The organism is Pseudomonas sp. Mn2068 (genome assembly GCF_049319725.1).
In the GTDB taxonomy this organism is placed as follows: Bacteria; Pseudomonadota; Gammaproteobacteria; order Pseudomonadales; family Pseudomonadaceae; genus Aquipseudomonas; species Aquipseudomonas gingeri.
In genome coordinates this window covers 1-57250 of record NZ_JBMOUG010000019.1, presented here as the reverse complement: position 1 = coordinate 57250, position 57250 = coordinate 1, and the positions used below count along the sequence as shown (strand labels likewise).

Below are 57250 nucleotides of genomic sequence, written 5' to 3'. Positions count from 1 at the left end.
GAACAACACCCGGGGAAAGCTGACCAGGGTGGTGAAGAAGCTGATGAACCAGAACACCAGCGGGTACCAGACCACCCAGAACATGACTTTCCACAGGTCCCGTTCATAGCGGCGGTCAATCAGCACGCTGACCGCGAACTGCCCCAGGCAGACCATCGCCAGCAACAGCCCGGTAAAGGATGGTGGCAGGATACGATGCACGGCGATCGGGGCCGGCATCTCGATAAACAGGCCCATGCAATAGAAGATGATCGACAGCAGGAAGGTAAACGCCCAGCCGGTCGACAGGCAGTATTCGAACAACAGCGGCCACAGGTAACGGTGACGCCACTGCCAGATGCCGCGGATATTCTTGAACAGCACCTCCGCGCCGCCCTGGGCCCAGCGCAGCCGCTGCTTCCACAGCCCGCGCAGGGTCTCCGGCATGAGGATCCAGCACAGCGCCCGGGGCTCGTAGAAAACGCTCCAGTGATCCAGTTGCAGCTTCCAGCTGATGTCGATGTCTTCGGTGATCATATCCGGGCTCCAGTAGCCCACCCGGTCCAGCGCCGTGCGACGGAAGGCACAGACCACGCCGGAGACGGTGAAGATCCGCCCGAAGACCCGCTGCGTACGCTTGATCAAACCGATGATCGAGGAGAACTCGCCGACCTGGACCCGGCCGATCAGGGTCGAGCGGGTACGGATCCGCGGGTTGCCGGTGACCGCCCCCAGGCGGGCGTTATGCAGCAGCGGCGCCACCAGGTAGGCCGCCGTGTGCGGCGCCAGCAGGGCATCGCCATCGATGCACACCAGGTACTCGCTGCGGGCCGCCACCGCGCCCATGCTCAAGGCCACCGCCTTGCCCTGGTTCTGCGCCAGGTGGATCACCCGCAGGCGTGGGTCCTGCTGCGCCAGGCCATCGAGCAACTGCCCGGTGTTGTCGCTGGAACCGTCATTGATGGCGATCACTTCGATATTCGGGTAGTGCTGGGCCAGCGCCGCCTCGATGGTCTCGCCGACGTTGTCACCTTCGTTGAAGCAGGGGATCAGGATCGAGATCAGCGGCTCGCCGGGCAGCGGCGGCGGCAGGGTGTCGGCTTCCCAGGGCCAGCGCCGCTCCCAGTGCAGCCAGAAGTACAAGCCGCCGGCCATCCACAACCCCGACATGAACAACGGGTAGAAGAACACGAAGTCCATCAGGAATTGCCCGGTGACCAGGAAAATCACGCCCAGGGGAAACCCCAGGACGAGCGCCAGGACGATCAGTGCCAGGATGCGATCCATCATGATCTAAGGATTCCACTTGTTGGAAAGTGCGGGGCGCACGGTTTTCAGGTCCGGACTGTTTTCGAGGAAATTGTCCGGGTAGTAACCGAAACTGGTCGCGCCCTTGCGCTTGATCCGTGCCATCCAGTCCGCCAGTTGCTCGCCGTCGATGTCCGTCGCCGGTTTCTGCCGCCAGTCGCGGGCCTGCAACTCGAACACGGTGCGATCCAGGGCGCCCGGACGTTGCCCGATCCGCTCGACCAGCCTTTCCAGCCAGTCGCCCGAATGGCTCTCGCTCTGGCCTTCCATCAACGGCATGGCCATCGGCGCGGTCCAGTCGTAACTGGTGAGGAAGTCATCGAGGTTCTGGGCGAACCAGGTCTCGCTCTGCGGGTCGATCACCGGCTCGGCGAACAGATTGCGCGCGGTCTGCACCTGCGGCCCGCGGATGGCACGGACCCTGGCGGTCAGTTCGTGGGTGAAATCGATCAGGTAACGGCTCTTGAAACGGGTCCAGCGCTGGAGTGTCGCCGGGTCGCCACGCAAGGCCTCGACGCTACCCGGCAGGCCGTTGGCCGCATAGGCGCGCAGCGCCTGGGGGCTGGCGTCCTCGAAATCGGAGAGCACAGCGTCGTCGTGATAGAGGACGCCATCGACCGAGGTCAGCCGCGCCAGGTCCTCGTAGATCTCGCCGATCAGGCGGCGCACCTCGGGGTCGAAGGGCGACAGGCGCCGGTACTGCTCGGGATCCGGGGCCACGTGGCCGGTCGCCGGGTCCCAGCGGGTCACCCGGGGCAGCCTGGAATCCAGTGCGAAGCTGAGCACCGGCATCCAGGCGAACACCTCGACATGGGCGCGGGTACGCAACTGCCAGGCGACACGGTCGAAGATATCCGCGCGGACCGGCAGGTGCCGGTTGGGAAAATACAGCTCGCGTGCCAGGCCATCGCCCTCGGGGTCGGCGAAGGCTTGCAGAAAGACGGTATTGGCGCCGATGTCGGAAATGCGCTGGACCAGCTTGTCGAGGTTGATTTCCTGACGGACCGGATCCGCGTCATAGACGTTATCCAGGTCGACATGCACCACGCGCTTGGGCGAGCGCGTCTGCACCGCGACGAGGCTGCTGGCGTAGTGCTCGCCATCGGGATCCGAGGCCACCAGGAACCGCGGACTGCTCATCAGCCTGTCGACGCTGTCGAGCCCGTCATCCAGGGTCAGCGCCATCTTGTAGCCCTGGCCGTCGATCACCTTCAGCGCCGTACCGTCGGCGACACCGTAGGGCCAGACCCAGACCCGTGGGGCGTAGCCGGTGACCGCACGGATCTTGTTCGAAATCGCCACCACGTCAGCGCGCATGCGGGCCTGGAAGTCGGCTTCGCTTTCATACCGGCCGGTGCTGGCATCGTAGCGCCGCGTGGCCGCCGCCGGTTGCTGGTTGCCTTGCGGGTTGGCGACGATGCCCAGGTGGCTGGCGTCCGTATGGGCGGCGATCTCGACCAGCCCCGAGGCGGAAATCTCCTTGATCTGGGCCCAGGTCAGGAACTGCGAACGCGGACGCAGCTCGCCGGCGAAGTTCACCGGCTGGCCCGCCGGCGTGTCGATCCAGGTCCCCACCGGTGCCAGCAACGCCGGCCATCGGTAGCTGCGCAGGACCGGCATCACGCGGGTGTAGAAACTCGCGTAGCCGTCGTCGAAGCTCAACAGCACCGCCTTGGCGGGCAGCTCCGGTCCGCCGCCGCGCGCCGCGAGGATCTGGTCGACGCTGACCGGCCGATAACCGTTTTCCCGCAACCACGCCAATTGTTCGAGCAATCGCTCGGTGCGCACGGCCACCACCGCCTGATCCGGGTCACGGTCCTCGACATCGTGATAAGCGATGCCCAGCACATGGTTCTTCGGCCAGGGTGCCTCATTGGCCGGCAGCGGGCGCTGCGCCGGCGCGGTGAAGGTCGCGGGAGTCTGGGCGCAGGCGCCGAGCAGCAACGCTCCCAGGAGAAGCAGGCAACGCATGATCAAAGGCATCATCCATCTCTTCTAGAAGCGATAAGTAAGGTCGACGGTCAGACGAAGGTCGCGTTCCCGATCCCCGTCGTACGGTCGGCTGAGCCAACTCACCAGCGCACCGGCGTCAAGGACATCGTTCCAGCTCACGCGCTGGCCGTAGCCCAACAGGGCCATGGCGCCAGTGGAGTGATCGCGCTGGCTGTAACTCCCCGCACCTACCTGGAACTGCTGGCTCCATACGGTTTCGTAGCGGTGGTAAAGGATGTGGTTGACGTTCACGGTCGGCAACACACTGAAGTCGGACTTGGGGTTGAAATAGGGGACGTCGTCACTTTTGGTGTTGTGGCTGGTACTGACTTCCAGACCCAGGTCCACTTGCACATGGGGCGCGCTATAGAGACCTTCGCGGCCGGTGAGCACGGTTTCGATGCGGCGGTTGCCGTCGCTGAAACGCGACGGGGTCACCGCCAGCTTCCATTCGCGGCTTTCATTGGCCCGCCAGCGCAGGAACGCGCTCGCCGAGTTGGCGCTGATACCGTTCTTCAGCGCGCGCAACGGCGTGGCCGCGGACAGGCGCTCGAGACTGCCGCCGTATTGCCAGTGATCGTCGATGTCGAGGGCGGCGGCCAGGCGCGCACCTATCTTGTTGCCCTCGCCGTAGGACTGGTTGGACACCTCGGCTTCCAGGGTCATGTCGCGGGTCCGCCGCTCCACCCCGAGCCGCTGCCAGCGGCGCTGGGCGTCGCCTTCGGTGAACTTGCCGAAGGCATACCCGGCACCGGCGAACAGTCGCCAGTCCTCATTGATCGGCGGGCTGTACAGCACCGTCTCGAGACCGTAGTCACGGCTACCGGTGACCGCCCCGGGCTCGCTGTCCGAGCCACCGCCGAAGCTCTTGCCGGTATAGGCCTGGACCCGCAGCTCAGCCATGTCATGGACGTCGCGCAGGCGTTGCAGGCGCTGCACCTGGCGGTTTTCCGGAAAGCGTTCGACCAGGTCGTCGGTCAGCGCATCGAGCTGGCGCCACTCCTGCAGATCGAGCGCCGTGTAGCCCTGGGCCACTTCCAGTCCGCGGTCCCTGGGGGCCAGGGCTTCGGTTTCCTTGTTCAGGTATTCGGCGCGACGCGGCCAGTCACGGGCCAGGTACATCTGCGCCATGGCCACGCGCAGCCCGATGTTACCCGGCACCTGCTCGAACAATGCCTCCAGGCCTTGCTCGCTGTCCGGCACGGCGTTGTCGTAGAGACCGACCTGGGCATTCAATTGCTGGGCATCCATCCACGAATCGCTGGGGTTGCCGATGGGCAACCCCTTGAGTTCGACGCGGGGCGACTCGTTTTTTGCCAGCGTCTGCGCCACTTCACGGGCTTCTTGCGGCTTGTCGCTTTCGAGCAGGGCATAGAACAGGGCCGTGGTGTCATCGACCCGGTCGGCGGGGTCCGCGTCCGGCGCCGACAGCACCTGGCGATACAGTTGCGTGGCCGTCTCGGGCTGGCGCACATCGAGGTAGGACGCCGCCACCCAGCGCAGGGCATAGGTCGGGATCGTCACGCCTTCATCGATCAGTTTCTGGTATTCGACCAGCACCTCGGCACTGCGCGCCCGGGCCTTGAGCGCGCCCATACGGTCGATGCGCCAGCGCACCACGTCATCGCGCGCATCGGGATTGGAGGCCCAATTGGCGAGCAGTTGCTCATAGTCGGCCAGCGCCCGGTCGGCGACGACGAAACGCTCGCGTTCACTGCGCGAGGCGAACTCCGCCAGACGCACGCGCTCGGCCGCCAGCTCGCCTTCGAGGCGCGCCACGGGCAGCGGCCCGATCAGTTGCGGATGGTTGCGGGCCAGGCGCAATGCCGGCTCGGGCAGGCGCGCACGTTCGAGGGCAAAGAGGTATTCGCGAGCCACCTCGGGGTTGTCCGATGCCCGGAGAAACGCCTGGTCGTACTCGAACAACGCGCCATAACGGTCGCCCGCCCGGGTCAGCGCGTAGCCCAATGCCAGGCGCCGCGAAGGATCATCGGGCTGCCGGGCCACCAGCTCGCGGGCACGGCGCACGGCCTCTTGCGGGTCACCGCCATCGGCCTGGGTCACGGCCAGGCCCAGTTGCGCATCGAGGCTCTGCGGTTCACGGGTCAGCGCCAGGCGATACACGCGTTCGGCGTCATCCCAGCGCTTGAGGTTGCGATACGCCCTTGCCGTGGCTGTCAGGGCCGGAACCGGCAGCGTACGGTGCGCGCCACTGGACTCGTAGACCGTCACCACCTCGCTGTCCAGGCCCGCCCAGCCCGCTATCTGCAAGTGGTCGCTGACCTGGCCGGTGGTCTGTTGCCCGGCAGGCAGCTGGCGCAGTTGGCTCAGCGCGGGGGCATAGTCACCGTTGCGGGCCTGGCGGATCAGTTGGTCGTAGGACGCGTCGGCGCAGGCCAGGCCACTCCAGAACAGCTGGCCGCACAGGGCCATCTGAATGAGCAGGCGAAGATCAACACGAGCAAAAGCAATCGCGGTACGCGGCATCTCGTCAACTTCCTTACGTGGCAACTAAAGCCCGTCGCGTCCAGAAAGCCGTTCTTGGATGATGCGCATTGGCTATCTGATCAAGAGTCTTTCACGCAAGGTTAGACCAAAAAACAACATGCAATAATTATTCAGATTTCGCCGGGCACCGACGAGGATGATTGTCGGGTCACTCGTGCAGAACCGCCAATTCGAGGATGAACGTCGTACCCTGGCCAACGACACTCTGGCAGCGGATCAGGCCGCCATGCCGGTCGATCACGGCCTTCACCATCGCCAGCCCCAGGCCCAGCCCTTCGCTGTCGTGGGCCGAGGCAAAACGCGTGTAGGGGTCGAAAAGTCGCGGCAGCTCGACAGCGTCGATGCCCCGGCCCTGGTCGCTGATGCGGCAGGCCAGCCGGTTGTCCGCCACCGTCACGGCGAGGCTGACGCAGGTGCCGGAAGGGCTGTACTTGATGGCGTTTTCCAGCAGGTTGAACAGCGCCCGGGTCAGCAGCGCGGCATCGGCGCGGACCGGGCTTTCATCGGCCTCGTCGAGCTCATGACGCAGTGCGATGCCCTTGAGCTGCGCCAATGGCGCCACCTGGTCAAAGGCATCCAGTACCAGCATGGCGAACAGCACCGGCTGGAACCGGTAGGCCTCCGACTCGGCCTTGGCCAGGTGCACAAACGCCTCGGTCAGGCCCAGGGCCCGGCGGACCTGTTGTTCGATCTGCCGATGCAGCGGCGCATCCTCGTGCTGCTCGCGCTGCACATCCAGCAGCGCCAGGATCGCCGAATGCGGCGCGCGCAGGTCATGGGACAGAAAGCGCAACAAGGCCGCCCGCTGCTGCTCGGCTTCGCGCTCCTGGCTCAGGTCCGCAAGGCTGAACAGCCAGCCGACGGCGACTTCATCTTCCGCCGACAGCAGCGGTGCGAGGTCCAGGCGCAGGGTGCGCTGGCGGCTGTCGCGAAACTCCTGGCGGGTCAGTGCGGACAATGCCGGGCGTGCGCCCCCGTGCAGGTCGGGAAAGCCCAGGCGCGCCAGCACCTCGAGCCAGTTCTCGCCCACCAGCGTCGCGCCCAGCAGTTCGCGGGCGCTGCGATTGGCGAGCAGCACCTGGCCTTGAGTGTCGGTTATCAGCGTGGCGACAGGCAGGCACTCCAGGCCATCGGCCATGAATCGCCGGGTATCGCGAGTGCGCCCGAGGGCCTGTTCCAGGGCGGCGATACGACCTTGCAGGACATCGCCGCCGGGGACGATCGGCCGGCGACGCTCGGGCAGCACCCTGGGCTCGTCGTTCAACCGGGCCAGCTCCCAGCCGAAGTAGGCCAGCACCGCGCTCAGGCGCCGCCAGTTCCAGATCAGGTAGGCCAGCAGAAAGCCGCTCAGGCTCGCCGCCGGCGACCACCACAGGCCCAGGCGCAGCAGGCCCCAGGCACCGGCCAGCAGCGCAATCATGCCGGCGAGCGTCAGCCACAGGGCATGCCGCGCGCGCAGCAACAGGCCGCCCAGCAACAGGGCCACCGTCGAGACGGACAGCAGCAGGCTCGGCAACGGCGACAACGCGACAATGCTGCGCTGTTGCAACAGGCCGTTGAGCAGGTTGGCCTGGATCTCCACCCCGGCAGTGGTCCCAGCCTGCTCGGAGACCGGCGTGACATAACGGTCGCCCAGGCCCGGCGCGGTGGCACCGACCAGGATCAGCCGGTCACGCAACAACTGCGGTGGCACCTCACCGCGCAGGACGCTGATATAGGGCACGCTGGGAAAGCCGCCGGCACCGGCGACAAAGGGCAGCAGGATGGCGTTGCGGCGTTGCCAGTCCCGGGCTTCGGCAAGGTCCCCGTCCCCGGCACCCGGCATCGCGGGTTGCCCGTCCGCCGGCAGCGCCATCTGGTACGCCAGCCAGGCCAGTTGCTCACGGGTTTGCCCGGCCGGGCCCTCGAGCAGGAAAAGCCCGCGCACCACGCCGTCGTTATCCGCCTCGACGTTGATATGGCCGACGGCCCGGGCACAGCGCCGCAACGGCTCGATCGGCTCGATTTCCCGCAACGGCGTGGCAAACCGCGGCACACCTTCGCGCAACAGCGGCAGGACCACGTTACCGGCGCGACACAGGGCCTCGGCCAGGTGTTCATCGCCATCGCCGGGACGTTCCGGTTCACTGAAGATCACATCGAACAGCACGCCCCGGGGCTGCGCCGCGGCCAGGCGATCCAGCAATCGGGCATGCACGTCGCGGGGCCAGGGCCAACGGCCGAGGGCCTCGAGACTGCGGTCATCGATGGTGACCAGCAGGATGCGCGGATCGACCGGCAGCGGATTCAACCGGCTCAGGCGATCATAGAGAAAATGACTGAACGCCAGATTCTGGTTCAGGGACAGCACGGCGGTCAGCGGCAGCAACAGCAATCCCACCAGCAGCCATTCACGCAGCAGACCACGGAACAGCCGTTGCGCCTGCGTCGGTTCGCGTGCCTCGCGCCGCCGCCAGAACCTCATGGAGGCGAAACGCTCATGAAGGTGAAACACCGCGGCTATTGGGCATGCAACGTCCTGGGCCAGTAGTAGATATCGTAGACCCCAGTCTGGCCCTCAAGTCCCTGTTCGTCGAATGCCGACAGCCGCACGTGGTAGAAGGCCGCCTGCAAGTCGCTGAACTGGATCTGCGGCGTGCTGGAAAAACCTTCCTGCTTGATATCGAGGAAGCCGACATCGGTGGCGACCTGCGCGCGATAGCGCCGGGCCCCCTCCAGCGGCTGGAGAAACAGTTGCCAGACCGGCTTGTCGCCCCGTTGGCCGTCCTGGCCCAGCAGGCGCGGCGCCGGTAGCAGGTCGGTGGGTTTCAGCTCGCCGCTGCCGCGGATCTTCAGGCCCTGCCGGGCATTCACCGGTACCGCGGCCTCGGCCACCGCCAGGCGCTTCGCCCCGACCTTGCCCGGCTCCGCCTGGGCGGGGATACGCCTGACCGCGACCTGGCCGTCCAGCACTTCGACCAGCACCTGGCCGTCTTCGCCACGGGTGCGGAAATGCGTACCGCGCACACCGAGCACACCCACCGGGGTCTGGATCCGGAAGCGGTCGTGATCACTGGCGCGCTTGATCACGTAGGACTCGACCTGCCCCTGCTCCAGGATCACCTGGGGCACCGCCAGCACTTCATCCAGTTGCAGGCGTACCTGGGAGTTGGACGGCAGGACGATCCGCGAGCCATCCCCCAGGCCGAGGCTGACAAAGGCATCGGCCGCCGTTCGCACGGCCTCCTGCTCATCCACGCGCATGCCCTCTTCCAGGCGGCTCTCCTGCCCCCTGGCATCGAGCTTCCAGGCCTCGCCGGCCAGGTGCAGGACGACCGCCGGCAACGGTTGCGGACGGCATTGCTGTTCACGATCGAGATAGGGCGCGCGGGACAGCGCGGGCGCCGCCGATACGCCAAGGCCAGGCAGGCCGACAACGACACCGATCAGCCAGGGAACGATGCGTTGAAACAGGCCGCTTCGAAACAACGGGCTGCGAAGCAGGGAAAAGGAAGAAGAGGCAAACTCGGTCATCGGCTCGGTCGCTCGGACAGGGAGCAGGGATAAGGACTACGGCACTGAGCCAGGTTTCTCAATCATGCCACAGCGCCCCGCGGCCACCGGACCACACTGTATGTCTTGATATGAAAGGAGTGCCACGGAAAAAATGGCCAAGGGAAGGCATCCCAACCTTCCCTCGACAACGATTCGTGTGGATCCGAATCGCTACCCCTCCGTGGGTCGGACTTGCTCCAAAGTGCCCCTGTGCTACTGGGCCTACTCTATGGGCAAATCCGTCCTTGGCGGACAATCTGCAAGAATTGTTCAGAATTGCCGGCTTCAGAATATCCAACGCTGCTGCTCCTGCCGCACCGCCTGTTCCTTGATCCACTGCGCCAGCTCCAGGCTGCGCGAGCCCGGCCATTCGGCGGGCATGACCAGATCGCCGGCCACGGGCAGGGACAGGCGCATGGAGACGATAGCCGTCGTACGCGGGATCGAGTAGCACATGCCGACGGTGAAACCGAGCCCCAGGCACAAAACCAGCCCGGTGATCAGCGACACGACTGTCCAGGGTTGCCAGCGCATGACGCGAAAGGGACTGCCCATTGTTCCTTCTCCTTGTACCAGCGAACCGGTACCCTGCAATCAGGCGACTTGAGCCCCGCACAGCAGGCACCGGCAATTTGATATCAAGCCTAACCAGCCGGCGCCGACGCTTGAGGGATTCGCCAGAATTGTTCAGATTTTGCCGGCACCGATCCGTCAGAATCGAGCTCATCAGGCAAGGAGAAAGGACGAGGCCATGCGTGTCGCCATACTCGACGACGAACCCGCCGAGCTGCGTCGGCTCGAGCAGACCCTGGGGCAAATGTCCCAGGCGGGCGAACCGCCCTGGACCGTGCATAGCTTCGAGCGCGGCGAGGACCTGCTGCGCCGGTTGCGTCGCGAAACCTTCGACCTGCTGATCCTCGACTGGCAGTTGCCGGACCTCAGTGGCCTGGCGCTCCTGCGCTGGACCCGCGAGCACATGGAAGCCCCGCCACCGGCCATCATGCTCACCAGTCGCGACGCCGAGAACGATATCGTCCTGGCCCTGGGCAGCGGTGCCGACGATTATGTGAGCAAGCCGTTTCGCGCCAATGAACTCAAGGCGCGGATCAACGCGGTGCTGCGCCGGCATGGCGTGCAGCGCAACGCCGGCGGCGAAACCGCGACCTTCAATGACCTGAGCTTCGACGATGCGGAACTGCTCGTCAGCCGCGACGGCCAGCCCATCGGCCTGACGGAGCGCGAGTACCGCCTGGCTCGTTGCCTGTTCGCCAACCTCGGCCGGCCGCTGTCGCGCGAGTACCTCTACGAGCGCTTCTGGCCCCACGAGGAAGTGCTTTCCTCGCGGCCCCTCGACACCCATATCTATCGCCTGCGCAACAAGCTCGGGCTGACCGCCGAGCGCGGCTGGCAATTGCAGACCGTATACGGTTACGGCTATCGGCTGGAAAGCGTCACGTCAGAAACGAAGTAAGCCCGGCTACCCGCAGCCGGGCTTACTCACGAAAAGCCCCTTCAGGCCGCTAAAAGCTTCGCGGCGGTGCGGCGTCCCGACAAGCCCGCTCGCACATGGCGGGTGCTTACTCGGCGGCTTCGGCGCCGCTCAGGCCACCGACCTTGGACATCATCAGCGCGATGAAGTCTTCCACCGGCATCTTCTGCCCGTTGAAATCCACCTGGCCGGCGGCGTAGTGCAGCTTGGAGACGATATCCGTGCCCTCGATGGTCGCCATCTCGGTAGATACCGCCATGGTACCGGCCATTTCGCTGCTCATCGACGCGTACTGGGCGATGGCCTTCGGATCGGTCTGGCCCTCGACCTGCGCCTGCACGCCGGCAAGATCGGCGATCATCGGCTTGGACAGCGACAGCTTGGCGTCCAGTTGCGCGATCAGTTGCTTGCCCAGTTCCAGCGGCGGCAACTGGGTGGACGACGGGTTGGTCAGGTCCAGCAACAGGCTGAAACGGCTTTCGCCATTGGCGGTCTTGAACGACAGGTTTTCCACGGCGATCTGCGGCTTGCCGGCCAGCAGCTGGCGGATGTCGGCCTGGGCCTTGAGTTGCTGCTCGGCGGTCAGCTCCGGCACCGCCGGGGTTTCCTCACCCTGCGCGGCCGCTTGCTGCATGGCCTGCAGCTCGCTCTGGTAGATCTGGGTCAGGGAGCGCACCGCCGGGATATCGAGGTTCTTCGCGGCCAGGCTCATCTGCGCGCTGCCCACCGATTTGCCGTTGTAGCCGATATCGCCGACGGTGTAGGCCAGGCGTCCGGCGAGGATATTGCCGGTCGCGTCCAGGGAGTCCTTCTGCTCGAAGTCCTTGACCGTCACTGTTGCCGGGGTCAGACCGTAGGTCACCTTGGCGTTGCTCAGTTCCAGGGTGTTGCCGCCCAGGTAGAAGCCGAAGTCGCTCTTGGCCAGGTCGCTGACCAGGGTCAGGCCACCCAGCTCGACCGATACCGGCCCGTCCTCGGCGGACTGGGCGGCAATCTTCAGGCTGTCCATGTAGCCGTTGAGCTTGATCTTCGCCCCACGGTCGCTGCCGGTGAGGTTCAGGTTCAGCCCGGAAAATTTCACCGAGCTCTTGTCGTCCGGCGCGAAGTCCAGCGGGATCAACTCGACGTTGCCGTCGATCGAGTTGTTGTAGCCCAGCGCAACCACGCCCTTGAGCGGCGCGGCGCCCTTGGCGGCGTCGAACCACTTGGCAGTCACGTCGTTCTTTTCCAGCTCGTAGTTGCTGTTGACCATCACCGGCGTCAGCTTCAACGCCTTCAGGCGCGACAACGGCAATGGCCCGTGCTCGATATGGTCGACGAACAGCAGGTCGACGTCCTTGTTATCTTCACCGAGCTGCAGGTTCTGCAGCTTGAGCCGGTAATGCGCGGTGCTGGTAAACAGGTTGCGGTCCAGCGACACCAGCTCGATGCTCGCGTTGCCGCCACCACTGCTCAGGGCCGTCTTCAATTGTGCGTTGGCTTCCTGGATCGAAGTGTTCAACACCCCTTCCAGCTGATTGCCGGTGTACCACGCGCCGGCGGTGCTCACGGCACCCACCACCACGACAAACCCCAACAATACGCCTGCTGATTTATTCATGAATTGACCCGATCAATGTCCGTTGTGTTGAAAATGCTGGTCTTCCCTGAACCCTTGGTCGGGTTCGGCTCGACGGCGCCCGAAAGGACGAAGAGTAGCATTTGCACGAAGACGGGCGCACCTGTCACCCCGGTATCGGCATGTGACGAAGGCAGCAAAATGCACAGGAAGAACGCGCGCGGGCACCCGGCAAGACCACCGGGTTGCATTGCATTGACGTCAGGGTCGGCATTAAGTTCGGGTCAGGCCCGGCAACTCACGAATACTGCAGCTCCATCTCGTCCAGCTGATGGTCGAAGGTCTTCAGTCGCGCCGTCCAGGTGTACACCAGCACCTCGAAATCACGGTTGATCACCACGCCGTCCGGCGAGTCGTTGCGCGGGTCGCAGACGTCCAGCTGATAACGCTCGCGGGCCATGGCGATGGCGACGTCCGCCAGCTCGCGGGCGTTGCTCAGCCAGTGGCGCTCTTCGTGGGCCACCTCGCGGTCGAGCTTCAGGCATTGGCTCTTGAGGGTTTCGAGGCTTTTTTCCAGGGGCGTGCCGGTCAGTTCGCCCATGACTTCCTGGAAGGTCCGGCCCGGTTGCCAGTAGCTGCCCCAGAAATAGCGGTCGAACACGGTTTCGACGCGGCGCAGGGCGACCTTGGTGTCCCAGACCAGGACCAGGGTCTTGCTCTGGGAGAGCTGGCGCTTCTTCACCTGCTGGCTCTGGTAGCTGGCCCAGGCCACCACCACGATGGACATCACTGCGATCAGGGCACTGGCGCTGTCGAGGAACACCAGCGCCTTGTCGATCTGATGGGCGAGCATCACGCCGTAGAAATACGTCGCCGAGAGCAGCACCAGGGCCACCACCGCACACCAGAAGCCGGGAGCATAAGGGTTTTTCATTATTAGAATCCCCATCAAGCCACGCCGACCGCGCGTGAGGATTCACCCGAAGCCCCGAACCAACGACGGCCAGCCGATAGTTCAGAGCATAGCAACGGACTCAGGGTTTCGCGTGCTGCGCAGGTGGCGTTCGTCCGCTTTCCCAACCACCGCCCAGCGCCAGGAACAGATCGATCTGACTCATCGCCACCTGGGTGTTGGCCGAGGCCAGTTGGGCGCGCACGTCGGTGTAGGTGCGGGTGGCTTGCAGGTCGGCGAGGAACGAGGCGCGACCGGCCTTGAAGAAGCGGTGCGTCTGGTCCGCCGCGAGGCTGGCCGACTGTTCGGCATCGGCCAGGGCATCGCGGCGGTCGAGCTGCGCGGTGTACTGGGCCAGGCTGGTCTGGGTCTCGCGAATCGCGTTGAGCACCACGCCGTCGAAGTGCGCCAGGACACCCTGGGTGGTGGCCTCGGCTTCACGGATCCGCGCCCGCGCACCGTTGGTCGGCACGGTCCAGCTGATCGCCGGGCCGAAGCCCCAGCGGTTGGTCGACGGATCGCCCAGGTCCTTGAGGAAGCCGACCGTACCGACCGTCGCGCCGATGCTGATATTCGGGTACAGCTCGCCCGTGGCGACACCGATGCCGGCCGTCGCCGCCGCCAACCGGCGCTCGGCCTGGCGGATATCCGGACGGCGCTTGAGCAGCTCGGCACCGTCGCCTACCGGCAGCAACTGGGCGATATGCGGCAGCGCGGCGCAATCGGCCACCCCGGCGGGCAGTTGATCCAGCGGCTTGGCCAGCAACATCGACAGACGGTACAACCCGGCCTGGCGCGCCGCCGTATAGCGCGGCAACTCGGCACGCAGGGATTTGAACTGGGTCTGGGAACGGGTGACCTGGGTTTCATCGCCACGCCCGGCGTCGCGCAGGCGCTTGGTCAGCTCGGTGCTCTGGGATTGCAGGTCGAGGGACTGCTCGGCGATTTCGCGCTCCTCGTTGGCGGCGCAGACCTGGGTGTAGGAGCGCACCACATCCGCCACCAGGGTGATACGGGCGACATCGGCCGCCGCCTGGGTCGCGTCGGCGTTGGCCTTGGCCGCCTCGATGCCGCGCTGCAAGGTGCCCCACAGGTCGAACTGATAGGACGCGGAAAGCGAAATATCCCCGACATTCGCCACCGGCACCTTTTCCGGCAGCAGGAACGCCTGGCCGGACTCCTGCAAGCGTTGCGCGCCAGCCTTCACCCCGGCACTGAAGCCACCGGCCGCCTCGGCCTCGTCCACCTGGGCCCGGGCCCGCGAGAGGCTTGCCGCCGCGACCCGCAGGTCGGTGTTGGAAGCCAGTGCCTGGCGCACCAGTTCATCCAGGCGCGGGTCCTGGTACAGCCGCCACCAGTCAGTCGGGACCGGCGCCGAGACGACATTGTCGCCACTGCCGGCGAACTCGCCCTGCAGGTCCTTGCGCTGCATGGCCGAGTCGCCCGGCAGCTGGTAATCCGGGCCGACCATGGAACAGGCCGACAGCAACAGGCCAAGGCCGAACGTGGTGACTTTCACCAGCGGTTTCATTTCGCGGCCTCTTTCTTCGCGACGTCCCCGGCGTCATCGATGATCGAAACGGTCGCCGTGCGCCCGGCGATCATGCGGAAATCTTCCGGTACGTCGATAAAGGCGATCCGCACCGGAATCCGCTGGGCCAGGCGCACCCAGCTGAAGGCCGGGTTGACGTTGGGCAACAGGTTCAAGCCGCTGGTACGGTCACGGTCCTCGATCCCGGCGACGATGCTTTCCACCCGGCCACGCAGGCGGGCCTTGTCGCCAATCACGCGGATATCCACGCTCTGGCCGACATGGATACCGTCGAGCTTGGTCTCTTCGAAATAACCGTCGATATGGAACGAGCCGCTGTCCACCACCGACAGCACCGGCCGGCCCGCCGTGACGAATTCCTGCTCACGCGGCGCACGGTCGTTGACATAGCCGTCCACCGGGCTGCGGATCACCGACCGGTCGAGGTTCAGTTGCGCGGCGTCCACCGTCACCTGGGCCTCGGCCAGGGCCGACTCGGCACGGGCGACTTTCGACTGGCTTTCCTCCAGCTGCTCGCCGGCCACCAGGTTACCCAGGCCACGGTTGCGCTTGTTCTCGCGCTGGGCCTGGGCCAGGGTTTCCTGGCGATCGGCCACGGCGGCCCTGGCCTGGCGCAGCGCCAGCTTGAAGCGGTCCTGGTCGATGCTGAACAGCACCTGGCCGCGACTGACCAACTGGTTGTCACGCACCTGCACCTGCTGGATCAGCCCGGACACGTCCGGGGCGATCTGCACGATATCGGCACGGATATGCCCGTCCCGGGTCCAGGGCGCGAACATGTAGTACATCACCATGCGCCAGACCACGAGGCAGGCGAAGATCACCACCAGCAAGGTCAGGACCACACGGCCAATGGTCAAGATAGGTTTTTTCATGTCATCAGGTATCGACTGAACGAATCCACAACGCCCAGCAGCAAAGCGTAGAGACCGACGTTGAACAATGCCCGGTGCCAGACCAGGCGATAGAAGTGGAAGCGCGTCAACAGCCCGTGCACCACCAGGTACAGCGCGTAGGTAATCCCCATCAGCACCAGCAGCGTGGGCAGGAACACCCCGCTGATATCCACGTCACCGATCATAAAGGCACTCCGTTGATCCCATACGGCACGCTCTCCGGCTGCTCGCCCAGGTCGACGAACTCGACCCCGGGCAACAGCGCCAGACGCAGGCCGCTCAAGGCGTGCAGCAGATGCAGGCGGGTTTCGCCGTCGTCCAGGCCCTGGGAGCCGAGGGCCCGGCGCGTGCGGTCCAGGGTCATCAGCAAGGGTGCCGGGGCCGGCAGCCGCTCGCGGGCCTTGAGGCAGGCGCGGAAGTAAGCGCCGACCTCTTCCACCACCTGCTTGAGCAACACGTTGGCCACCCCCAGCACGCGCGGGGTATAGGCCAGCAGGTCGAGCAGGTTCAGCGCGACCCGCAACTCGCGCAGCGCCGCGCCGGTATCCTGGCCGGTCATGGCCAGGCGCGGCAGGTGCTGCATCAGGCGGTCGAGCATTTGCGCGCCCATGTGCCGGTGCTCGGCCAGGGTCGCCGGCTCGGTCAGGCTGACGATGTCGCGCCAGCTGAAACGGGTCAGGCGCTTGGCCGCCAGCTCGGCGCCGAAAGGCCGTGCCACCAGGGTCCAGATAAAGGCGAACAACAGGCCCACGGGGCCGGCCAGGTTGGCGTTGGTGAAGTTCAGGAAGTCGGCGTCATAGGCGCCCGAAATGCTGATGAAGGACGAGGTGTTGACGATGGTCAGCAAGGTGCCCAGGTAGAAGCGCGGCTGCACGGTAAGGGTGCCGACGCAGATGAACGGCACGGCGAACGCCAGCACCAGCATCGGGAAATCATGCAGGTTGGGCAGTACCACGAACAGGTAGAGGCTGGCGAAGATCACCGACATCGCGGTCCAGAAAAAGAACCGGTAGATCTGCGGCGCCGGGTCGTCCATCGCCGCGAAAAAGCTGCAGGCCACCGCCGCGAGGATCACCGCGCTGGCGCCGTCGGTCCAGCCGAGCAGGATCCACAGCACCGAAGCGACAATGATCGCCAGGACCGTGGAGCCCGCTGAATACAGCATCAGGCCACGGTCGAGAAAGGGGGTCAGGCGGCTCAGGCGCCAATGGCGGTAGACCGCGCGCCAGTTGTCCTGGCTTTCGCACTGGATGGCGTATTGCAGGCTGCGCAGGTCCTGCCACAGGTCGATCCATTCCCCCAGGCGATAGAGGGCGTTGGAGAACAGCAACTGGCGGCGCTCATCCAGCTCGACCGGGCTCGGCTGCAGGCTGTCGACCTGCTCGCGCAGGGCCTGCCAGCGCTCGACCGGCGCTTCCCCGGCGGTGCTTTCCAGCCATTCGCGGGTGGCGACGAGCAACGGCTCGAAGCGCTCCACCAGCTCCGGCGTGCGCCGCGCCATGGCATACAAGGCGTCGTCCAGGGCGTCGACCACCGGCAGCAGGTGAATCATCCGTCCACGCAGCTCCTTGGTGTTGCGCACGGTCTGGGGCCGGGCACCTTCGTGGGGCAACTGGCCGATCATCAGTTCGAGACTGTTGAAGGTCGCCACCATCGCCGAACGCAGGCCGCTGACTTCATCGGCCTGCACATTGCGCGAGAGGAACCGCAGGCTGTAGGTCGAGGCATCGGCGAACCACTTGCCCGCCGCGTCGATAAACACCGGCGCCAGGCGCCGGGGCCAGAACATACTGCCGACCACCGCGGCGACGGCGATGCCGAGAAAGATTTCCTCGGTCCGCGACACGGCGATATCGAACACATTCAACGGATTGTCCACCACCGGCAGGGCGATCATCGGCATGGTGTAGCCGGCCAGCATCAGCGCGTAGCTGTTGGCGGTCCGCAAGTGCAGCGAGAGAAACAGCAGGATGCCGGTCCACAGCGCCACCGCCACCACCAGCAGGAACGGTGTCTGGACGAACAGCGGCACGAACAGCACCGCCGCCGAAGCACCGAGGAAGGTGCCAACCGCCCGATACAGCGCCTTGGAACTGGTGGGGCCGACAAAGGGACTGGACACGATGTACACGGTCGCCATCGCCCAGTAGGGACGCGGCAGCTCCATCAGCAGCGCGATATACAACGCGATCATCGAGGCCGCGAAAGTGCGCACGCCATAGAACCAGTCGCGGGCCGGCGGCATGCCTGTCCAGAAACCGTTCAAGAATCGGCCACTCCCGATGCCTGCCCGGCGGCCTCGAAGGCGCGGATCACCCGCAGTGCCGCTTCCAGGTCGGCCGGCGCGATACCTTCCAGCACCTCGCGGCGCAAGCGCACCAACTGGGTTTCGATGTCGTGGAACAGGCCATGGCCGGTTTCGGTCAGGCCCAGGGTCTTGGCGCGGCGATCACTGGCGTCCTCAGTACGCTGCACATAGCCGGCATTGCACAACTGATCGAGCAGACGCACCAGCGACGGGCTTTCCATCCCGGCGACCTGGGCCACCGTGACCTGGCGCACCCCCGGCCCCATGCGCCCGATGATCAGCAACGGCATGGCGCAGGCTTCGGAGATGCCATAGTTGGCCAGCGTGGTCTGGCAGGCCCGCCGCCAATGGCGCGACGCGAGCACCATGCCGGTACTGATGCTCTGCTGGAGCTGTTCGAGATGCTTGGACACAAGAGGATTCGCACAATGTTAGTTTGCTAACTATCAATATCGCGTATCGACCAGGATTTCGTCAAGTCTTGAAACAATTTGTTCTTGTCGGTTCGGTCAGGCACAGAGGAACCGTGACCGTTGGGTTGAGCGTAGCTCATGGGGGGCTTGATCTCAGCCCTGCCTCCCCTTGCGCAACAACACATCCAGCTGGTCCACCACTTCGGCCCAGTCCGCATCCTCGAGCACTTCGCTGCGCAGGAAATCCGCCTGGCTCTTGCTCCAGAAAAACGCGTCGGCCAGGTGCAGCTCCGGCTTGAGCGGCGAGTGGGCGGCGACGAACTGGTCGATGCTCTTCGCATCGTTGGGCAGGCCCAGTTGCTTGAACAGGGACGGCAGGCTGTGGGTAGGTGATTCCATTGGCTTCTCCGGTGATCAGTGAAATATCGGTGCCGTGATCGTTCCCACGCTCTGCGTGGTAACGCCTCTCTGGACGCTCCGCGTCCGCTCGGCTGACGCAGAGCGTCACGGGCAGCATGCCCACGCAGGGCGTGGGAATGCTCAGTTGTCCTGCAATGGAGGGCGCGGGCGGGCCAAAGGTTCAGTGGCAGACCTCGCACACTTCGGCATGGGGCACCATGCGCAGGTACTCGCCCATTTCCATATGCACCAGGTTGTGGTGGTTACCGGCTTCCAGGTAGATGTCCTTCTCGCGGGTCAGCAGCGGGTCGACCACCATGCGCAGGCCATAGGATTCGCCCAGGGCCGGCACGGCGCCGCGCTCGCAGTCCTGGAACAGATACGCCAGGGTGCTTTCCCGGGTGATCTGCCAGGTCGAGGCGCCCCGCACCTTGCTCAGGTCCAGGTGCCGGCTGGCGGGCAGGACGGCCATCAGGTAATGCCCATGCTGGTCGTCGAGGATCACCGACTTGGCCATGCGTTCCGCCGGAATCCCCGCCAGGCGGGCGGTCTCCAGGCTGCTGGCCGAATGCGGGTGATGGATGATGTCGAATTCGCAGCTCGCCTTTTCCAGGCTGCTCTGCACGGTCTTGGCCATACGCATGATGCACCTCCGAGCCCCGCAGAATGCCCCGGGGCGATGGGTCTACGGCAATCCATGGGTATGAGTCTAGGCAGTACGGCGCCAGTCGTCGGCCCGGCTCAAGCACCGTTATCGCTATCGCCGGGCCTGGATAGTCGACTTGGCGCTAAACGCGGCCGCCGCCCCTCGACTAGACTTCAAGAGGGGGTGACGAACTCGCGGAGCACACCTGTGAGCATGACCATCCACCCCAGTGTGGCGCTGATCCTCCTGGGTATCGCATTCATGCTGGCCGAGACCTTTCTGCCGACCTTCGGCCTGATCGGTTTCGGCGGTCTTGTCACGTTCGTGGTCGGGCTGCTGATCCTGATCGACAGCCAATGGCCCGGCTACGCGATTCCCCTGCCCTGGATCATTCTGCTGGCGATAAGCGCTGCCCTGTTGCTGGTGGCGCTGATCGCCGCGGCCGTGAAGGCGCGCCAGCGCCAGGTGGTCAGTGGCGACGCCGGCCTGGAAGGCAGCCTTACCTGCATCACCGCGCTGCAAACCGGCGATGTCCATCACGGCCGGGTCTATGGCGGCTGGGTCCAGCTGCAAGGGGAAAACTGGCAGGTACTGAGCCCGACACCGCTGCAGCCCGGACAACGGGTGCGGGTGATCGCGCGCAAGGGCCTGCTGCTGGAAGTGCAAGCCGCTGACGACCCGCCAAGGCGAGGAGATTGATCATGGTCCTGCAACTGGGTTCCGGGGCGCTGCTGGTGCTCCTGCTGCTGATGCTGGCGGCCTCGACCTTTCGCATCCTGCGTGAATACGAACGTGGAGTGGTATTCCAGCTCGGGCGCTTCTGGCAGGTCAAGGGACCGGGGCTGATCCTGCTGATCCCGCTGGTGCAGCAGATGGTCCGGGTGGACCTGCGCACCGTGGTGCTGGATATCCCGCCCCAGGATGTGATCACCCGCGACAACGTCTCGGTCAAGGTCAACGCGGTGCTGTATTTCCGCGTGCTCGACCCGCAGAAGGCGATTATCCAGGTCGAGGATTTTCTCGCCGCCACCAGCCAGCTGGCACAGACGACCTTGCGTGCGGTGCTGGGCAAGCATGAGCTGGATGAACTGCTGGCCGAACGCGAGCGCCTGAACACCGATATCCAGCACGTGCTCGATGCGCAGACCGATGCCTGGGGGATCAAGGTGGCGAATGTCGAGATCAAGCACGTCGACCTCAACGAGTCGATGATCCGCGCCATCGCCCGGCAGGCCGAGGCCGAGCGTGAACGGCGGGCCAAGGTGATCCACGCCGAAGGTGAATTGCAGGCCTCGGAGAAACTCATGCAGGCGGCCGAGATGCTCGGACGCCAGCCGGGCGCCATGCAACTGCGCTATATGCAGACACTGGGGGCGATTGCCGGGGACAAGACCTCGACCATCGTCTTCCCGTTGCCGATCGAGTTGCTCAAGGGCATGGCGGATCTGTCGTCGAAATCCTGAAAGGTCAGGGGCAACGCAGGCGTTCCAGCGCCTCATAGGGCGCCTGGGCCCAGGCTGACACCCGCTCCCGGAGCTGTGCGGAGGCCTCGCGGTGCTTGTCCTGGCTGTCGGGCACAAACACCTGGGCGGGCTGTTTGGCGTGTTGTCCGACCGACGCGAAAACCCGCTGTCGCTGCCCGGCATCCAGGGCAAACAAATCCGCCAGATGCCCGTCCATGGCCGCCGGCAATTCGCTGTAATTCACCGGCACGCCACCCGACGCCCGGCAATGCTCCAGCCCCTGCCGGAAAATCCGCCCCAGCCGCCGGGCGATATAGTCTTCCCGCGAGTCGTCCTGCCCCGGGCTGTCCAGGGAGCTGGCGCCGATCATCCCCGGGACCATGTGCATGCCCGCCCGACGCCAATGGGACACGGCGATTTCCAGCGGGTCGCGGTACACGAACAACCAGGGCGTGGCGGGAAAGCACTCGCGCAACAACGGCAGCTCGGCGATATTCCAGGCATCGAGCTTGATCACCAGTTTGCGTTCACCACCACGGCGCAATTGGCCGTAGGCCGCCAGCAGGCCACGCAACGCTGCCTGTCGCTCTCGCGGCTCGAATGTCCCGCGCAACAGAGTATCCAGCGCCGGAGGTTCGGAGATGACGATAGCCTCGTCGAGTTGCGCCAGCATCTGGCTGAGTAAGGTCGAACCGCAACGCGAGGCGTGGTAGATAAAGGCCGTCGGCGCCACCGCCGGGGCACGCCACTCGCTGAGTGCCGCCAGGGACGTTTCACGACGGAATGCCTGGTTGAACGGCAGGCGTAGCGCGTCGTCCACCGCTTCGCGAAAAAACGGCTGGTCGAGTTTGCGCCCACCGAACCAGCACCAGTCCACCCGCCACTCGCCGGCCTGCTGCCAGAGGCGGATCGGCAGCCAGTCCTTCAGGCCATCCATTGCTGGCTCCAGCGGCTGCGGCCCTGGCGCATCGCCGAGCGGATGTCCTCACGGCCGAAGCGCAGGCCGCGCTCGCCCGCCAATTGCAGGGCACGGGCGATAAAGGCTTCGCTGTCCTCCAGAACCTGCAAGGCCTGGCATAACACGGGATCGTTCTCCAGCAAGGTCCGAAACCGCGCAAAATCCGCGGCGGCCCGGCCGATACCCGGTGCCGGCGTAGTCGCCAGCCCGCTCGCGATCTGCTGCTCCAGCCAGGGGTTCGGTCGGCAATCGAGCACCAGGTGAATCCGCTCGCCCCCGCCCCAGTTATCGACGCCGTGGGGCCGTGACAGATCGAGAAACCAGCATTCGCCGACCTGCATCGGGATGCGTTGGCCATCGAGCATGAAGTCCACATCCGGCGGGCTGAGCAGGGGAATGTGCAGTCGTCGGTCCGCGTCCGGCGCACCGAGGTCGTAGTCGCGATGCTCGTGAATCCGCCCGCCCGGCCCCAGGCGCAGCAACCGCGCCGAACGTATCTCCAGGGGCAGGTCCAGGGCCGCCGCCCAGGTTGCATCCAGCAACCAGGGCTCGCGCTCGGTCGGCGCACCGGCCCCGGGCGCCAGCTCGCTCAAGGCATCCGCCGCCGAAATCAGCGCGACGCCACTCCAGTCACCGTCGTAGTAATCGGCATTGAAGTGGGCTTTCCAGGCCGGTCCGGCGATACGAGAAAGGGCTTGCTGCAGCAGCGGCAAGGCCACCGCCACAGGCAAACGGGAAAAGGCCGGCAGGCTCAGGGAATCACCCCGGACGACTGCAGATGGCCCAGCAGTTGTTCGACACAGGCTTCGACAGAGAGGCGCCCGGTATCGAGGATCAGATCGGGTGCCCGCGGCACGTCATAAGGCGCGGAGATCCCGGTAAAACTCGCCAGCTCGCCGCGCCGGGCGCGGGCGTAGTGCCCTTTCGGATCGCGCCCTTCGCAGACCTGCAACGACGCGCTGCACCAGACCTCACGATAATCCTCACCCAGGCGCCGGGCGAACAGTTCACGCAGGTCGGCCTGGGGCGCGATCATCGCCAGGATGACGATCTGGCCGTTGTCCACCAGCAGTCCGGCCAGCTCGCTGGCGCGACGGATATTTTCCTGGCGATCGCTTTCGGCGAACCCCAGGTCGCGATTCAAACCGCCGCGCAAGGCATCGCCGTCCAGCACCAGGCACTGCAATCCACGTGTGAACAACTCAGCCTGCAGCGCCTGGGCCACGGTCGACTTGCCTGCCGCCGGCAAGCCGGTCAGCAGGATCGCCGTGCCGCGATGGCCGTTGCGGGCCTCGCGCTGACCGCGACTGACGCTTGCCCGCGGCGCCAGCAGGTTATTGTCCTTCGGCATGGGCCACAGGCGCGCTGATATTGCCGGCCGCCCACTGCGACTCGCGTGTCGCCATGGCCCCGGCAATCGCCGCGACCTTGGTCGACGAGACTTGCGCCGGCAACGGATCGAGCCCGGCGCTGGCGAAGATCTGGCCGTAGGCGTTGCGCAGGTCGGCATAGGCCAGGTCGCGACGCAGGTCGGCCTGCAGGGTGTTGAGTTCGCCCTGGATCAGGTCCAGCTCACCCAGCCCGGCGGCCTTGTAGCGGTTGCGCAACTGGCCGACGATCTGTCCGTCGATATTCGACAGTTGCTGGCTGGTCTTGAACTGACGCAGTGCCTCGCGGTAGTTGGCGTTGGCCACGTAGAGCTGCGCCAGCACGGCGATCGACATCGCCTGGCGGCGCGCGGTCGCCACTTCCTCACCGGCCTTGGCCACATCGATGGCCGCCGGCGCGGAGATCACGTTGAACAGGTTCCAGGTGACTTTGACGCCGAAGTCCGCCCACTTGTCATTGACCAGGAACGAGTTGCTGTCGTAGTGACCACCGGCCGAGAACTCCAGGCCCGGCAGCAGGCGCAGCATGGCCTTGCGGGTTTCGGCGGCGCTGATACGGCTCTGGTAATCCTGCTCGCGCAGTTCCGGACGGCTGGCCAGGGCCTCGTGTTCCAGCTGGGCCATATCGACCTTGAGCTCCGGAATCGCATAATCATCCGAGGTCGCCAGGGTCAGGTCGGTGCCCAGTGGCAGATTGATCAGGGTCGCCAGTTCGGTCTTGGCCAGGGACAACGCCTTGCGCTGCTCTTCCAGTTGGCGGGTGGCCTCGATCAGCGAGCGCTGGTAACCCAGGGCCTGGATCGGATCGCCGATGCGCTGCTCGCTCATCTTCTCGCTGTTGCCCTGCGCCGCCTCGACCCGCACCATCAGGCTGTCGATCTGCTTGAGCAGGCGTTCGGCCGCCACCGCCCGCCAATAGGCCGAGCGCACGTCCTGGACGATGGTGTTGATCACCTTGCGCCGGCGTTCCTGGACAATCAGGCGCTGGTCGCCCTGCTGCTTGGCGCTGATATAGCTGACACCGAAGTCGAGCACGTTCCAGACCATGGTCAGGTCGGCGACGCGACGATTCTTGTCCTGGGAGGTCGAAGGTTCCAGGGACTGGGTATGAGTCTCCACGCTTTCGCTACTGGAGCCGCTGACGTTGTTACGCCCGGCATAACCGGCCGAGAGCGCCATGCGCGGCAACATGTCGAAGCTGGCGAGGTCCAGCTGACGCTTGGACAGCGCCTCCTCCATGATCTTCAGGCGCCCTTCGAGGTTGTATTTCACCGCACGGGCCATGGCTTCGTGCAGGGTGAGCGGGCCGCTGAGGGGTTCCTGATCCCTGTACATGCTCTGCAGATCGGTTTTGGCGCGTTGCTCACTGACGCTGCGATCGATCGGTTGGCTGGTGACGGCACAACCGCTGACTACCAGCGCCAGCAAGCTGACGCTGAACAACTTCTGACTTCTTCTCATTCCCTGGCACCGCCCCTGACTACCGCTCTCTATTTTTATAGGCGCCGACAAACGTCGGCGCAGATCTCAAATCATTGTTCAGGCCGGTATTTCGCTGACACCGACCTGCTCCAGAGCCCAGGCTAGTTCATGCAGCTGTTTCTGCTCGGAATCCTTGAGCTGCTGCAATTGCTGGCCGAGGGTCGGCGCACCGAAAATCCCGCGCAGGCCCTGGGACGGATCGCCCAGGCTCTTGCTGCCCTGGCGCTCGAACGCCTTGAAGCCGCTGCTGTCGCCCGTCGTCGATTCGCGATTGAACAGGCCCGACAAGGTGCTGCTGCCGAACACCCCGCCATCGCCGCCGCCAAAACCGAGGAAGCCGCTGCCGCTGCCGTCGCCACCGCTGTCGGTGCTGAACACCTGGGCAATGAAGCTCGGGGCCAGGGCACCGTTGCGGATGAAGATATTGCCGAGCGGCGGCAGGCCGCCGCCCACATCACGCTGTTCGAACAGCGGCGGGAAGCCGATAGGCGAGCCCAGGTTGCCGCCGGGTGGGCCGAAGACGATCGGCTGCAATGGCACATTCGGCAGGTCCGGCGCGGGCGCCGGGTCGGTGATGCGAAATTGCGGGTCGCCGCCCAGGGACACCGTGGTGATCCCGTAGTTGTTGGAGTTGGCGAAACCCGTACCGGCGTTACCCGCCAGATCGGTGACCAGGCTGGTATCGAGGGTGATGAAGTTGCTCGGATCGGTGATATTCGCCGTCGGCGTCAGGGTCGCGGTCCAGGTCTTGCCGCCATCGCTGCTGGCCAGGTTGGACAGCACACCGTTGGCCACGCTCAGGTCCGACAGGTCGAAGCCGGTGACTTTCTCGCTGAAGGTGAAGGTCACGGTGGTGGTCTGGCCGGCGGTCAGGTTCGGGTTGGCGACCACGATGGTGGCGGTCGGCAGGTCGGCGTCGACCCCATAGTTGTTGGAGATGGCGATACCCGAGCCGGTGTTGCCGGCGCCATCGGTGACCAGGCTGTTATCGAGCACGATCAGGTTGGTGGCATCGGTGACGCCGACGGTCGGTGTCAGGGTCGCGGTCCAGTGGATATTGTCGCTGGTGGTCAGGTTGGACAGCACGCCATTGGCCACGCTCAGGTCCGACAGGTCGAAGCCGGTGACCGCCTCGTTGAAGGTGATGCTCACCGTGGTGGTCTGGCCGATCCCCACGTGAGGGTTGGCCACCGAGATGGTCGCGCCCGGCCGCTGGGTATCGATGCTGTAGTTGTTGGAGTCGGTGGTGCCGCTGCCGGCGTTGCCCGAGGCGTTGGTGACACCGCTGTTGGCCAGGGTGATGACGTTGGTGGTGTCGGTGACATTGCTGGTCGGGGTGAGCGTCGCGGTCCAGGTGATACCGCCGTCACTGGAGCTGACGTTCGTCAGTGTGCCGTTGCTGATGGTCAGGTCGGCGTTGCTGAAACCGCTGACCGCTTCACTGAAGGTGATGGTCACCGCAGAGCTCGCCCCGGCATTCAGGCTCGGGACCGCCACGACGATGGTCGCGGTCGGCCGCACCGTATCGATGGTGAAGTTGGCCGAGTTGGTCACGCCGGTGCCGGCGTTGCCCGCCAGGTCGGTATAACCGGTGTTGTTCAGGCTGATCAGGTTGGTGGTGTCGTGAACGTTGCTGGTCGGGGTGAAGGTCCCGGTCCAGGTGACACCGCCGTCGCTGCTGGTCAGCGTGCTCAGGGTACCGTTGGGCACGCTCAGGTCGCTGTTGTCGAGACCGGCCACCGCTTCGCTGAAGGTGATGGTCACCGTCGCGGTCTGCCCGACGAGCAGGCTCGCGCTGCTGACCACGATGCTCGCCGTCGGCGCCACGGTATCGACACTGTAGGTATTGGACTCGGTGGTGCCCGTGCCGGCATTGCCGGCGATATCGCTGAACAGGGCGTTGTTCAGGCCAATGACACCGCCGCTCTGGGTGGTAGCGGCGTTCGGCGTCAGGGTCGCGGTCCAGGTGATGTTGTCGAGGGTGCTCAGGCCGCTCAAGGTGCCGCCGACCGCTGTCAGGTCGCCCAGGGAAAGACCGGTCACGGCTTCGCTGAAGGTAATGGTCACCACGGATGAACCACCGATATTCAGGGCGTTGGTGCTGACCGCGATGGTCGCCGTCGGCCGCTGGGTGTCGATGCTGAAGTTGTTGGAATTGGTGGTGCCGCTACCGGCGTTGCCCGAGGCATTCGTCACGCCAGAGTTGTCCAGCACGACCAGGTTGCTGCTGTCGGCGATGTTGCTGGTCGGTGTGAAGGTCGCCGTCCAGGTGATGCCGCCGTCGCTGGTGGCGACGGTGGTCAGTGTGCCGTTGCTGATGGTCAGGTCGGCATTGCTGAAGCCGCTCACCGCCTCGCTGAAGGTGATGGTCACCGTCGAGGTTTCGCCGATCGTCAGGGAGTTGTCCGCCACCACGATGGTCGCGCTCGGCCGTACCGTATCGATGGTGAAGTTGCCCGAGTTGGTCACGCCGACACCGGCGTTGCCCGCCAGGTCGGTATAGGTGGAGTTGTTCAGGCTGATCAGGTTGCTGGTGTCGTGGACATTGCCGGTCGGGGTGAAGGTGGCGGTCCAGGTCACGCCGCCGTCGCTGCTGCTCACCGCGCTCAGGGTGCCGTTGGGCACGTTCAGGTCGCTGTTGTCGAAGTTGCTCACCGCTTCGCTGAAGGTGATGGTCACCAGCGAAGTATCGCCGGCCGCCAGGGTCGGATTGGCGACCACGATGGTCGCTGTCGGCCGCACGCTGTCGACGTCATAGGCGTTCGAGGTACTGGTCCCGCTGCCGCCGTTGCCGGCGATGTCGGTCACGGTGCTGTTGTCCAGGACAATGTGGTTGTTGTTCTGGGTGATCCCCGCCGTCGGCGTCAGGGTCGCGGTCCAGACGATGTTGTCGAGGGTGCTCAGGTTGCTCAGGGTGCCGTTGTCGGTGGTCAGGTCGCCCAGGGAGAAACCGGTCACGGCTTCGTTGAAGGTGATGGTCACCACGGAGCTGCCGCCGATGCCCAGGTGATCGGTCGTCACGGCGATGGTGGCGGTCGGACGCTGGGTGTCGACGATGTAGTTGTTGGAGAGGCTGGTGCCGCTGCCGACATTGCCCGAAGCCGCGGCCTGGACCCCGCTGTTGTCCAGCACGATCAGGTTGCTGCTGTCGGTGATGTTGCCGGTCGCGGTGAGCGTCGCGGTCCAGGTGACGCCACCGTCGCTGCTGCTCACCGCGCTCAGGCTACCGTTGGCGACACTCAGGTCGGCATTGGTGAAACCGCTGACGGCCTCGTTGAAGGTGATGGTCACCTGGGACGTGCCACCGATATTCAGCGACGGATTCGCCACCACGATGCTCGCCGTGGGGAGCACGGTGTTGATGGCGAAATTGGTCGAGTTGGTGGTGCCCACGCCCGTGTTGCCGGCCTGGTCGGCGATACCGGTATTGGCCAGGGTGATGACGTTGGTCGCGCTGTTGACGTTGGCGTTCGGGGTGAACGTCGCGGTCCAGGTGATACCTCCGTCGCTGCTGTTCACCGCGCTCAGGGTACCGTTGGCAATGGTCAGGTCGGTATTGCTGAAGTTGTTCACCGCCTCGCTGAAGGTGATGGTCACCAGCGAGGTTTCACCCGCGCTCAGCGTCGGATCGGCGACGACGATGGTCGCGGTCGGCCGCTGGGTGTCGATCGCGTAGTTGTTGGAGTCGGTGGTGCCGGTCCCGACGTTGCCGCTGGTGTCGGCATAGCCGGTATTGTCCAGGGTGATGACGTTGCTGGTGTTGGTGATGTTCGTCGTCGGGGTGAACGTGGCGGTCCAGGTGATGCCACCGTCAAGGCTGTTCACCGCGCTCAGGTTACCGTTGGCGAGGGTCAGGTCGGCGTTGCTGAAACCGACCACGGCTTCGCTGAAGGTGATGGTCACCAGCGAGGTGTCACCGATCTTCAGGGCATTGTCCGCCACCACGATGGTCGCGGTCGGGCGCACGCCGTCGATGGCGACGTTGTTCGATGTGCTGGTGCCGCTGCCGGCGTTGCCCGCACCGTCAGCGACCCCGCTGTTGTCCAGGGTGATGTGGTTGCTGGCGCTGACGATCGCCGCCGTCGGGGTGAAGATCGCGGTCCAGGTGATGCCACCGTCGCTGCTGCTCACCGCGCTCAGGCTGCCATTGGACACCGTCAGGTCGGTGTTGCTGAAACCGGTCACGGCTTCGCTGAAGGTGATGGTCACCGGTGAGGTCTGGCCGATGCCCAGGTTGGTGTTGCCGAACACGATGGTCGCCGTCGGCCGCTGGGTGTCGACCGCGTAGGTGTTGGACGTGGTCGTGCCGCTGCCGGCGTTGCCCGCGACGTCGCTGACCTGGGTGTTGTTCAGGGTGATGACATCGCCGGTATGGGTGATCCCGGCGGTTGCGGTCAGGGTCGCGGTCCAGGTGGTGCCATTCACCTGGACCAGGTTGCTCAGGGCGCCGTCGGCGACGGTGAACGCGGAAGTGGTGAGGTTGTTGACCGTCTCGCTGAAGGTGATGGTCACCTGGGACGTGCCACCGATATTCAATAGCGGACTCGCCACTGCGATGGTCGCGGTCGGCAACACGGTGTCGATGACATAGGTGTTGGACGTGGTCGTGCCCGTACCGGCGTTGGTCGAGGTGTCGGTATACAGGCTGTTGTCCAGGGTAATGACGTTGCCGCTATTGTTGTTGCCCGCGGTCGGCGTCAGGGTGGCGGTCCAGTGGATGTTGTCGCTGGTGGTCAGGTTGCTCAGGGTCCCGTTGGATGCCGTCATATCGGACAGGCTGAAACCGCTCACCGCCTCGCTGAAGGTGATGCTCACCGTGCCGTTGGCCGTGGTGCTCAGCGTCGGGCCGCTGACCGAGATGGTCGCGGTCGGGCGTGTGGTATCGATAGCGAAGTTGTTCGATGAGGTGGTGCCGCTCCCCGCCGTACCCGTCGCCACACTGTTGACCCCGGCGTTGTTCAGCACGATGGTGTTGCTGGCGCTGCTGACGCTCGAGTCCGGGGTGAAGGTCGCGGTATAGGTGATATGATCGCCGCTATCCACCAAGTTGCTCAGGGTGCCGTTGGCAATCGTCAGGTCGGCGTTGGTGAACCCCGTCACCGCCTGGTTGAAGGTAATGGTCACCAGCGAGGTGCTGCCGATGTGCTGCGCGGTGTTGCTGACCACGATGGTCGCGGTCGGCGCCGGGTTGTAGGCGGTGTTCGCCGTTGCGCCGATATCGTTGAACAAGCCGTTGACAGCGGTCGGTTTATTGCCTGCCGAGGCGCCCGAGGCGCTGACCAAGCCACCGTTGCCGCTGGCCCCCGCATTCGCGGAGCCACCCAGGGCGGCAAAGTTGGCCGCCGTAATCAAGACCGTGCCTTTGTTCCAGATGGCACCGACACCCAGGCCACCGTCACCGCCATTGAGAGCCGTGCCGCTGCCGGTCGCCGAACCGCCACCACCGCCGCCGCCGGCACCGATGTTACCGGTAATCGAGCTGGTGCCGACGATGGTCAGGGTGGCGCCGCTGGCGTTGTAGATACCGCCGGCCGCTCCGCCGCCCTTGCCACCGGCACTATTCCAGCCGGAGCCACCACCACCACCGCCGATCGACAAGGAACCAGAGCTCGCTGTACCGCCAGCGGAACCGTTGGTATAGCCGTAAAGGCCGTTCGAGCCGGCACCGCCGCTGCTCGAACCGCCGTGACCGCCCATGGTCGAGTAGCCACCACCCTGGCCACCCTGGTTGGCCGTGCCCACGCCTCCGGCGTAGGCACCGGTCCCGGAGCCGGTGATGCCACCATGCCCGCCGTTGCCGCCACCCACCGCGCCACCACCGCCACCGGCACCACCGACATCGCCGTTGACCACGCCGCCGCCACCACCGCCGCCCGAGGCTGCGTTCGCGGTCACGCTGACGTTATTCAGGGTCAGGTTACCGAAGTTACTGATCCCCGCCCCCAGCAAGTTGCCCGCGGTAGTACCGTTACCGCCATTGCCGCCGTTGCCGGCCATCAGCCCCTTGGTAATGACCAGCCCGTCCAGGGTCGCGGTGACCCCGGAATTGACCGTGAGTACCTGGGTCTTGTACTGCCCGCTGATGGTCACATCGGCAGTACCGTTGTTGTCCAGGTCGCCATCGATGGTCAGGTTCTTGGCGATCACCAGTTGCGAATTCAGGTTGACCGTCATGCCCGGCGTGCTGAAAGTCACGATATCGCCCGCCACCGCATCGCTGAGGGCCTGGCGCAGGCTGCCGGCGCCGGTGTCGGCGCCAGTGTTCACGGTAATGGTGGCCAGGCCGTACTGGTAGGCGGACATGGCATCGGCCGACAGCGCGTTGTGGCTTTCGATGCTGCCGGTGGCGATTTCCAGGGTCCAGTCGCCGCCCAGGCCGGTGCGGTTGGTCGACGCGGCGATGTCACGCCCGGTGTATTGCGCCAGGGAGTCGACAAAACCGATGCCCTTGTCGCCGGCAGCCGTGTTGCAGGCATAGATCAGGATATCGCCGCCGACATTCATCTCACTGCCGATCTGCGCCAGCACATCGGCCCGCGCCGCGACGTTGTCGGAGGAAAGGTAGGTGTTGCCCAGCCACAGGTCTCCCGAGTTGCCGTGGGCGATGATTTCCACGGTGCTCACGCCCTGGTGGGAGCCCAGATAATCGGCAATCTGCTGCAGGCCGTCCTTGCTGGCATCCAGCACGACGATCTGGGTGCCGGGCGCGGCGCCCTTGAGCAGACTGTCGAAATCCTTGACCCGGGAGTCGACGAAGACCACCGACTGGCCGGGCACGGCAGCCGGTGCCGGCGTCACCGGGGCATCGGATTGCGGGTGGGCCTCGGCGGGAGCGGCCGCATGATCGGTGGCCGGGGCCTTCGCCGCATCGGCGGTCGGGTGGCTGGTCGGCTGCGCGGCCTCGGCCACGGTGGCGGCCACGGCACCGTCGAACAGCATGCGCGGTTCCAGTGGAATGATCATGGGTGAAACCAGGCTTCTCATGCCCACAGCCCGCGCTTTCGGTTTGCTCCACCACATGTTTCACCTGCACTCGAACGCTGGCGCGCTCAACGGATTTTTTTATTGGAATGAAAAACCGCGATCAACTGACCGCGGCATTGGTTTTCATGCGAATGACATTCGCGGCACTGGCAGAGCCATCGTTCCAGAACGACAACTCGGCATATTTTTCGAACAGGTCCGGCGGCAGGATCGTGCGCCGTGACTCCAGCGCCACCTTGGGCTTGACCTTGTGCAGGCCAGCAACGCCGAGGGCCTGGTCGAATTCCGGAGCGTCATAGGCCAGGTGCTCGAAATCGTGTTCGAACCAGGGCTCGCCGATAAAGTCGTAGACCAGTCGCAACACCCGCTCCGGGGCCTGGGACAGCAGGTCGTAATCGATCAGCAGCAAGGAGTCGGCGTGTTCGCCGTAATAGGCTTCCTTGAGTGCGGTCCAGGCATACCCCACCAGGCGATTGCGCTGGGCCAGGGTTTCGCAGCGGCTGTAGACGGTGTTGCGCTCGATCTGATCGTTGAACAGCTTGGTGTTCTCGAAGGGGTTGGCGCGGTACAGCCGTTCCAGGCTGTCCATCACCCAGGCGACATTGCGCACGCAGGCGATGACCTTGGACCGGGGAAACAGGTCCATCAGCGCGGGCAGGCGCGCGCTCCACTGGCGATTGGTGTCGAAGATCACCGATTGTTCGGTCTTGTCGGCGTAATACGACTCGAACAGCCCGCCCAGCAGGCGGCGGCGCATGTCGGTGTCGATCACCGCGCCGAACTCGCTGCCGGCGCTGCACTGGTCCAGCACGCTGTTGAACAGGGTGCCGACCGGACTGGTCATGCCGGCATGAAAACGTGGGTTCTGCAGGAGAATGGCACAGAGCAGGGTTGAGCCTGAGCGCGGTAGTCCGGAGATAAAGTGAAAACTGCGCAATCCATTCACCGTGACGTAAGTCCATTTGTAGGACAAAGCGTAGCGTAAGGAATTGTTGCGGACTAGTAGTATTTTGACATCAATCGTAGGGACTTTAAGTCGGAAAAGGCCCATAAACACGGGTGTTCATGGGCATTTTCCGCTGTCTGATGGCTCTATATAAGGCCTCTGGCGGTTAGTGTCCGCTACATGGGGGATGACAGGTCTCATATAAAACCGCCTGGGTGTCGCCCCCCGCGTGCTGGTCGATTTTCCGCCAGCCGGTCGGAATCGTCGGGAACTCGTCCGGCGCCACCCGGCTCATCACCAGCCAGACCCGGCCGTTGCCCGCCGGCAGGTCTTCCAGGTGATCGAGATAGACCCCGGCATTTTCATCGACCAGGGTGCCGAAGCCGTAGCTGTTGGGCCGGGTCGACACACCCTGGGCGGTGGGCCGGGTATACAGCCGTGGCGCCGTCGCACTCTTGTCGTAGTACCACCAGGTCAGGTACCAGAACATGTCGCCCAGGACCACCTGGTCGCCCACGGCCCGGTGCTGGTCCATGTACTCGACCATATTGCTGAACTGGTCGTCGGCGTCCACGGTGTAGTTGTTCTTCAGGCCCACGCCCTCCACCACCAGGATCGTCACCAGCAACAGCCCGGCCAGGACCTTGAAACGCCGCGCCAGCCGGTCGATGAACAGCGCCAGGATGATCGGCAGGGCCAGCGCCGGCACGGTCAGGTAGCGTTCGATGAACACCGGCGAGACAAACGAGACCGCGAAGACCAGCACCAGCGGCAACGCACTGTAGATCACCAGCATCGTGTCGAAGTGATAGCGGCTGCGATCGCTCCAGGCCATGTACCCCAGCACCGCCGCCATGAACGCCGGCAGGCTGACGAACAGCCACAGCGGCATGGTTTCACCGTCGTCCTGGGCCATCAGTTGCCAGATCATCGAGGGCAGCGAGCGCCAGGTCACCGCCGGTTCCCAGCCGACGTCGCCGCCGACCTTGAGGTCATCCATGTGCAGCACCAGGTCGATCAGGCCCGGCAGCCACGGCAGGAACAGCACGACGATCGCCACGTTGGCCAGCCACCACTCGCGGCGGGCGATATAGCGGTGCGCACTGCCGGACTGACGGCGGATCACCAGCAGATAGAGCCAGTGCGACAGCACGCACAGCGCGGAAAAGTAGTGGGTATAAAAGCCGGCCGCCATCAACAGCGCGTAGATCACCAGGTAGCGCTTGCGCTCGGGCGCACGGACCCAGTACACCAGCGCCACCGTCGCCCCCAGCAGCCAGACGCCCATCAGCGAATACATGCGTATTTCCTGGCTGTAGCGCACGGCCGTGGGCAGCAGCGCCAGCAGCAGACAGGCCAGGAGCGTCGCCCGGCGTCCGGCGAACAGGTGGGTCAGCCAGGTGCCGAGGAAGACCGTGATCACCCCGGGCAACGCGCTCATCATGCGGATCGACTGGATCGAATCGCCGAACAGGCCGATCCATCCATGCAACAGGGCAAAGTACAGCGGCGGATGGACATCGTGGGCCGCATGGACCCACAGGCCGGACAGCGGGTACTGGGCCAGCAGCAGGCTGGAGCCTTCGTCGCCCCAGATCGCCGCCGCCGTCAGTTGATACAGGCGCAACGCCACGGCCAGCACCAGGAGCGGCACCAGCCAGGGTTCGCGAAGCAGCTGTACAAGAGGTTGCGGGTGCGTGACAGGCTGACCGTAAAGTCGCGTTGTCGCTTCATCATTACTCGGAACGCCCATCACCACCCTCTGGAAATCAACCACTGCCCCCACTCGGGAAGCATGACCCGGTGATTGTAGGCTAGAACGTCATCGACTTGCCCGACTGTTCCAATCGCGACCTCTACCCCGCAAAAAAACCGGCAGGCCCCAAGCCAGCGTCTACGCTTTGGGGCGGTGCACACAAAGCCCGGGCACAACGGGTATCGCACCTCTCCCAACACGGCTGAAGGAAAAGGATCCATGGAAGTATTTCTCGGCACCATCCAGATGTTCGGCTTCAACTTCGCCCCCAGGGGCTGGGCGCTTTGCAGCGGGCAACTGCTGGCCCTCTCGCAATACCAGGCACTGTTCGCGGTGATGGGCACGACCTATGGCGGCAATGGCCAGCAGACCTTCGGCCTGCCTAACCTGCAAAGCCGGCTGCCGGTCTGCCAGGGTAACGGGCCGGGCCTGACGCCGCGGGTCATGGGCGAAGTCAGCGGCACGGAAAATGTGTCGATTCTGAGCAGCAACCTGCCCACCCAGGTGGTTCCGACCGCCAGCCTGACCGTCAACACCACGATCAACCTGGCGAGCACCCCCAGCAACCCGGTCACGGCACCGACCAGCACCAACGCCTATATCGGTGCGTCCAACCCTGCCGGGCCGCCCTCGGCGGCGATCTATTCCGATGCGCAGGGCTCGTCGCCGGTAGCCCTCAAGGGGGCCGCCAGCACCATCGCCGGTAACCTGACCATACCGGGTGGCAACCTGCCGCTGGGGACGATGAACCCGTTCCTGGTGGTGAACTTCAGCATCGCCCTGGAAGGGATCTTCCCGTCACGTAACTGATCGGCTGCAAAACTTGTGGGGGCGGGTCTGCCAACGATGGCGTCCGTAAGGTCGATGCAAGACTTGTCGGCCTCATCGCCAGCAAGCCGGCTCCCACAAGGGTCCCCACCGACCGTGTCTTATGGAGAACATCGATGCTGCAACAGGTTTCCAACGAACATTTCCAGCCACTGGTGGACCAGCCCTGCCCCCTGCACCTGCCCGACGGCAGCCTGCTGCCGGTGCAGGTCGAGTCGATCCGGCTGCGCCCGCAATCGCAACTGCCGGAGAGTTCGCGCGTGCCTTTCAACGTGATGCTGCGCAGCCTCGGGCCGACGGACTTCGTCGACGGCCTGTGCGCCCTGGAGTTGCCACAAGTGGGGCGTCTCGATGCGGTGTTCGTCTCCCGCGAGCCGCCGCTGGGCCGTGATCCGGCCCTGGGCTACTTCAATATCGTCTTCAACTGACGCCCGGATACCACACCAGCCGCTCGGCGGCCGGTGAACTTTCCTCGATCCGGAACCCCAGCGCCAGGTAATGCTGGCGCGCCTGGGGGTTACTGGCCCAGACCACCGTCGCCACCGGGCAGCGCACCTGCTCGGCGGCCTTCTGCACCCCTTGCAGCACGGTACGCCCGAAACCCTTGCCACGGGCCCCCGGAATGAATGCCAGGTAGAGCACGCGGATTTCGTTGGGACCGAAATCGGCACTGAGCACGCCAATCGGGGTGTCGAGCTTTTCCACCACATAATGCATGGCATCGGGGAAGTGCTCGCCGATCCCCTGTTCCTGCACCTGGAACTGCTGGGCGATCACCTGCTCGATCAGCTCGGGCTCGGCATCGATCCACTGCAGTTCGGGTCGCGCCGACTGGTAGAGGCTTTGCAGAAAAGGCCCGTCGGTGGCCCGCGATGGCCGCATGGACAAGCCTGCGGCGGACGAACTGTTCAACATCGGCTGTACTCCCTGAACCGTTGTAATGACTAGAAACCACTCTCCCGCACGCCCAGCGCGGCCATGCGCCGCCAGGCCGTGCCCAGCAAGGACTCGTTGCGCCCTTGCAGCACGGCCACGCCGCGTAGCGGATGGCTCGGCGTCGGCACTTCCTCCAGCAACTTCAGGCGCACCCCGTATTGCGCCTGCACCGGCTCCGGACGACGATTTTCATCGCGCCGCACGGCAATCGGGCCATGATGATCGGAGGTCAGCGCCTCCTGGTCGATGGCCGCCACGCCGTTGGCGTCGACATCCAGCAGCTCCACCGGCCAGGCCGGGCGCATCGGGTCGTCGGCGACAAAGCGCCCACTGGCCCCCGGCGCCACGCGCCACAGGTCTTCTTCGGCCAGGTAACCACGCAGGCGGGTGCCTTCCTCGACGATGCGCAACAGCGGCTCCTTGATCGAGACCCAGCGCCCGGCGACCAGTTGCCGCATCAGGTCGCGCACCTGGCCGGCCTGGGGCGCCCGCAGCAACAGGCGCTCGCGCCGGGCCAGCAGGCCGCGGTACTCGGCCACCGACTCCGCCAGGCGCTGTTCGAGCACGCCGACGTCCGCTGCCGTTTCGCTGCGCCCGGCCTGGCGACGCATCTGCAATTGCAGGATGTCGATTTCACGGCGGACGATGATCAGCCGCGAATCGACGTCCGGCGATTCCAGCTCCACCAGTACCGCGCCCTGCTCGACCACCTGGCCATCGTGCACATTGACCTGCTTGACCCGTGCCGCCACCGGCGCATGCAACGCGGTGACCCGGCCGGCCTCGAGCATCGCCGGCACTTCCACGCTGCTGCGCCACGGCACCGCCACCAGCAACAGCAGCGCCAGCAGCCCCAGGCCGCTGAGCAGCACCCGCGGGGTATGCGCCTGCTCGCGCCGCGACCACCATTCACGGGTTTCCTTGAAAATCGGCAGAAAGATGAACCAGCCCAGTTCCACCAGCATCAGGAAGATACCCAGCAGTTTGAAGAACAGGTGATAGACCGCCAGGGCGATACCGAAGAACAACGCCGCGCGCCACAGCCAGGAGAGGAAGCCCCACCACAGCAAACGCCGCTGCATGGCCGGTGACCAGGGCTCGGGCGCCGGCTCGTCGTAGCCGAACAGGGTTTCGCGCAAACGCCAGCGGCACAGGGCAAAGGCCCGGCCCTGGAGGTTGTCGACTTCCCACAGGTCGCTGAGCAGAAAATAACCATCGAAGCGCATGAACGGGTTGAGGTTGACCGCCAGGGTGGTCAGCCAGGTGGCGCTGGCAAGCATGAACGCCGCCGTGCGCGCCGGCCCGTCAGGCAGCAGCGACCACGCCAGCAGGGCGATACAGGCCAGCACCAGTTCGGCCATGACCCCGCCGGCACCGATCAGCAGCCGCGCCTTGCGGTCGTTGACCCGCCAGGCATCGCTGACATCGGTGTAGAACAGCGGCAGCAGGACCATGAACGCCACCCCCATGCTCTGCACCCGACAACCGGCACGCTTGGCCATGAAGGCATGGCCGAACTCATGGCAGAGCTTGGCGAAGAACAGCGCCACGCCAAAGGCCAGGGCCCCGCCGAGGCTGAACAGGTGCGGGAAGGTCGAGAGAAAGCGCTCCCAGTCCCGCGATACCAGGAACACGCCGAGCCCGAGGGTCAGCGGCAGGCCGTAGCGCAGCAGGTTCGGGCCGAAACGCTGCAGCCAGGGCCAGGCGCGATTGAGAAAGGCATCCGGGCGCCATAGCGGGATGCGAAAAAACAGGTATTGGTGCAGTGCCATCTGCCACAGGCTCTGGCGTGCGGAGGCGGCCTTCCAGGCATAACTGGCGCGCTGTTCGGGATCGAGCGCGGCAATCAGGTCATGGGCCCGGAGAAAGGCCAGCAGCTCTTCCACCTCGGTTTCGCCCAGGGGCAGGCCCGGCTCGCGGTTGGCGGCCTGCAGCACTTGCGCCGGATCGCCCAGCGACCAATGACGCAGCAGGCGGATGGCCTGGGCGCCGAGCTTGAAGTAGCGCCCGCGCACCGGATCGGCCAGGGTCCAGCGTGGCGAGCCGTCCAGCGCCGTCGACGCGGGCGTCAGTTGCAGGTCCGCCCGCAGGCTGGGCAGGTTCATTACAGGCCGACGCTCTGGCGCAGCCCGGCCAGCGGCCGGCGCAACAGGTACAAGGCCAGCGGCGCGCGCTGGCCGAAGATTTTCGCGGTACCGCGCAGGCCGATGCGCGGTGGTGGCGAGTCGGTAAACCCGGCGTCGAGCCGATAGGCCAGTTGCCCGGCCGCCGTCGATTGCGCCTCATAGGCGACCCGTTCCAGTCTGGCCGAGTGGCGCTGCAACGGGTCGCTGTCGAGGAACAGTGCCACTTCGGCGTCCGGCTCCAGGGCAATGGCGTCGCCCACCGCCAGTTCGATGCGCAGCTCGGCCTGGCTCGGGTCGGCGATTTCCATGAGCCGCTCGCCGGTCTGCACCGGCTTGCCAGTCCAGCGCTCGGCGTCAGCGAAGACCGCGATGCCATCGCGCTCGGCACGCACTTCGCTACGCTTGAGCAGTTCGGCGGCGTAATCACGTTCGGCACGCTTCTGCTCGACCCGAGCGGCCAGCAAGTCGATCTTCGAACTCGACTCGGCATCGGCGAAGGCACGCTGGGCATTGGCCTTCAATTCAGCTTCGGCCACCCCCAGGGCGCGCTGGGCCACATCGGCCTGGGCCTTGAGAGCGGTGCTTTCGAAACGCACCAGCAGGTCGCCGGTCTTCACCGCCTGGTTGGGTTTGACCAGGAACTCGGCCACCACGCCGTCCAGCGGTGCCGCCACCACCCGGCCGGCCAGCGGCACGACTTCCGCCGGCGCCAGCACCGATTGGCGCACCGGGATCAGCAGGCTCAGCAACGCCAGCGCCACCAGCAGGACCTGGCGCTTGCGCGTCAGCCGCAAACGCCAGGGTCGACGCGGCTGCAACGCCAGCCAGGCGTGGCTGTAGGTGTCGCCCAACTGGGCCAGCAGGACCTGCTCGGAAGGGTTCCAGGGATTATCGCGGGCGAACCAGATGCCGCCGAAGACCTCGCCTTTGTGATCGAGCAACGGCAACCAGAACACCTGCGTCGCGGACAGGCTCTGCCAGTCCTCGCGGACCGAGGCACTGAAGGCGTCCATCGGGACCACGGTCGCGGGCTTGGCCCGTTCCAGCTTGAAAATCTGCGCCACGGCCTGTTCGACAAAGGCGACAAACGGCGCATTCGGTTCCACCGAGCTGACCCCGGTCACCGCCCGCACTTTGCCGGCGATCAACAACGCGGCATGGCGGAAGCCGAACAGCGCCTGGCCGTCGTTGACCAGGCTGTAGGCCAGTTGCTCGGTGGTCCGGGCCGCGCGGGTCAGGCGTTCAAGATCGAGGAACTGGGCAAAGACCCGCTCCGCCGCCCCCGCGACCGGCGCGTTCACTTGAGCTCCGCGAAATGCGCCGTGCCGCTCATGCCCGCCAGCAACCCGTCGGCCTTGGGCAGGCTGGCCACCAGCAACAGGGTCTGGCTACCTTCATCGATACGCGCACCGAGGCGCTTGATGGTCGCGGTCAGCGGCTGGCCGGTTTCATCGGGGACAAAACTGAAGGTCTGTCCGGGCTTGAGCTTGCCCATCCAGCGCGAGGGCACCAGCAGGTGGATTTCCAGGGTACGGTTGTCGACGATCTCCAGCATCGGCGCACCGGCCGAGACACTTTCGTAGCGCTGGACCTTGCGCTGCACGATCTGCCCGTCATAAGGCGCGATCACGCTGCAACGCTTGACCTGGACCTGATAGACCTGGGCCTGGGCCTGGGTTTCGGCGACCTTGGCTTCGGCGCGGGCCACCTCGAAGCGGCCCACCGAGTTGAGCGAAGCGAGCTGGCGGTTGTGGGCCAGTTCTTCATTGGCGCCTCGACCGGCGGCCTGGGCCGCATTGAGCTGGGCTTGGTAGGCCGAGCAGTCGAAGCGTGCCAGGGTATCGCCCTTGTTGAAGGTCTCGCCTTCGCTGAAGGGCAGCTCGATGATCCGACCCGACAATTCACTGGCGAGCATCGCCTGGTCCCGCGCGCGCAACACGCCACGGGCCTCGCTGGCCGAGGTCGCATGGGCTCCCGGCGCGGCATTGTCCAACAGCGGATCACCCTCGCTGGCCGCTTGTGCCTGAGTCAAGCACGCCACACAGGACAATCCGAAAACCCAACCCCACAAACGCTGCATAACAGTGACTCCTTGTCGGACAATCGCGAGTCTACGACAGTCAGGTCAAGCGTCAAGCAAATTGCCATCATCCTGATCAACACCATCGATGTGCGGCAGGTCACAGCCTGCGACGCCCCAGCCTGAACAAGCATAGGTGCAGATGCCGGGGTTCGGTATGATGGCGTCCCCTCCGGCCCTTGGCGCCGCACGTTACAGGATTAAGGACAATTCATGCGTATCGGTCTTCTGTCATCCCTGGCGCTGGGCGTCGCCTTCTCCTCCATGGCCCAGGCCAGTTCCGATAATTTCTGCTACCCGCGCTGGTCGATGGTCCAGTACGACCTCGACCGTTGCAGCAACCTGGCCTTCCTCAATCCGAGCAACGACAGCCGGGTCAACCTGCGCCTGTTGCTGGCCGACCAGGGCAGCGTGGCGCTGACGCCCAACGAACTGAGCGAGGACGACCTCGCCGAAGGCTACGGCCCGGTGCCGTTCCCCAATACGCGCCTGGACCCGGCCAACTCGCCGGATGTCACCGACGAGCCGGACGACTCCACCACCGCCAGCCTGGAAGAAACCCTGGAGAAGCTCGGGATCAAGCGTGAAAGCGAGACACCCGCCGGCGACGCCTTCCTCTCGGGCGAAGGCAGCCGCTGCCGCAGCAACTCGGACGACAGCGCCAGCGCCTTTATAAACGCCCTGGTCGGCACTGGCGAACTGTCCGCCGCCGAGCGCCAGGCCCTGACCAACTCGCGGGTGCAGATGCTCGCGGCCTGCACCTGGGACCCGGCGCAGCAGGCGGCGCTGGTGCCCGGCAACCTCGCGTCCGCCCCGGCCCAGGCGTTTGCCGCCTACCTGCGCGCCGCCAGCGACTTCTACAGCGGGCGTTTCAGCGAGGCGGCCGGCGGGTTCGCCACCTTGAGCCAGAGCAGCCAGACGTGGCTGAAGGAAACCGCGCTGTACATGCAGGCGCGCACCGCCCTGAACATTGCCCAGCAGAACACCTTCGATGCCGACGGCATGCCCACCGAGGGCGAGGCCGACCCGGCGCAGTTGAAACAGGCCGAAGACGGTTTCAACGCCTACCTGAAAACCTACCCGCAGGGCCCGTATGCGGTTTCCGCCCGCGGCCTGCTGCGCCGGGTCTACTGGCTGGCGGGCGATTCCGACAAGCAGGCGGCCGAATACCTCTGGCAACTGAGCCAGCCCGAAGATGCGTTGCGCAATGTCTCCTCGGATGACCTGGTGCAGGAAATCGACAACAAGCTGCTGTTCGGTACCGGCAAGGTCAACCAGCCGCTGTTCCAGGCGGTCAACGACTTGCTGGGCATGCGTCCGCCGAATGACGACAACCGCTCGCCACGGCTGACCCTGGAGACCTTGCAGGCGCAGAAAGCGACTTTCGCCGCGCAACCGGCGCTGCATGACTACCTGCTGGCGGCGTTCCACCTGTATGTGGAAAAGAACCCGGAACTGGCACTCAAGAACCTGCCCACCGAGATCCCGGCGAAGCTCGACTATGTCGCCTTCAGCCAACAGGCACTGCGTGGCCTGGCCCTGGAAGCCCGGCAGGACTGGAACGGCGCCGAGGCGCTGTGGTTGCAGCTGCTGGCGCAGGTGAGGCAGCCGCTGCAACGGGAAACCCTCGAGCTGGCCCTGGCCAACAACTACGAGCGCAGCCAGCGGGTGGCCAAGGTCTTCGCCGCCGATTCGCCGATCAAGACGCCCCAGGTCCGCGCCATCCTCCTGCGCCATATCGCCGATGCCGGGCTGCTGCGCCAGCAGGTCAACCAGGGCGCGGATGCCACCGAGCGTGACACGGCCCTGTTCGTGCTGCTCTACAAGGACCTGCGCCTGGGCCATTACCCGGACTTCGCCGAAGACCTCAAGCAACTGCCCGCCGAACCGGCCGACAGCCGCCTGGGCACCAGCATCGGCTACACCTACAGCGGCGGGCAGTCGCTGCGGCTGTTCCGCTGGACGGGCGCCAAGGCCGAATCGGGCTACGCGTGCCCGGCCATCGGCGAAACCGTCGCGACCCTGCAAGCCGACCAGAACGCCCCGGCGGCGCTGAACTGCCTGGGTGAATTCATCCTGCGCAACAGCCTCGACGGCATGCCGCTGGACAGCCAGCGCAACAAGGACGAGCTGGGCGGCACTCCGTCGCTGTTCAAGGGCCCGCTGTACTCGCGCCTCGACGGCTACCAGAGTGTGATCGCCAACCCCAAGGCGTCCCATGCGGACAAGGGCTACGCGCTGTTCCGGGCGATCAACTGCTACGCCCCGGCCGGCTACAACAGTTGCGGTGGGAAGGAAGTCGAGCCGGCGCAACGCAAGGCCTGGTTCAAGCAATTGAAGAGCGGCTTCGCCGACACCCAGTGGGGCAAGTCGGCGCAGTATTACTGGTAAGCCGCGATGAGCCGCTGGCGCTGGCTGTTGCTGGCCGGCTGGCTGGGCGCCGGCAGTGGGCTGGCGGCGGTCGATGCGCGGGACCATGACGCCTTCTGGCTGTGGAGCGGCGTCGCCCCGCAGCCGGTGCTGGCCCAGGCCCGTAGCCTGTATATCCTGCAGGGACAGATCAGCCAGTCACGCCGCGCCCCACAGCGCGGGGTCAGCTTCATCGCCCAGGGCATCGCGATCCCGCGCCTGACCCGGGGCGAAGTCTGGGTGGTCTACCGTGCTCACACCCTGCGCTGGCCGGAGCCGGTCTATCGCCAGTTGCTCGGCCAGGTGAAACGCTGGCAGCAGGCGGGCAATCCGGTGGTGGGCATCCAGATCGACTTCGACGCCCGCACCCGTTATCTCGACGAATACACCGCCTTCCTGCGCGACCTGCGCCAGCGCCTGCCGCCGGAGCTGCGCCTGAGCATCACCGGACTGATGGACTGGAGCAGCAACGCCGATCCGGCGGCCATCGCCCAGCTCAAGGGCGTGGTGGATGAAGTGGTGGTGCAGACCTATCAGGGTCGCCACAGCATTCCCGACTACGCCGCCTACCTGCCCCGGATGAACCGGTTGGGGCTGCCGTTCAAGATCGGCCTGATCCAGGGCGGCGAGTGGCAGGAGCCAGGCTACCTGAAGGGCAGCGAGTGGTTTCGCGGGTATGTGGTGTTTTTGCAGAATCGCTGAGGCAGGCGGCGCCTGGGCCTGCGCCTTCGCGGGCAAGCCCGCTCCCACAAGACCATGCCAACCACTGTGGGAGCGGGCTTGCCCGCGAAAGCGTCAGCCCGAACAACACCGCTTACCGCTGCATGCCCCAGCGTTTCACCGTCACCCGCTCCAGGGTGTCGAACACCAGGTTCTCCACCAGCAGGCCGATCAGGATCACCACGGCCAGGCCGGCGAAGACCTTGTCGGTATACAGCTCGTTGCGGTTCTGGAAGATGTACCAGCCCAGTCCGCCCTTGCCGCTGGTGGCGCCGAACACCAGTTCCGCCGCGATCAGGGTGCGCCAGGCGAATGCCCAGCCGATCTTCAGCCCGGCGAGAATCGACGGCAGCGCCGCGGGAATAAGGATGAACAGCACGAAGCGCAACCCCTTCAGGCCGTAGTTGCGGCCCGCCATGCGCAGGGTTTCCGAGACGCCGAGAAAGCCGGCATAGGTGTTCAGCGCCAATGCCCACAGCACCGAGTGCACCAGCACGAAGATCAGGCTGTTCTGCCCCAGCCCGAACCACAACAACGCCAGCGGCAGCAGGGCAATCGCCGGCAGCGGGTTGAACATCGAGGTCAGGGTGCTGAGCAGGTCACGGCCGAACTGGGTCGATACCGCCAGGGTGGTCAAGGCGAATGCCAGGACAATCCCCAGCACATAGCCCTTGAGCAGCACCACCAGGGAGATCCCGACCTTGCCCAGCAGCTCGCCGCTGAGCAGGCCGTCGTACAATGCACTGGCCGTCTGCAGGAAGCTCGGCAGCAGCAGGTCGTTGTTCTGATAACGCGCCACGACTTCCCAGAGAATCGCCAGCAGGATCAGGATCAGGCTCTTGCGCAACCAGCCCTGTTGCCACAGCCGTTGCGCCAGCGGTAATTCGCGCTCCAGCGGGACGGCGAGCAGCGGCTCCAGGGTCACTTCGTATTCTTTACGCACAGGGGATGAAAGGCTCATCGGGCATTGCTCCAGCCGCTCAATAGGCGATGCGGATATCGGCGAAATCCAGTTCGGTTTCAGCCTGCGGGGTTTCGTCGAACAGCAGCCGGTGGATCCGTCGTGCCGACGCCTGGAACGCGGCGCCACCGAGGCTGTGCAAGTCGTACTGATGGCTGTGGATTTCCGCCCGCACCCGCCCCGGATGGGGCGACAGCAGGAGGATGCGGTTGCCCACCACCAGCGCTTCTTCGATCGAGTGGGTGACGAACAGCAACGTGAAACGCACCTCCTCCCAGAGCTGCAACAGTTCTTCCTGCATCTTGCGTCGGGTCAGGGCATCGAGGGCGGCGAAGGGTTCATCCATCAGCAGGACCTTGGGCTGCATCGCCAGGGCCCGGGCAATCGCCACCCGGGCTTTCATGCCACCGGACAAGGTGTGCGGGTAGGCATCGGCAAAGGCGGCCAGGCCGACCTTGTCCAGGTAATGCAACGCCCGCTCTTCGGCTTCCCGGCGCTTGAGGGTGCCGGACGCCAGCAGCGGAAACATGACGTTCTGCTTCACGGTTTTCCAGGGCGGCAACTGGTCGAATTCCTGGAACACCACGATCCGGTCCGGACCCGGCTCATTGACTACCTGGCCCTGCAGGCGGATCTCGCCTTCGCAGGGACGGATAAACCCGGCCACGGCCTTGAGCAGGGTCGACTTGCCACAACCGGAAGGCCCGAGCAGGACAAAACGGTCCTCGCGGTCGACCTCGAAACTGACCTGGTGCGTCGCCCGCACCACTCGCGCCGGGGTGCGGTATTCCAGGCTGACCTGGTCGACCGCCAGCAACGCTGAAGCGGCGACGGTCGGATTGCTGGCCGTGTGGCCTTGCAAGGGGGCATTCATGTCGATCAACTCCCCTGCAGCAGCTTGGCGTCCTCGAAGAAGTAGTCCTTCCACGATTCCGGCTTGTGCTTGATGGCGCCCACACGGTAGAGGAACTCAGCCAGCGGGTAGGTGTTCTTCGGCGTCACGCTGAATTCGAACTGCGGATTGTCGATGATTTTCAGCAGGGCCGCGCGGTCGATCTTGGCCTTGGTCACCCGTAGATAGGTGTCCGCCGCCGCGCCTTTGTCCTTCTGCGCGAAGTCGGCCGCTTCGGCTAAGGCGTCGACGAAGGCCTTGTAGGTTTTCGGGTTGTCGTTGCGGAATTTCTCGGTGGCGAACAGCACGGTCGGCGAGTTCGGCCCGAGCAGGTCGTAGCTGTTGAGCACCACGTGGACGTTGGGGTTTTCCAGCGCCTGTTCCTGGAACGGCGGATTGGAGAAGTGCCCGGTCAGCTCGGTGCCGCCGGCGATCAACGCCGCCGTGGCATCCGGATGGGGGACGGCGACGGTGTACTTGTCCAGGCGATTGAACTCCTTGTCGCCCCACTGCCTGGCCGCCGCGTATTGCAGGAAGCGCGACTGCACGGACACCCCCACCGCCGGCAAGGCGATGCGGTCCTGGTCGGTGAAGTCGGCAATGGTCTTGACCTTCGGATTGTTGCTCACCAGGTAGTACGGGAAGTTGCCCAGGGAAGCCACGGCCTTGACGTTCTGCTTGCCGTAGGTGCGGTCCCAGATGGTCAGCAGCGGTCCGACGCCGGCACCGGCGATATCCACCGAGCCGGATAGCAGGGCGTCATTGATCGCGGCGCCACCGGACAGCTGGGTCCAGTCGACCTTGATATCGATGCCTTCGGCCTGGCCGTATTTCTCGATCAGGTGCTGGTCGCGCACCACGTTGAGCAGCAGGTAGACAATGCCGAACTGTTCGGCGACGCGGATCTGGCCTTCCGCCTGGGCGGTGGCCGGTGCCAACAGGCTGCCGGCCAACAGGCTCAAGCCCAGGCCGATGGACGTGGTGAGGCGGCCGAGTTTCGGCAATAGCGCAAAGGGTGCAGGCATGGGGATGCTCCTTGAAGCGATCAGGTCAGAACGGGGCATCGCCCTGGATGGTGGTGCGGTAGAGCTTGCGCCGCAGGTGGCTCGGGCAACCGACGGCCAGGTGCACCAGCGAACGGTTGTCCCAGAACACCAGGTCGTGGGGCTGCCATTGATGGCGGTAGACGTTTTCCGGGCGCACGCTGTGGGCGTACAGCTCGCTCAACAACTGGCGGCTTTCGTCTTCCGGCAGGCCGACGATCCGGGTGGTGAAACCCTCGCTGACGAACAGTGCCTTGCGCCCGGTTTCCGGGTGGGTGCGGACGATGGGGTGCACCACTTCGGCGACCTGGGCCAGTTGTTCCGGGGTGAGGGTCGGCCGCCAGTTGCCTTCGAATTTGCTTTCGCTGTAGCGGGCCGTATACGAGTGCGCTGCCGAACGGCCTTCAACCGCCTGGCGCAGGGCCTCGGGCAGGGTGTCCCAGGCCTTGTGCTGGTCGGCGAACAGGGTGTCGCCGCCTTCGGCCGGCAACTCCTGGGCGTGCAGCATCGAGCCCAGGCTCGGCAGTTCCTTATAGGAAAGGTCCGAGTGCCAGAACTTTCCGGCGTCGCCCAGGCCGATATTCTGACCGTTCTCGATGATGTTGGAGACGATCAGGATTTCCGGGTGGCCGGCCAGGAGAAATTGTTTAAGAACGTGAATCTGCAACACGCCGAAACGACGACTGAAGGCGATCTGTTGCTCGGGACTGATGCGCTGGTCGCGAAAGACCACCACGTGATAGTCCAGGTGCGCGCGATGGATGCGGGCGAAATCCTCTTCATTGACCGGCTGGCGCAAGTCCAGGCCGACGATTTCGGCACCGACCGCGCCGACGAAGGGACGAATCTCGAAGGATTGGGACGCCACCACGGACGCCGGGGAAACCGCTGAAGCCGAAGACATACATTCACTCCCACGCAGAGCACGCTTTCAGTGCGCGCCTCGATCAGAAACTCACGGTGGTCCCGTGTTCGTTCAGTTCGTGCGGCGCACCGATTGGTCGGTGGGTACGCAGGAGGACGACCATATAGTCATAAGAAAAATAATTTAAATACTATTTCGGAATATGTATAGGACGGACAAGAGGACAACGGCATCACCGGCCCCCGCCGTTTCAGATCCGTGTGCAAAACCACCCCATCGATGACAAGTAATACGTACTCACAAAAATGACCGCCCCCTACGTTCATTTAGGAAACGATTGATGGTTAAGCGGGGGGCCCTGGAAGAAAATGGCACCTTGCGATCACCGCAGTTGAGCAGGCTCGATCTCGATCATGAGCACGGGCCGGTTTGACAAGCACCCGGGCAGCTCCTAGCGTGCCATTGGATCCAATTTGAATTCTGTTCTCGAGCAGCAGGTAGTTTCAGCGTGGCAGAAAAACCGAACCCTTTGAGCAGCATCCTCGTCAACGGTCCGATTCCCGCCCACCTCGCGCGGGCGGTAATCGAGGAATCCTTGCGTGGCGCCATTCTGGATGGGCGACTGCCTTGCGGCATGGCGGTGCGCCAACAGGAGTTGGCAACGCTGTTCGGCGTCAGTCGCATGCCGGTCCGCGAGGCCTTGCGTCAACTCGAGTCGCAGGGGCTGCTGCACGTCGTCCAGCACAAGGGCGCCGTGGTCGCGCCGCTGATCGACGATACCTCGACCGAAAACTACAACCTGCGCATCCTGCTGGAATCGGAAGCCCTGCGCCTGTCGGTGCCCCTGCTCACCGAGGACGACTTCGCCGAAAGCGCTGCCTATATCGACCAGCTGGAAACGGAGACCGACTACACCCAGGTCGGCCGGCTCAACCGTCTGTTCCACATGAGCCTCTACCGCAAGGCACCCAACCACAAACTGCTGGCCCTGATCGACCAGGGCCTGGTGGGGGAGGAACGCTTCCTGCGTTTCAACCTCTCGGCCATGGGCCTGGGCAAACTGTCCCAGGACGATCACCGGGAGCTGCTCCAGGCCGCCCGTGACGGCCAGGTCGATGTGTGCGTGGAGCACTTGCGCCACCACTTGCAACGCGGTATCGAGGTCATCCAGCGCTACCTGGGCAAGTCTTGAACAACCCGTCGACACACGCCATGCCCGCGTCTTGAGCACAACGCCCCCGTAGCCCGCTGCTGAACGTAGCCGTACCGCCTTGGCTCAGGGCGGGATAACCGAGCCTGTTCGAAGCGTCGGACGCGCTTCACATCCCCTGGCGATAGTCGAGCCGTGCATTTGGGCACACTCTGGTCAATCCAGGCAGCACGAGCGGAACGCGGCGCAACTCGCGCGTGAGGCCCGGACAAGAGACAGATCTGAAGGAGAGCTTTGCCACAGGCCTGGGGCCGGAAGAACCGTGCCTCGACCTCGTCTATCAAACAACCGGCCATCCCGTTCAAGAGTGCTCGAGTGAGGCATTCACTCAATACCCTTATTCTGCTCATTATCGAGCGGAAGAGCCGCTCTCATCCAAATAAAACAACTTCAAATTGTTTTATCGGCATTGTTCAACCCTGGTAAAAAGGAAGTTTTTATTATTTTAAAAACAACTTGATCGGCATTTGTTTTCTGTACTAGTTTTGAATAACCGCGAGAATGCGCCCGCCGGCGATGGCCCACAGTGTGGAGACGCCGCCCCGGCAGAGCCAGACAGAACACGCTGACATAACCAGCAGACACGATGACAATGGCAGGCATGCCGTTGGTTCAAGCTCTTGAGTTTGCGAACTCCTGATCAAGGACTTCGCTCGTCCGTCATTTATCGACGGCCACGACACAACATGACAAACAACCGCGAGGCGGTGTTTGCCGTTACTCCATTTACCAACCGAAAAGGTGGCTAATGAATACTTGTAAAGAATATCTGGAACACCGAAAAACCCAACTGAGCGAACATTCTGTTTTCCGCGAAATACATTCACTGCCATTACTCAGGCGCTTTATGGAAGTGCATGTCTTCGCGGTATGGGACTTCATGTCGCTGACCAAGCGCTTGCAACAGGAACTGACCAGCGTCGATCTGCCCTGGCTGCCCCCCAGGGACCCACGGGCAGCCCGAATGATCAACGAGATCGTGCTCGGCGAGGAGTCGGACACGCGCCACGGAGAAGGCCATTGCAGCCATTTCGAGCTGTATCTGGAGGCCATGCGCGAGATCGGTGCCGATACGCGGGTCATCGAAGGTTTTATCCAGCGGCTGCGCGAGGGTGTCGCCGTCGACGATGCCCTGCAACAGGCCGGTGTCGACCCGGGCGCCGCCCGCTTTGTCCGGCAGACCCTCGATATCGCCTTGAACGCGGCGCCGCATTGCGTTGCCGCGGTCTTCCTGCATGGCCGGGAAAGCCTGGTCCCGGGGATGTTCCAGCGGCTGCTCGAACAGTGGGGCATCGACCGCACCCAGGTGCCGACCCTGCACTACTACCTGCACCGGCATATCGAGGTGGATGCCGGCGACCACGGCCCGGCTGCCGCGCGCCTGCTGGAGCGCCTGGTGGATGCTGATCCGCAACGCGAGCACGAAGCCTGTGCCGCCGCCCTGCTGGCCGTGGAAAGCCGCCTCGCGCTCTGGGACGACGTCCGACAGAAACTGCGCACCGCAACTCGCGGGGTCGCCGTATGAACGCCGGCGACTACAGCTCCTGCGCCGAGGCCTGGGAAAGCCGCGCGAGCATCCGTACCCGTCCGCGGCGCCTGCTGGAGAACGATGATCGGCTGATCTATCCCCTCAGCCGCCAGCCGCTCGTCAACACGGCGGCGTTTCTTGCCGGGTGCCCCGGGCAGCGCGACTTCGTACTGATCCAGAGCCTGTACAAGTTCATCAACGATGTGGTGATTTTCGAGACCGAGATCGTCGACCGCACCGCCCGCCGCATCGCCAAGGACCGCTTTGCGATCCGCTTTCCGTTCGCCTGTCGCTATGACGCCATGACCGTGGTGGTGGACGAGGACTATCACGCCCTGGCGGCCATGGACTTCCTGCAGCAGACCATCGCCCTGACCGGCGTCGAGCCGATTGCCCTGCCCGACGAGATCGAGTTGAGCCGCGCCATACCGGCGGCCCTGGGCATGGCGCCGGAACACCTGCAGGGCGCTGTCGAGCTGATCTGCGTGGCGATCGCGGAAAACACCGTGACCAACGATGTCGCGGCCTTTGCCAAGGACGACACGGTCAAGGCCTCGGTCAAGGGGCTGATGGCCGACCACCTGCTCGACGAAGGCCGGCACGCCGTGTTCTGGACGCGCCTGGTGCGGCTCTACTGGCAGGACGCAAGCGAGGCCGATCACGAATTGATCGCCGGGATCCTGCCGGTGTTCATCGTTCATTACCTGACCAACGACCTCCAGAAGACCTTCGATTTCACCGTGATCGAGCACCTGCCGGTCGACGAGCCGGTCCGCCAGGCGCTCAGGCGCGAAGCCCTGGGCCTGGCCTATCCGATCAACCGCCACCATCCGCTGGTCCTCAATATCGTGCGGTTCCTGCGCAACAGCTCGCTGCTGGATTCGCCCGCCGTCCGCGACGCCCTGGGCGACTACCTGCTCTAGCCAAGGAGATCATCATGAGACGTCTCGAGATTCTGCTCGTCGGAAGCAGCCAGGTGCTCGATGAGCTGATGCAGGAGCTGGAGCAGCAGGGTCATCCTGTCCGGCGTCTGGATAACCCCCAGGCCGTCGCCGCGGGCCTGCCGCCGGCAACGGACCTGCTGATCGAGGATGGCAGCCTGGCGCTGCCCGCCCATATCGACGGTGCCGTCCGCCTGGGCTTGCGCCTGGAGTACGGCCCGTTGACCAGCGCCGGCCTGCCGGCACTGGCCCTGCGCTGCTGGCAGGACGGCCGCCTGATCGAGCGCCAAGCGGTCGACCAGGATGGTTCCGGCAACGGCCAGGCGCTGCGACTGGCGGCGAGCGAGGCCTTGCTGGAGTTGTGCACGCTGCTGGTCAGCCGCTTTGCCCGCGACAGCGACTGCTTCCTCGACATCCCGCCCGTGGCGGCCTTGCCATGCGACGCGCAACATCCCCTGTCGATGTTGGAGTCGCTGGCCTTCGAACATCGCTTCAACCACACCGCCCGCCCCGATCTGCTGGCCCTGGCGACGGTGCCGGTGCTCCGCCGTATCGAAGACAGCCTGCGCCGGTTCGCCGCGCGCCCGGCCCTGACCTTCAATGGCGACTCAGCAAATTATCGCCAGTTGCACGCCCACGGCCTGGCCATCCAGGAGTGCCTGCTGACGGCGCTCGCCGGGCGGGATACTCGCAACGAGGCGCCGGTGGTCGGTGTCTGCCTGGACAAGACCGCAGCCCTGTACGCGGCGCTCCTGGCCATCCTCGGCTGCGGTGCGATCTATCTGCCGCTGGACCCGGCTCATCCAGTCCAGCGCCAGCAATCCATCCTGGAGGACGCCGGGGCGGTCCTGCTGCTGCACGCGGGGCGCCATCCCCTCGACGATCACCTGCCCTCCCTGGATATCAGCGCGGTGCAGATCGACCACGCGGCCCCGGACGGCTCATCCCTGTTGCGCCAGGCATCGACCCCTGACGCGCCCTGCATCGCGCTCTACACCTCGGGCACCAGCGGCCAGCCCAAGGGGGTGCTGCTCAGCCAGGCCAATCTGGCACATTTCACCGCCTGGTACGCCGAGCAGGTGCAGCTCAGCGAACACAGCCGGGTCCTGCAGTTCTCGGCCCTGAGCTTCGACGCCTCGCTGATCGATATCTTCCCCAGCCTGGTCCAGGGCGCCGAACTGGTGGTCGCCAGCGACGACCAGCGACGTGATCCCTTGCAACTGGCCGCGCTGATCCGCCGACAGCGCATCAGCCATGCCTTCCTGCCGCCCATGCTGCTCGGCATCCTGCCCCTCGATCCGCCGCTGGGGCTGAGCCATGTGACGACCGGCGGCGATGTCTGCGAACCCTGGGTCATCGAACAGCTCACGCGCCAGACCCGTTTCTACAACCTCTACGGACCTACCGAGGCGACGGTGCTGGTCACCGCTCGGCAGTTCCACGCGGGAACCGGCAATCGCAACCTGGGACGGCCGATCGCCAACAGCCGGGTGTTCATTCTCGACGAGCACGGGCGGCCGGTAGTCGAACAGACGGTCGGCGAGCTCTATATCGCCGGGCCGGGGGTGACCCTGGGCTACCTGAACAATCCGGGGAAGAGCGCCGAATGTTATGTATCCCTGGATATAGGCGGCGGCTCGATACGACGGGTCTATCGCACCGGTGATCTGGCGAAGTGGACCGACGAGGGCATAACGCTCTGCGGCCGTCGCGACCATCAGGTGAAGATTCGCGGCTTCCGCGTCGAGCCCGAGGAAATCGAGCATTGCCTGCGCAACAGCCGGTTGTATCGCCAGGTGGCCGTGGTCATCGACAGCCGCCGCCGGATACTGGCGTACCTGGCACAGCCGGTCACGCCCGGCCGCGGCCGCGAGGCCTTGCGGCAACACGTCGAGCACTGCCTGCCGGACTACATGCACCCGGCCGTCTATGTCGAGCTGGCCGGGCTGCCGTCCGCCGGCAACGGCAAGGTCGACCGCCGGGCGCTGCTGGAGCTGCCCGTGCACCTGCCCGGCGCGCCTCACCTGCGCTTGCCCGACAATGCCGATGAAGCCTGGTTGCGCGGACTCTGGGCGCAGTTGCTGGAACTGCCGGTCGACGAGATTTCCACCGACGAGAGCTTTTTCAACCTGGGCGGTCATTCGATCCTGCTGTCGAAGCTGCTGCTGGGAATTCGCGAACACTACGGACATGGCATCTCCATCAACCGCTTTATCGAGGAGCCGACACTGTGTCGGCTGGCGATACTGGTCAGGGGCGAGTCGACCCGGGAGGCGGTGAGCCCGCGGGTATTCATCGACGCCGTGCGCGAACCGGATTTCCAGGCGCTTGCGGCGGTACACGCGGGCGACCCTGGCAAGGTGGTGCTGACTGGCGCCAACAGCTTTGTCGGCGTGCATATCGTCGAAGCCCTGCTGGCCGACGGCGTGAGCGAGATCGCCTGCCTGGTGCGCGACAGCACGGCGGCCCCGGCGGCCGAGCGTTTCGCCCAGGCGTTGCGCGACAACCGCCTGGAGCATCTGGACCTGAGTCGCGTGCGGGTCTATCCGGCTGATATCCGCCTTCCCCGCCTGGGGCTGACAGAGCAGGTGCATGAGCGGATCGACCGCGAGTTCGGCGTGCTGATCCACAACGCCGCCCACGTCAATCATGTGCTCGACTACGAAGCCCTGGCCGCCGACAACGTCGATCCGCTGTTCGAGTGCCTGCGGCTGTGCGAGGGCCGCAGCAAGAAGGTCTTCAATTTCATCTCCAGCCTGTCGGCCTGCAGCCGTATCGCCGAGGACGGGCGGGTGCTGGAGCAGCCGCCGGCAGACACGCCGCCGATCTACATCCGCAACGGCTACAACCTGTCCAAGTGGGTCGGCGAACGGATTCTGCAACGGGCGCGCGAACAGGGCGTCTGGGTCAATCTCTACCGCCCCGGGAACATCGCCTTCAACAGCCGCAACGGCGTCTGCCAGCCACACCGCAACCGCCTGCTGCTGATGCTCAAGGGTTCGCTGCAACTGGGTCAGGTGCCCGCCCTGGCGCTGAATTTCGACCTGATGCCGGTGGACTTCCTCGCCCGCTTCATCGCCTCGCAAAGCCGGCGCGTGCCCGACAATCCTGGCGTATTCAACCTGCATAACCCGCAGCCGCTGAGCTGGAACGACTACGTCGCGGCGTTTCGCGAAGCCGGCCATGCCTTCCAGTTGGTCAGCGTCGCCGACTGGCAGCGCCAGTTGCAACGGGTCGACCGTCATAACGCGTTGTTCGAGGTGCTGGGTTTCTATCTCAACGGTTTCGAAGAGGACATCGGCGATATCTCGGCCATCGAGCATGACCATGCCGCAGCCGGCATCCGGCGCATGGGCGAAGCCTATCCGTGCAAGTCCCCGGCGTTGCTGCGCAAGGGCTGCGACTACCTCCGGCAGATCCGGTTCATCTGATTCCCCACAACCACCTGGAGCACTCCATGAATACCCTGCAACCCGATACCCTGATCCGCAACCCGCAAGGCCAGCCCGTGGTGTCCTCGGTCGAGATTCCCCGCGACGCCGCCAGCGCCTGGACCGTGGTCGGCGATTTTGCCGGCTTTGCGGCCTTCGTTCCGGCGCTCGCGCATATCGAGATGATCGGCGAGGGCACCGGCGCGCTGCGCAAGAAGCTGTTCAAGGACGGCCACGTGGTGGTCGAACAACTCAACAGCCACGACCCGACGGCGATGTGCATGACCTGGACCACGCTCTACAACACCCTCGGTGTCGACCAGCTCTGGGCGGCGATGCGGGTCGAGGCTCTGGCGGCGGACCGCTGTCGCGCGACCTGGACCATCATCGCCGAACCGCTGGGTGACGATCCCGAGGACCTGCCGGGCTTTCGTCATTTCATCCAGGCGTTCGCCGATGAGGCGATGGGGAATGTGCGCAGCCTGTTGGCCTGAGACATTCCGATTGAATTCAGGGTTATCACAAGCTTCGCAGGCACAGGCGCTGCCGAGACCAGGCAGGTCCCAGGCAGCGCCTTGCAGTGACATCAGATCCTGAAGCTGTCCACCAGTTGCTTCAAACGGCTGGCCTGCTGTGACAGGGCATCGCAATCCTTCAACGTTTCGTTGAGGTTGGCGACGCCCTGCTGGTTCAGCAGGTTGATCTGATTGATGTCGACATTGAGGGTTTCCACCACCGCCGTCTGCTCTTCGGTCGCCGCCGCCACCGACTGGTTCATGCCGTCGATCTCGCCGATCCGCTGGGTCACGCTGATCAGTCGGGCACCGGCCTGGTTGGCGACTTCGACGCTCTCTTCGCTGGAAACCTGGCTGGCATTCATGGTCGTCACCGCTTCACGGGAACCGACCTGCAGCGAGGTGATCATCTTGTGGATCTCTTCCGCCGACTCCTGGGTACGGTGGGCCAGATTGCGTACCTCGTCCGCCACCACGGCAAAACCGCGGCCCGCTTCGCCTGCCCGCGCCGCCTCGATGGCAGCGTTGAGCGCCAGGAGGTTGGTCTGCTGGGAGATGCCCTTGATCACATCGAGAATGTGCCCGATGTTGTCGGTGCTGGCGTTCAGGGTCTCGATCTGGGTGCAGGACAGGCTGATCTTCTGCGACAGCTCGGTCATCGCCAGGATGGTTCGTTCCACCACCTGGCGACCGTCATCGGCCTGCTCGCTGGCGCCACTGGCGTGTTGCGAGGCATCGGCGGCATTGCGGGCGATTTCCTGGGTGGCCGCGCCCAACTGGTTGATCGCCGCCGCGACGCTGTTGGTCCGCGCGCTTTGCTCATCGGAACCGATGATCGAGGCGTTGGAAGAACTCATCACCCGCTGGGAGAGGTCGTGCACCTGGCGGGTGGCCGAGGACACCTCGGAGATCGACGCATGAATCCGCTCGACGAACTGGTTGAAGGAGCTGGCCAGTTCACCGAACTCGTCCTTGTTCTCGATGGTCAGGCGCCGGGTCAGGTCGCCCTCGCCCTGGGCGATGTCCTGCATGGCGCGGCCCATGGTGGTCAGGGGACGCATCAGTACCTGGATCAACAGGGTCAGCAGCACCGCGATGGCGGCCACCGCGATAAACATCGCGATCAGCGCCGAAGTGCGGAATTTGCTCAGGGGGGCATAGGCCTTGTTCTTGTCGATGGACAGGCCGATGTACCAGTCCGCCGAGGGCAAGCCCACCACCGGCGTGAAGGACAGGATTCGCTGCTGGTTGTTCAGGGTGACTTCCTGGATACCCTTGGTGATGCGTACCGCCGAGCCCGGGTAGATGTCCTTGAGGTTTCTCATCACCTGGTCCTTGTCCGGGCTGACGATCACCTGGCCGTCACCGCTGACGAGGAACGCCTGGCCGATGCCACCGAAGTCCACCGAGTTGATGATCCTCACCAGGGTTTCCAGGCTCAGGTCGCCACCGACCACGCCGAGCAGTTGCCCGCCGCTTTTCACCGGCATGGCGATGGTCACCACCAGTCCACCGACCGAGGCCATGTACGGCGGGGTGAGCATGGTCTTGTCGGCTGCCACGGCGGATTTGTACCAGGGGCGCTGACGCGGGTCATAGCCGTCCGGCATCTTCGCGTCGGGGCGCTGGGTGAAGGTGCCGTCCGTCTGGCCGACATAGGTGAACTGGAAGTTGGAGGTGAATGCCGGCTGGTCGACCAGGCCGGGATAGTCCGCTTTGCTGCCTTGGTGCGCGACGTCCTGCGCGAGGTTTTCCAGGACCAGGATCCGCCCGCTCAGCCAGTTCTGCACACTGCTGGCGGTCAGCTCACCGGCCTGCTGGACCGACGATTCGAGGTTCTGCCGGATAGTGCTGCGCTGTAGGTAATCGTTGTACAGCGTGAACAGCGCGAAGGCGAGAACCACGACACCGGAAGCGGCCAAAAGGATTTTATGGCTGAATTTAAGGTTCATTTCATAGACTTCTTATGCCGAAGGTGGGGATGCGTGCAAAAGGGACATTCCTTGTACGGCGTAGGCAGCGTTCTATGACTGCTCCACTTTGGTGCACGCATTGCTCACCATGCTGTCGGCACCATGGAGCGAAAACTTAACTCATTTCGGCAAGCGGATGATGGCTTTTTGCTCGCCCCAAACAAAAACCCCCGTCTGCGTTAGCAGACGGGGGTTTCGGAATTCAATCTTGACGATGACCTACTCTCACATGGGGAAACCCCACACTACCATCGGCGATGCATCGTTTCACTGCTGAGTTC

General features: G+C 64.8%; 44 protein-coding genes and 1 rRNA gene (1 of these 45 cut by a window edge). 12 read left to right on the top strand and 33 right to left on the bottom strand.

Translation table 11 applies throughout. From position 1 onward, the window contains the following. The 6 genes from pgaC to ACL9RJ_RS29565 form a co-directional block, all read right to left on the bottom strand. On the bottom strand, positions 1-1269 hold the 5' portion of the coding sequence (pgaC, locus tag ACL9RJ_RS29590) for a poly-beta-1,6-N-acetyl-D-glucosamine synthase (RefSeq protein ID WP_017124756.1). 84 nt of this gene lie to the left of the window's left edge; only the first 1269 of its 1353 coding nucleotides appear in the window; it begins with the start codon at positions 1267-1269; its stop codon lies off the left edge, out of view. A gap of 3 nt (positions 1270-1272) precedes the next feature. Then, the gene (gene pgaB / locus ACL9RJ_RS29585; protein ID WP_042934774.1) at positions 1273-3270 is read right to left on the bottom strand and encodes a poly-beta-1,6-N-acetyl-D-glucosamine N-deacetylase PgaB; all 1998 of its coding nucleotides are present in this window, start codon (positions 3268-3270) and stop codon (positions 1273-1275) included. A gap of 12 nt (positions 3271-3282) precedes the next feature. After that, on the bottom strand, positions 3283-5766 hold the full coding sequence (pgaA, locus tag ACL9RJ_RS29580) for a poly-beta-1,6 N-acetyl-D-glucosamine export porin PgaA (RefSeq protein WP_422765915.1): 2484 nt from the start codon (positions 5764-5766) through the stop codon (positions 3283-3285). A gap of 169 nt (positions 5767-5935) precedes the next feature. Continuing rightward, positions 5936-8251 carry a CHASE2 domain-containing protein gene (locus ACL9RJ_RS29575; protein WP_422765914.1) on the bottom strand — a complete coding sequence of 772 codons (2316 nt, stop codon included), beginning with the start codon at positions 8249-8251 and terminating at the stop codon, positions 5936-5938. Positions 8252-8286: 35 nt separating this feature from the next. Continuing rightward, positions 8287-9300: a FecR family protein gene (locus ACL9RJ_RS29570; protein ID WP_017124760.1), complete on the bottom strand. Its 1014-nt coding sequence runs from the start codon at positions 9298-9300 to the stop codon at positions 8287-8289. A gap of 306 nt (positions 9301-9606) precedes the next feature. Further along, positions 9607-9876, bottom strand: a complete 270-nt coding sequence (locus tag ACL9RJ_RS29565; RefSeq protein ID WP_017124761.1) for a hypothetical protein — start codon at positions 9874-9876, stop codon at positions 9607-9609. Positions 9877-10072: 196 nt separating this feature from the next. On the opposite strand from ACL9RJ_RS29565, the gene ACL9RJ_RS29560 reads away from it, so the two are divergent. Further along, a complete protein-coding gene (locus ACL9RJ_RS29560; protein WP_177083759.1) occupies positions 10073-10792 on the top strand; it encodes a response regulator transcription factor in 720 nt (239 codons plus the stop codon). 106 nt (positions 10793-10898) lie between these two features. Here ACL9RJ_RS29560 and ACL9RJ_RS29555 read toward each other — a convergent pair whose 3' ends face one another. From ACL9RJ_RS29555 to ACL9RJ_RS29515, 9 genes are all read right to left on the bottom strand, one after another. After that, on the bottom strand, positions 10899-12410 hold the full coding sequence (locus ACL9RJ_RS29555) for a YdgA family protein (RefSeq protein WP_177119442.1): 1512 nt from the start codon (positions 12408-12410) through the stop codon (positions 10899-10901). Between the two features lie 256 nt (positions 12411-12666). After that, complete coding sequence (locus ACL9RJ_RS29550; RefSeq protein WP_042934750.1) at positions 12667-13302, bottom strand: hypothetical protein; 636 nt, start codon at positions 13300-13302, stop codon at positions 12667-12669. A 100-nt stretch (positions 13303-13402) separates the two neighbouring features. Next, complete coding sequence (locus ACL9RJ_RS29545) at positions 13403-14851, bottom strand: efflux transporter outer membrane subunit (RefSeq protein WP_422765913.1); 1449 nt, start codon at positions 14849-14851, stop codon at positions 13403-13405. Then, positions 14848-15747, bottom strand: a complete 900-nt coding sequence (locus ACL9RJ_RS29540; RefSeq protein ID WP_042934751.1) for an HlyD family secretion protein — start codon at positions 15745-15747, stop codon at positions 14848-14850. The genes ACL9RJ_RS29545 and ACL9RJ_RS29540 overlap by 4 nt, the downstream gene beginning before the upstream one ends. Continuing rightward, the gene (locus tag ACL9RJ_RS29535; RefSeq protein ID WP_017124767.1) at positions 15744-15953 is read right to left on the bottom strand and encodes a DUF1656 domain-containing protein; all 210 of its coding nucleotides are present in this window, start codon (positions 15951-15953) and stop codon (positions 15744-15746) included. The genes ACL9RJ_RS29540 and ACL9RJ_RS29535 overlap by 4 nt, the downstream gene beginning before the upstream one ends. Next, positions 15950-18034 (bottom strand): FUSC family protein, encoded by a 2085-nt coding sequence (locus tag ACL9RJ_RS29530; protein ID WP_042934752.1) that lies wholly within the window; start codon positions 18032-18034, stop codon positions 15950-15952. The genes ACL9RJ_RS29535 and ACL9RJ_RS29530 overlap by 4 nt, the downstream gene beginning before the upstream one ends. Then, positions 18031-18444 carry a MarR family winged helix-turn-helix transcriptional regulator gene (locus tag ACL9RJ_RS29525; protein ID WP_042934778.1) on the bottom strand — a complete coding sequence of 138 codons (414 nt, stop codon included), beginning with the start codon at positions 18442-18444 and terminating at the stop codon, positions 18031-18033. The genes ACL9RJ_RS29530 and ACL9RJ_RS29525 overlap by 4 nt, the downstream gene beginning before the upstream one ends. A gap of 198 nt (positions 18445-18642) precedes the next feature. Further along, complete coding sequence (locus tag ACL9RJ_RS29520) at positions 18643-18888, bottom strand: DUF2789 domain-containing protein (protein WP_017124770.1); 246 nt, start codon at positions 18886-18888, stop codon at positions 18643-18645. 181 nt (positions 18889-19069) lie between these two features. Continuing rightward, positions 19070-19531 (bottom strand): aminoacyl-tRNA deacylase, encoded by a 462-nt coding sequence (locus ACL9RJ_RS29515; protein WP_017124771.1) that lies wholly within the window; start codon positions 19529-19531, stop codon positions 19070-19072. A 216-nt stretch (positions 19532-19747) separates the two neighbouring features. Here ACL9RJ_RS29515 and ACL9RJ_RS29510 point away from each other — a divergent pair, with 216 nt between their 5' ends. Together ACL9RJ_RS29510 and ACL9RJ_RS29505 are read left to right on the top strand one after the other, a co-directional pair. Beyond that, positions 19748-20233: an NfeD family protein gene (locus ACL9RJ_RS29510; RefSeq protein WP_017124772.1), complete on the top strand. Its 486-nt coding sequence runs from the start codon at positions 19748-19750 to the stop codon at positions 20231-20233. Positions 20234-20235: 2 nt separating this feature from the next. Then, on the top strand, positions 20236-20997 hold the full coding sequence (locus ACL9RJ_RS29505) for a slipin family protein (RefSeq protein ID WP_017124773.1): 762 nt from the start codon (positions 20236-20238) through the stop codon (positions 20995-20997). A 4-nt stretch (positions 20998-21001) separates the two neighbouring features. Here ACL9RJ_RS29505 and ACL9RJ_RS29500 read toward each other — a convergent pair whose 3' ends face one another. The 7 genes from ACL9RJ_RS29500 to ACL9RJ_RS29470 all read right to left on the bottom strand — a co-directional run bounded on the left by ACL9RJ_RS29500 (position 21002) and on the right by ACL9RJ_RS29470 (position 34508). After that, positions 21002-21934: a sulfotransferase family protein gene (locus ACL9RJ_RS29500; RefSeq protein ID WP_422765912.1), complete on the bottom strand. Its 933-nt coding sequence runs from the start codon at positions 21932-21934 to the stop codon at positions 21002-21004. Next, positions 21922-22710 carry an aspartyl/asparaginyl beta-hydroxylase domain-containing protein gene (locus tag ACL9RJ_RS29495; RefSeq protein WP_177066441.1) on the bottom strand — a complete coding sequence of 263 codons (789 nt, stop codon included), beginning with the start codon at positions 22708-22710 and terminating at the stop codon, positions 21922-21924. The genes ACL9RJ_RS29500 and ACL9RJ_RS29495 overlap by 13 nt, the downstream gene beginning before the upstream one ends. Then, the gene (gene cysC / locus ACL9RJ_RS29490) at positions 22707-23306 is read right to left on the bottom strand and encodes an adenylyl-sulfate kinase (protein WP_177063503.1); all 600 of its coding nucleotides are present in this window, start codon (positions 23304-23306) and stop codon (positions 22707-22709) included. The genes ACL9RJ_RS29495 and cysC overlap by 4 nt, the downstream gene beginning before the upstream one ends. Continuing rightward, complete coding sequence (locus tag ACL9RJ_RS29485) at positions 23290-24786, bottom strand: TolC family protein (protein ID WP_177066442.1); 1497 nt, start codon at positions 24784-24786, stop codon at positions 23290-23292. The genes cysC and ACL9RJ_RS29485 overlap by 17 nt, the downstream gene beginning before the upstream one ends. A 96-nt stretch (positions 24787-24882) precedes the next feature. Continuing rightward, positions 24883-31788 carry an Ig-like domain-containing protein gene (locus ACL9RJ_RS29480; protein WP_422765911.1) on the bottom strand — a complete coding sequence of 2302 codons (6906 nt, stop codon included), beginning with the start codon at positions 31786-31788 and terminating at the stop codon, positions 24883-24885. A 121-nt stretch (positions 31789-31909) separates the two neighbouring features. Continuing rightward, entirely contained in the window at positions 31910-32755 is an 846-nt protein-coding gene (locus ACL9RJ_RS29475) for a sulfotransferase family protein (protein WP_042934756.1), read from the bottom strand. 166 nt (positions 32756-32921) lie between these two features. Then, on the bottom strand, positions 32922-34508 hold the full coding sequence (locus ACL9RJ_RS29470; RefSeq protein ID WP_422765910.1) for a glycosyltransferase family 39 protein: 1587 nt from the start codon (positions 34506-34508) through the stop codon (positions 32922-32924). Between the two features lie 222 nt (positions 34509-34730). Here ACL9RJ_RS29470 and ACL9RJ_RS29465 point away from each other — a divergent pair, with 222 nt between their 5' ends. Together ACL9RJ_RS29465 and ACL9RJ_RS29460 are read left to right on the top strand one after the other, a co-directional pair. Beyond that, positions 34731-35321: a phage tail protein gene (locus tag ACL9RJ_RS29465; protein ID WP_177109701.1), complete on the top strand. Its 591-nt coding sequence runs from the start codon at positions 34731-34733 to the stop codon at positions 35319-35321. Between the two features lie 134 nt (positions 35322-35455). Continuing rightward, positions 35456-35767 carry a DUF6916 family protein gene (locus tag ACL9RJ_RS29460; RefSeq protein ID WP_017124782.1) on the top strand — a complete coding sequence of 104 codons (312 nt, stop codon included), beginning with the start codon at positions 35456-35458 and terminating at the stop codon, positions 35765-35767. On the opposite strand, the gene ACL9RJ_RS29455 is transcribed toward ACL9RJ_RS29460, so the two are convergent. The 4 genes from ACL9RJ_RS29455 to ACL9RJ_RS29440 are packed head-to-tail and all read right to left on the bottom strand — an operon-like array spanning position 35760 to position 40481. Then, positions 35760-36254 carry a GNAT family N-acetyltransferase gene (locus tag ACL9RJ_RS29455; protein ID WP_177119450.1) on the bottom strand — a complete coding sequence of 165 codons (495 nt, stop codon included), beginning with the start codon at positions 36252-36254 and terminating at the stop codon, positions 35760-35762. The genes ACL9RJ_RS29460 and ACL9RJ_RS29455 overlap by 8 nt on opposite strands. A 29-nt stretch (positions 36255-36283) precedes the next feature. Next, entirely contained in the window at positions 36284-38380 is a 2097-nt protein-coding gene (locus tag ACL9RJ_RS29450) for a biotin/lipoyl-binding protein (protein WP_177083788.1), read from the bottom strand. Beyond that, a complete protein-coding gene (locus tag ACL9RJ_RS29445) occupies positions 38380-39702 on the bottom strand; it encodes an efflux RND transporter periplasmic adaptor subunit (protein ID WP_422765909.1) in 1323 nt (440 codons plus the stop codon). The genes ACL9RJ_RS29450 and ACL9RJ_RS29445 overlap by 1 nt, the downstream gene beginning before the upstream one ends. Further along, entirely contained in the window at positions 39699-40481 is a 783-nt protein-coding gene (locus ACL9RJ_RS29440; RefSeq protein ID WP_017124787.1) for an efflux RND transporter periplasmic adaptor subunit, read from the bottom strand. The genes ACL9RJ_RS29445 and ACL9RJ_RS29440 overlap by 4 nt, the downstream gene beginning before the upstream one ends. 213 nt (positions 40482-40694) lie before the next feature. Here ACL9RJ_RS29440 and ACL9RJ_RS29435 point away from each other — a divergent pair, with 213 nt between their 5' ends. Continuing rightward, positions 40695-42872, top strand: coding sequence for an outer membrane assembly lipoprotein YfiO (locus ACL9RJ_RS29435; RefSeq protein ID WP_422765908.1), 2178 nt, complete (start codon positions 40695-40697; stop codon positions 42870-42872). Positions 42873-42878: 6 nt separating this feature from the next. Next, a complete protein-coding gene (locus ACL9RJ_RS29430) occupies positions 42879-43592 on the top strand; it encodes a DUF3142 domain-containing protein (protein ID WP_177083793.1) in 714 nt (237 codons plus the stop codon). 112 nt (positions 43593-43704) lie between these two features. Here the strand turns inward: ACL9RJ_RS29430 and ACL9RJ_RS29425 are convergent, their stop codons facing one another. Genes ACL9RJ_RS29425 through ACL9RJ_RS29410 form a run of 4 tightly spaced genes read right to left on the bottom strand, consistent with a single transcriptional unit; the run spans position 43705 to position 47410 of the window. Continuing rightward, positions 43705-44571 carry an ABC transporter permease gene (locus ACL9RJ_RS29425; protein WP_177083795.1) on the bottom strand — a complete coding sequence of 289 codons (867 nt, stop codon included), beginning with the start codon at positions 44569-44571 and terminating at the stop codon, positions 43705-43707. A 19-nt stretch (positions 44572-44590) separates the two neighbouring features. Then, positions 44591-45445 (bottom strand): ABC transporter ATP-binding protein, encoded by an 855-nt coding sequence (locus tag ACL9RJ_RS29420; RefSeq protein ID WP_177083797.1) that lies wholly within the window; start codon positions 45443-45445, stop codon positions 44591-44593. A gap of 5 nt (positions 45446-45450) precedes the next feature. Beyond that, positions 45451-46488 (bottom strand): ABC transporter substrate-binding protein, encoded by a 1038-nt coding sequence (locus ACL9RJ_RS29415; protein WP_177083799.1) that lies wholly within the window; start codon positions 46486-46488, stop codon positions 45451-45453. 25 nt (positions 46489-46513) lie between these two features. After that, positions 46514-47410 (bottom strand): TauD/TfdA dioxygenase family protein, encoded by an 897-nt coding sequence (locus ACL9RJ_RS29410; protein ID WP_178991138.1) that lies wholly within the window; start codon positions 47408-47410, stop codon positions 46514-46516. 469 nt (positions 47411-47879) lie between these two features. Here ACL9RJ_RS29410 and ACL9RJ_RS29405 point away from each other — a divergent pair, with 469 nt between their 5' ends. Then, on the top strand, positions 47880-48563 hold the full coding sequence (locus tag ACL9RJ_RS29405; RefSeq protein ID WP_178991136.1) for a GntR family transcriptional regulator: 684 nt from the start codon (positions 47880-47882) through the stop codon (positions 48561-48563). Between the two features lie 408 nt (positions 48564-48971). Here the strand turns inward: ACL9RJ_RS29405 and ACL9RJ_RS29400 are convergent, their stop codons facing one another. After that, complete coding sequence (locus ACL9RJ_RS29400; RefSeq protein WP_146049261.1) at positions 48972-49184, bottom strand: hypothetical protein; 213 nt, start codon at positions 49182-49184, stop codon at positions 48972-48974. Between the two features lie 145 nt (positions 49185-49329). On the opposite strand from ACL9RJ_RS29400, the gene ACL9RJ_RS29395 reads away from it, so the two are divergent. Genes ACL9RJ_RS29395 through ACL9RJ_RS29380 form a run of 4 tightly spaced genes read left to right on the top strand, consistent with a single transcriptional unit; the run spans position 49330 to position 54975 of the window. Next, complete coding sequence (locus tag ACL9RJ_RS29395) at positions 49330-50106, top strand: DUF3050 domain-containing protein (RefSeq protein WP_177083801.1); 777 nt, start codon at positions 49330-49332, stop codon at positions 50104-50106. Continuing rightward, positions 50103-51032, top strand: a complete 930-nt coding sequence (locus tag ACL9RJ_RS29390) for a diiron oxygenase (RefSeq protein ID WP_177083803.1) — start codon at positions 50103-50105, stop codon at positions 51030-51032. The genes ACL9RJ_RS29395 and ACL9RJ_RS29390 overlap by 4 nt, the downstream gene beginning before the upstream one ends. 14 nt (positions 51033-51046) lie before the next feature. Continuing rightward, positions 51047-54481 (top strand): amino acid adenylation domain-containing protein, encoded by a 3435-nt coding sequence (locus ACL9RJ_RS29385; protein ID WP_422765907.1) that lies wholly within the window; start codon positions 51047-51049, stop codon positions 54479-54481. Between the two features lie 26 nt (positions 54482-54507). Continuing rightward, the gene (locus ACL9RJ_RS29380) at positions 54508-54975 is read left to right on the top strand and encodes an SRPBCC family protein (RefSeq protein WP_177119675.1); all 468 of its coding nucleotides are present in this window, start codon (positions 54508-54510) and stop codon (positions 54973-54975) included. Positions 54976-55067: 92 nt separating this feature from the next. Here the strand turns inward: ACL9RJ_RS29380 and ACL9RJ_RS29375 are convergent, their stop codons facing one another. After that, positions 55068-56948: a methyl-accepting chemotaxis protein gene (locus ACL9RJ_RS29375; protein WP_177083809.1), complete on the bottom strand. Its 1881-nt coding sequence runs from the start codon at positions 56946-56948 to the stop codon at positions 55068-55070. A 227-nt stretch (positions 56949-57175) separates the two neighbouring features. Next, a 5S ribosomal RNA gene (gene rrf, locus ACL9RJ_RS29370) occupies positions 57176-57250 on the bottom strand; the annotation flags it as partial.

What these genes read in the sequence shown, in the direction of transcription:
- ACL9RJ_RS29505 (WP_017124773.1), top strand. Translation starts at nt 20,236, where the DNA reads ATGGTCCTGCAACTGGGTTCCGGGGCGCTGCTGGTGCTCCTGCTGCTG.
- ACL9RJ_RS29515 (WP_017124771.1), bottom strand. Translation starts at nt 19,531, where the DNA reads ATGCGTATGGCCAAGACCGTGCAGAGCAGCCTGGAAAAGGCGAGCTGC.
- ACL9RJ_RS29430 (WP_177083793.1), top strand. Translation starts at nt 42,879, where the DNA reads ATGAGCCGCTGGCGCTGGCTGTTGCTGGCCGGCTGGCTGGGCGCCGGC.
- ACL9RJ_RS29540 (WP_042934751.1), bottom strand. Translation starts at nt 15,747, where the DNA reads ATGAAAAAACCTATCTTGACCATTGGCCGTGTGGTCCTGACCTTGCTG.
- ACL9RJ_RS29555 (WP_177119442.1), bottom strand. Translation starts at nt 12,410, where the DNA reads ATGAATAAATCAGCAGGCGTATTGTTGGGGTTTGTCGTGGTGGTGGGT.
- ACL9RJ_RS29375 (WP_177083809.1), bottom strand. Translation starts at nt 56,948, where the DNA reads ATGAACCTTAAATTCAGCCATAAAATCCTTTTGGCCGCTTCCGGTGTC.
- ACL9RJ_RS29440 (WP_017124787.1), bottom strand. Translation starts at nt 40,481, where the DNA reads ATGCAGCGTTTGTGGGGTTGGGTTTTCGGATTGTCCTGTGTGGCGTGC.
- ACL9RJ_RS29575 (WP_422765914.1), bottom strand. Translation starts at nt 8,251, where the DNA reads ATGAGGTTCTGGCGGCGGCGCGAGGCACGCGAACCGACGCAGGCGCAA.
- ACL9RJ_RS29500 (WP_422765912.1), bottom strand. Translation starts at nt 21,934, where the DNA reads ATGGATGGCCTGAAGGACTGGCTGCCGATCCGCCTCTGGCAGCAGGCC.
- ACL9RJ_RS29380 (WP_177119675.1), top strand. Translation starts at nt 54,508, where the DNA reads ATGAATACCCTGCAACCCGATACCCTGATCCGCAACCCGCAAGGCCAG.
- pgaA (WP_422765915.1), bottom strand. Translation starts at nt 5,766, where the DNA reads ATGCCGCGTACCGCGATTGCTTTTGCTCGTGTTGATCTTCGCCTGCTC.
- ACL9RJ_RS29460 (WP_017124782.1), top strand. Translation starts at nt 35,456, where the DNA reads ATGCTGCAACAGGTTTCCAACGAACATTTCCAGCCACTGGTGGACCAG.
- ACL9RJ_RS29420 (WP_177083797.1), bottom strand. Translation starts at nt 45,445, where the DNA reads ATGAATGCCCCCTTGCAAGGCCACACGGCCAGCAATCCGACCGTCGCC.
- ACL9RJ_RS29510 (WP_017124772.1), top strand. Translation starts at nt 19,748, where the DNA reads ATGACCATCCACCCCAGTGTGGCGCTGATCCTCCTGGGTATCGCATTC.
- ACL9RJ_RS29470 (WP_422765910.1), bottom strand. Translation starts at nt 34,508, where the DNA reads ATGGGCGTTCCGAGTAATGATGAAGCGACAACGCGACTTTACGGTCAG.
- ACL9RJ_RS29565 (WP_017124761.1), bottom strand. Translation starts at nt 9,876, where the DNA reads ATGGGCAGTCCCTTTCGCGTCATGCGCTGGCAACCCTGGACAGTCGTG.
- ACL9RJ_RS29390 (WP_177083803.1), top strand. Translation starts at nt 50,103, where the DNA reads ATGAACGCCGGCGACTACAGCTCCTGCGCCGAGGCCTGGGAAAGCCGC.
- ACL9RJ_RS29545 (WP_422765913.1), bottom strand. Translation starts at nt 14,851, where the DNA reads ATGAAACCGCTGGTGAAAGTCACCACGTTCGGCCTTGGCCTGTTGCTG.
- ACL9RJ_RS29425 (WP_177083795.1), bottom strand. Translation starts at nt 44,571, where the DNA reads ATGAGCCTTTCATCCCCTGTGCGTAAAGAATACGAAGTGACCCTGGAG.
- ACL9RJ_RS29520 (WP_017124770.1), bottom strand. Translation starts at nt 18,888, where the DNA reads ATGGAATCACCTACCCACAGCCTGCCGTCCCTGTTCAAGCAACTGGGC.
- ACL9RJ_RS29550 (WP_042934750.1), bottom strand. Translation starts at nt 13,302, where the DNA reads ATGAAAAACCCTTATGCTCCCGGCTTCTGGTGTGCGGTGGTGGCCCTG.
- ACL9RJ_RS29570 (WP_017124760.1), bottom strand. Translation starts at nt 9,300, where the DNA reads ATGACCGAGTTTGCCTCTTCTTCCTTTTCCCTGCTTCGCAGCCCGTTG.
- ACL9RJ_RS29395 (WP_177083801.1), top strand. Translation starts at nt 49,330, where the DNA reads ATGAATACTTGTAAAGAATATCTGGAACACCGAAAAACCCAACTGAGC.
- ACL9RJ_RS29480 (WP_422765911.1), bottom strand. Translation starts at nt 31,788, where the DNA reads ATGATCATTCCACTGGAACCGCGCATGCTGTTCGACGGTGCCGTGGCC.
- pgaB (WP_042934774.1), bottom strand. Translation starts at nt 3,270, where the DNA reads ATGCCTTTGATCATGCGTTGCCTGCTTCTCCTGGGAGCGTTGCTGCTC.
- ACL9RJ_RS29560 (WP_177083759.1), top strand. Translation starts at nt 10,073, where the DNA reads ATGCGTGTCGCCATACTCGACGACGAACCCGCCGAGCTGCGTCGGCTC.
- cysC (WP_177063503.1), bottom strand. Translation starts at nt 23,306, where the DNA reads ATGCCGAAGGACAATAACCTGCTGGCGCCGCGGGCAAGCGTCAGTCGC.
- ACL9RJ_RS29400 (WP_146049261.1), bottom strand. Translation starts at nt 49,184, where the DNA reads ATGCCTGCCATTGTCATCGTGTCTGCTGGTTATGTCAGCGTGTTCTGT.
- ACL9RJ_RS29465 (WP_177109701.1), top strand. Translation starts at nt 34,731, where the DNA reads ATGGAAGTATTTCTCGGCACCATCCAGATGTTCGGCTTCAACTTCGCC.
- ACL9RJ_RS29435 (WP_422765908.1), top strand. Translation starts at nt 40,695, where the DNA reads ATGCGTATCGGTCTTCTGTCATCCCTGGCGCTGGGCGTCGCCTTCTCC.
- ACL9RJ_RS29525 (WP_042934778.1), bottom strand. Translation starts at nt 18,444, where the DNA reads ATGGTGCTCGCGTCGCGCCATTGGCGGCGGGCCTGCCAGACCACGCTG.
- ACL9RJ_RS29385 (WP_422765907.1), top strand. Translation starts at nt 51,047, where the DNA reads ATGAGACGTCTCGAGATTCTGCTCGTCGGAAGCAGCCAGGTGCTCGAT.
- ACL9RJ_RS29535 (WP_017124767.1), bottom strand. Translation starts at nt 15,953, where the DNA reads ATGATCGGTGACGTGGATATCAGCGGGGTGTTCCTGCCCACGCTGCTG.
- ACL9RJ_RS29450 (WP_177083788.1), bottom strand. Translation starts at nt 38,380, where the DNA reads ATGAACCTGCCCAGCCTGCGGGCGGACCTGCAACTGACGCCCGCGTCG.
- ACL9RJ_RS29455 (WP_177119450.1), bottom strand. Translation starts at nt 36,254, where the DNA reads ATGTTGAACAGTTCGTCCGCCGCAGGCTTGTCCATGCGGCCATCGCGG.
- ACL9RJ_RS29410 (WP_178991138.1), bottom strand. Translation starts at nt 47,410, where the DNA reads ATGTCTTCGGCTTCAGCGGTTTCCCCGGCGTCCGTGGTGGCGTCCCAA.
- ACL9RJ_RS29415 (WP_177083799.1), bottom strand. Translation starts at nt 46,488, where the DNA reads ATGCCTGCACCCTTTGCGCTATTGCCGAAACTCGGCCGCCTCACCACG.